This is a genomic window from Phreatobacter sp. (assembly GCF_016793595.1).
Taxonomy (GTDB): Bacteria; Pseudomonadota; Alphaproteobacteria; order Rhizobiales; family Phreatobacteraceae; genus Phreatobacter.
Map to the genome: position 1 here is coordinate 391,211 of NZ_JAEULY010000009.1, position 55,176 is coordinate 446,386.

At 66.4% G+C, this 55,176-nt stretch carries 56 protein-coding genes and 3 tRNA genes (2 of these 59 only partly in view); 14 read left to right on the forward strand and 45 right to left on the reverse strand.

Features of this window, described 5'->3' with window-relative positions; all coding sequences use genetic code 11:
- Positions 1–445 carry the 5' portion of a VWA domain-containing protein gene (locus JNK84_RS12900; RefSeq protein ID WP_293424673.1) on the reverse strand. It extends 299 nt beyond the left edge of the window, so 445 of the gene's 744 nt are visible here — the first part of the coding sequence; its start codon is at positions 443–445; the stop codon falls past the left edge of the window.
- A 147-nt stretch (positions 446–592) separates the two neighbouring features.
- On the opposite strand from JNK84_RS12900, the gene JNK84_RS12905 reads away from it, so the two are divergent.
- Complete coding sequence (locus tag JNK84_RS12905) at positions 593–1,696, forward strand: Kelch repeat-containing protein (RefSeq protein WP_293424675.1); 1,104 nt, start codon at positions 593–595, stop codon at positions 1,694–1,696.
- Between the two features lie 116 nt (positions 1,697–1,812).
- Here JNK84_RS12905 and sugE read toward each other — a convergent pair whose 3' ends face one another.
- From sugE to proS, 3 genes are all read right to left on the reverse strand, one after another.
- Positions 1,813–2,133, reverse strand: coding sequence for a quaternary ammonium compound efflux SMR transporter SugE (sugE, locus tag JNK84_RS12910; RefSeq protein WP_293424677.1), 321 nt, complete (start codon positions 2,131–2,133; stop codon positions 1,813–1,815).
- Between the two features lie 171 nt (positions 2,134–2,304).
- Positions 2,305–2,730, reverse strand: coding sequence for a GNAT family N-acetyltransferase (locus JNK84_RS12915; RefSeq protein WP_293424679.1), 426 nt, complete (start codon positions 2,728–2,730; stop codon positions 2,305–2,307).
- Complete coding sequence (gene proS / locus JNK84_RS12920; protein WP_293424681.1) at positions 2,723–4,048, reverse strand: proline--tRNA ligase; 1,326 nt, start codon at positions 4,046–4,048, stop codon at positions 2,723–2,725. Before proS ends, JNK84_RS12915 begins: the two co-directional genes overlap by 8 nt.
- A 110-nt stretch (positions 4,049–4,158) precedes the next feature.
- Here proS and JNK84_RS12925 point away from each other — a divergent pair, with 110 nt between their 5' ends.
- Positions 4,159–4,359: a hypothetical protein gene (locus JNK84_RS12925; RefSeq protein ID WP_293424683.1), complete on the forward strand. Its 201-nt coding sequence runs from the start codon at positions 4,159–4,161 to the stop codon at positions 4,357–4,359.
- A 316-nt stretch (positions 4,360–4,675) separates the two neighbouring features.
- On the opposite strand, the gene JNK84_RS12930 is transcribed toward JNK84_RS12925, so the two are convergent.
- The 24 genes from JNK84_RS12930 to JNK84_RS13045 all read right to left on the reverse strand — a co-directional run bounded on the left by JNK84_RS12930 (position 4,676) and on the right by JNK84_RS13045 (position 25,983).
- Complete coding sequence (locus JNK84_RS12930; protein WP_293424685.1) at positions 4,676–4,948, reverse strand: DUF1467 family protein; 273 nt, start codon at positions 4,946–4,948, stop codon at positions 4,676–4,678.
- On the reverse strand, positions 4,945–5,349 hold the full coding sequence (gene mce / locus JNK84_RS12935) for a methylmalonyl-CoA epimerase (protein ID WP_293424687.1): 405 nt from the start codon (positions 5,347–5,349) through the stop codon (positions 4,945–4,947). Before mce ends, JNK84_RS12930 begins: the two co-directional genes overlap by 4 nt.
- A gap of 37 nt (positions 5,350–5,386) precedes the next feature.
- Positions 5,387–6,997 carry a ribonuclease J gene (locus tag JNK84_RS12940; protein ID WP_293424948.1) on the reverse strand — a complete coding sequence of 537 codons (1,611 nt, stop codon included), beginning with the start codon at positions 6,995–6,997 and terminating at the stop codon, positions 5,387–5,389.
- Positions 6,998–7,137: 140 nt separating this feature from the next.
- Positions 7,138–7,911 (reverse strand): biotin--[acetyl-CoA-carboxylase] ligase, encoded by a 774-nt coding sequence (locus tag JNK84_RS12945; protein ID WP_293424689.1) that lies wholly within the window; start codon positions 7,909–7,911, stop codon positions 7,138–7,140.
- 4 nt (positions 7,912–7,915) lie between these two features.
- On the reverse strand, positions 7,916–9,352 hold the full coding sequence (gene nuoN / locus JNK84_RS12950; RefSeq protein WP_293424691.1) for an NADH-quinone oxidoreductase subunit NuoN: 1,437 nt from the start codon (positions 9,350–9,352) through the stop codon (positions 7,916–7,918).
- A 12-nt stretch (positions 9,353–9,364) separates the two neighbouring features.
- Complete coding sequence (locus tag JNK84_RS12955) at positions 9,365–10,888, reverse strand: NADH-quinone oxidoreductase subunit M (protein WP_293424693.1); 1,524 nt, start codon at positions 10,886–10,888, stop codon at positions 9,365–9,367.
- Positions 10,888–12,936: an NADH-quinone oxidoreductase subunit L gene (gene nuoL, locus JNK84_RS12960; RefSeq protein ID WP_293424695.1), complete on the reverse strand. Its 2,049-nt coding sequence runs from the start codon at positions 12,934–12,936 to the stop codon at positions 10,888–10,890. The genes JNK84_RS12955 and nuoL overlap by 1 nt, the downstream gene beginning before the upstream one ends.
- 10 nt (positions 12,937–12,946) lie before the next feature.
- The gene (gene nuoK, locus JNK84_RS12965; protein WP_293424697.1) at positions 12,947–13,258 is read right to left on the reverse strand and encodes an NADH-quinone oxidoreductase subunit NuoK; all 312 of its coding nucleotides are present in this window, start codon (positions 13,256–13,258) and stop codon (positions 12,947–12,949) included.
- A 2-nt stretch (positions 13,259–13,260) separates the two neighbouring features.
- The gene (locus JNK84_RS12970) at positions 13,261–13,866 is read right to left on the reverse strand and encodes an NADH-quinone oxidoreductase subunit J (protein WP_293424699.1); all 606 of its coding nucleotides are present in this window, start codon (positions 13,864–13,866) and stop codon (positions 13,261–13,263) included.
- Between the two features lie 127 nt (positions 13,867–13,993).
- The gene (nuoI, locus tag JNK84_RS12975) at positions 13,994–14,494 is read right to left on the reverse strand and encodes an NADH-quinone oxidoreductase subunit NuoI (RefSeq protein WP_293424701.1); all 501 of its coding nucleotides are present in this window, start codon (positions 14,492–14,494) and stop codon (positions 13,994–13,996) included.
- Positions 14,495–14,507: 13 nt separating this feature from the next.
- The gene (locus JNK84_RS12980) at positions 14,508–14,765 is read right to left on the reverse strand and encodes a hypothetical protein (RefSeq protein ID WP_293424703.1); all 258 of its coding nucleotides are present in this window, start codon (positions 14,763–14,765) and stop codon (positions 14,508–14,510) included.
- Between the two features lie 9 nt (positions 14,766–14,774).
- On the reverse strand, positions 14,775–15,794 hold the full coding sequence (nuoH, locus tag JNK84_RS12985; RefSeq protein ID WP_293424705.1) for an NADH-quinone oxidoreductase subunit NuoH: 1,020 nt from the start codon (positions 15,792–15,794) through the stop codon (positions 14,775–14,777).
- 9 nt (positions 15,795–15,803) lie between these two features.
- Positions 15,804–17,879: an NADH-quinone oxidoreductase subunit NuoG gene (nuoG, locus tag JNK84_RS12990; RefSeq protein WP_293424707.1), complete on the reverse strand. Its 2,076-nt coding sequence runs from the start codon at positions 17,877–17,879 to the stop codon at positions 15,804–15,806.
- Between the two features lie 124 nt (positions 17,880–18,003).
- Complete coding sequence (locus JNK84_RS12995; RefSeq protein ID WP_293424709.1) at positions 18,004–18,621, reverse strand: hypothetical protein; 618 nt, start codon at positions 18,619–18,621, stop codon at positions 18,004–18,006.
- An 80-nt stretch (positions 18,622–18,701) separates the two neighbouring features.
- Positions 18,702–19,166: a hypothetical protein gene (locus tag JNK84_RS13000; RefSeq protein WP_293424711.1), complete on the reverse strand. Its 465-nt coding sequence runs from the start codon at positions 19,164–19,166 to the stop codon at positions 18,702–18,704.
- 5 nt (positions 19,167–19,171) lie between these two features.
- Entirely contained in the window at positions 19,172–20,473 is a 1,302-nt protein-coding gene (gene nuoF, locus JNK84_RS13005; RefSeq protein ID WP_293424713.1) for an NADH-quinone oxidoreductase subunit NuoF, read from the reverse strand.
- 5 nt (positions 20,474–20,478) lie between these two features.
- A complete protein-coding gene (gene nuoE, locus JNK84_RS13010; protein ID WP_293424715.1) occupies positions 20,479–21,525 on the reverse strand; it encodes an NADH-quinone oxidoreductase subunit NuoE in 1,047 nt (348 codons plus the stop codon).
- On the reverse strand, positions 21,522–22,706 hold the full coding sequence (locus JNK84_RS13015) for an NADH-quinone oxidoreductase subunit D (RefSeq protein ID WP_293424717.1): 1,185 nt from the start codon (positions 22,704–22,706) through the stop codon (positions 21,522–21,524). The genes nuoE and JNK84_RS13015 overlap by 4 nt, the downstream gene beginning before the upstream one ends.
- A gap of 2 nt (positions 22,707–22,708) precedes the next feature.
- Positions 22,709–23,308, reverse strand: a complete 600-nt coding sequence (locus JNK84_RS13020; protein ID WP_293424719.1) for an NADH-quinone oxidoreductase subunit C — start codon at positions 23,306–23,308, stop codon at positions 22,709–22,711.
- 9 nt (positions 23,309–23,317) lie between these two features.
- A complete protein-coding gene (locus JNK84_RS13025; RefSeq protein ID WP_293424721.1) occupies positions 23,318–23,902 on the reverse strand; it encodes a NuoB/complex I 20 kDa subunit family protein in 585 nt (194 codons plus the stop codon).
- A gap of 11 nt (positions 23,903–23,913) precedes the next feature.
- Positions 23,914–24,291 (reverse strand): NADH-quinone oxidoreductase subunit A, encoded by a 378-nt coding sequence (locus JNK84_RS13030; protein ID WP_293424723.1) that lies wholly within the window; start codon positions 24,289–24,291, stop codon positions 23,914–23,916.
- A gap of 153 nt (positions 24,292–24,444) precedes the next feature.
- Positions 24,445–25,164 (reverse strand): hypothetical protein, encoded by a 720-nt coding sequence (locus JNK84_RS13035; RefSeq protein ID WP_293424725.1) that lies wholly within the window; start codon positions 25,162–25,164, stop codon positions 24,445–24,447.
- 132 nt (positions 25,165–25,296) lie between these two features.
- Positions 25,297–25,509, reverse strand: a complete 213-nt coding sequence (locus JNK84_RS13040; protein WP_293424727.1) for a hypothetical protein — start codon at positions 25,507–25,509, stop codon at positions 25,297–25,299.
- Positions 25,510–25,906: 397 nt separating this feature from the next.
- Positions 25,907–25,983 (reverse strand) — tRNA-Asp (locus JNK84_RS13045).
- Between the two features lie 279 nt (positions 25,984–26,262).
- Between JNK84_RS13045 and JNK84_RS13050 the strand changes: the two genes are divergently transcribed.
- The gene (locus JNK84_RS13050; protein WP_293424729.1) at positions 26,263–28,242 is read left to right on the forward strand and encodes a methyl-accepting chemotaxis protein; all 1,980 of its coding nucleotides are present in this window, start codon (positions 26,263–26,265) and stop codon (positions 28,240–28,242) included.
- An 8-nt stretch (positions 28,243–28,250) separates the two neighbouring features.
- Here JNK84_RS13050 and JNK84_RS13055 read toward each other — a convergent pair whose 3' ends face one another.
- The 4 genes from JNK84_RS13055 to lon form a co-directional block, all read right to left on the reverse strand.
- A complete protein-coding gene (locus JNK84_RS13055) occupies positions 28,251–29,348 on the reverse strand; it encodes an AbrB family transcriptional regulator (protein WP_293424731.1) in 1,098 nt (365 codons plus the stop codon).
- A 163-nt stretch (positions 29,349–29,511) separates the two neighbouring features.
- A tRNA-Val gene (locus tag JNK84_RS13060) sits at positions 29,512–29,587 on the reverse strand.
- 191 nt (positions 29,588–29,778) lie between these two features.
- Positions 29,779–30,054: an HU family DNA-binding protein gene (locus JNK84_RS13065; protein ID WP_293424733.1), complete on the reverse strand. Its 276-nt coding sequence runs from the start codon at positions 30,052–30,054 to the stop codon at positions 29,779–29,781.
- Between the two features lie 199 nt (positions 30,055–30,253).
- The gene (gene lon / locus JNK84_RS13070) at positions 30,254–32,680 is read right to left on the reverse strand and encodes an endopeptidase La (protein WP_293424735.1); all 2,427 of its coding nucleotides are present in this window, start codon (positions 32,678–32,680) and stop codon (positions 30,254–30,256) included.
- Positions 32,681–33,185: 505 nt separating this feature from the next.
- Between lon and JNK84_RS13075 the strand changes: the two genes are divergently transcribed.
- A complete protein-coding gene (locus JNK84_RS13075; protein ID WP_293424737.1) occupies positions 33,186–33,548 on the forward strand; it encodes a hypothetical protein in 363 nt (120 codons plus the stop codon).
- Between the two features lie 137 nt (positions 33,549–33,685).
- On the opposite strand, the gene clpX is transcribed toward JNK84_RS13075, so the two are convergent.
- From clpX to JNK84_RS13100, 5 genes are all read right to left on the reverse strand, one after another.
- Positions 33,686–34,942: an ATP-dependent Clp protease ATP-binding subunit ClpX gene (gene clpX / locus JNK84_RS13080; RefSeq protein ID WP_293424739.1), complete on the reverse strand. Its 1,257-nt coding sequence runs from the start codon at positions 34,940–34,942 to the stop codon at positions 33,686–33,688.
- A 288-nt stretch (positions 34,943–35,230) separates the two neighbouring features.
- Complete coding sequence (clpP, locus tag JNK84_RS13085) at positions 35,231–35,866, reverse strand: ATP-dependent Clp endopeptidase proteolytic subunit ClpP (protein WP_293424741.1); 636 nt, start codon at positions 35,864–35,866, stop codon at positions 35,231–35,233.
- Positions 35,867–36,035: 169 nt separating this feature from the next.
- A complete protein-coding gene (gene tig, locus JNK84_RS13090) occupies positions 36,036–37,394 on the reverse strand; it encodes a trigger factor (RefSeq protein WP_293424743.1) in 1,359 nt (452 codons plus the stop codon).
- A gap of 44 nt (positions 37,395–37,438) precedes the next feature.
- Positions 37,439–37,523, reverse strand: a tRNA-Leu gene (locus JNK84_RS13095).
- 122 nt (positions 37,524–37,645) lie between these two features.
- The gene (locus JNK84_RS13100; protein WP_293424745.1) at positions 37,646–37,792 is read right to left on the reverse strand and encodes a hypothetical protein; all 147 of its coding nucleotides are present in this window, start codon (positions 37,790–37,792) and stop codon (positions 37,646–37,648) included.
- Positions 37,793–37,911: 119 nt separating this feature from the next.
- On the opposite strand from JNK84_RS13100, the gene JNK84_RS13105 reads away from it, so the two are divergent.
- A complete protein-coding gene (locus JNK84_RS13105; RefSeq protein ID WP_293424747.1) occupies positions 37,912–39,195 on the forward strand; it encodes a multicopper oxidase family protein in 1,284 nt (427 codons plus the stop codon).
- On the opposite strand, the gene JNK84_RS13110 is transcribed toward JNK84_RS13105, so the two are convergent.
- Positions 39,188–40,672 carry an NAD(P)H-hydrate dehydratase gene (locus JNK84_RS13110; RefSeq protein WP_293424749.1) on the reverse strand — a complete coding sequence of 495 codons (1,485 nt, stop codon included), beginning with the start codon at positions 40,670–40,672 and terminating at the stop codon, positions 39,188–39,190. The genes JNK84_RS13105 and JNK84_RS13110 overlap by 8 nt on opposite strands.
- A 356-nt stretch (positions 40,673–41,028) precedes the next feature.
- Between JNK84_RS13110 and JNK84_RS13115 the strand changes: the two genes are divergently transcribed.
- Entirely contained in the window at positions 41,029–41,367 is a 339-nt protein-coding gene (locus tag JNK84_RS13115) for a P-II family nitrogen regulator (protein ID WP_106748590.1), read from the forward strand.
- A 62-nt stretch (positions 41,368–41,429) separates the two neighbouring features.
- On the forward strand, positions 41,430–42,839 hold the full coding sequence (gene glnA, locus JNK84_RS13120; protein WP_293424757.1) for a type I glutamate--ammonia ligase: 1,410 nt from the start codon (positions 41,430–41,432) through the stop codon (positions 42,837–42,839).
- 169 nt (positions 42,840–43,008) lie between these two features.
- Here glnA and JNK84_RS13125 read toward each other — a convergent pair whose 3' ends face one another.
- Complete coding sequence (locus tag JNK84_RS13125; protein WP_293424759.1) at positions 43,009–43,221, reverse strand: hypothetical protein; 213 nt, start codon at positions 43,219–43,221, stop codon at positions 43,009–43,011.
- Positions 43,222–43,447: 226 nt separating this feature from the next.
- Between JNK84_RS13125 and JNK84_RS13130 the strand changes: the two genes are divergently transcribed.
- Complete coding sequence (locus JNK84_RS13130) at positions 43,448–45,475, forward strand: PhoX family protein (protein ID WP_293424761.1); 2,028 nt, start codon at positions 43,448–43,450, stop codon at positions 45,473–45,475.
- Between the two features lies 1 nt (position 45,476).
- Here the strand turns inward: JNK84_RS13130 and JNK84_RS13135 are convergent, their stop codons facing one another.
- Complete coding sequence (locus JNK84_RS13135; protein WP_293424763.1) at positions 45,477–46,295, reverse strand: alpha/beta hydrolase; 819 nt, start codon at positions 46,293–46,295, stop codon at positions 45,477–45,479.
- A 94-nt stretch (positions 46,296–46,389) separates the two neighbouring features.
- Here JNK84_RS13135 and JNK84_RS13140 point away from each other — a divergent pair, with 94 nt between their 5' ends.
- The gene (locus JNK84_RS13140; RefSeq protein WP_293424765.1) at positions 46,390–46,782 is read left to right on the forward strand and encodes a VOC family protein; all 393 of its coding nucleotides are present in this window, start codon (positions 46,390–46,392) and stop codon (positions 46,780–46,782) included.
- Between the two features lie 66 nt (positions 46,783–46,848).
- Here the strand turns inward: JNK84_RS13140 and rpsI are convergent, their stop codons facing one another.
- From rpsI to JNK84_RS13155, 3 genes are all read right to left on the reverse strand, one after another.
- On the reverse strand, positions 46,849–47,325 hold the full coding sequence (rpsI, locus tag JNK84_RS13145; RefSeq protein WP_293424767.1) for a 30S ribosomal protein S9: 477 nt from the start codon (positions 47,323–47,325) through the stop codon (positions 46,849–46,851).
- Between the two features lie 2 nt (positions 47,326–47,327).
- Positions 47,328–47,789, reverse strand: coding sequence for a 50S ribosomal protein L13 (gene rplM / locus JNK84_RS13150; RefSeq protein ID WP_293424769.1), 462 nt, complete (start codon positions 47,787–47,789; stop codon positions 47,328–47,330).
- Positions 47,790–47,993: 204 nt separating this feature from the next.
- Entirely contained in the window at positions 47,994–48,698 is a 705-nt protein-coding gene (locus tag JNK84_RS13155) for a glutathione S-transferase N-terminal domain-containing protein (RefSeq protein ID WP_293424771.1), read from the reverse strand.
- Positions 48,699–48,925: 227 nt separating this feature from the next.
- On the opposite strand from JNK84_RS13155, the gene JNK84_RS13160 reads away from it, so the two are divergent.
- Positions 48,926–50,518: an AMP-binding protein gene (locus JNK84_RS13160; protein WP_293424773.1), complete on the forward strand. Its 1,593-nt coding sequence runs from the start codon at positions 48,926–48,928 to the stop codon at positions 50,516–50,518.
- Positions 50,519–50,625: 107 nt separating this feature from the next.
- Here JNK84_RS13160 and JNK84_RS13165 read toward each other — a convergent pair whose 3' ends face one another.
- Positions 50,626–51,075: a PaaI family thioesterase gene (locus tag JNK84_RS13165; RefSeq protein ID WP_293424775.1), complete on the reverse strand. Its 450-nt coding sequence runs from the start codon at positions 51,073–51,075 to the stop codon at positions 50,626–50,628.
- Positions 51,076–51,170: 95 nt separating this feature from the next.
- Between JNK84_RS13165 and JNK84_RS13170 the strand changes: the two genes are divergently transcribed.
- The 3 genes from JNK84_RS13170 to JNK84_RS13180 all read left to right on the forward strand — a co-directional run bounded on the left by JNK84_RS13170 (position 51,171) and on the right by JNK84_RS13180 (position 53,923).
- Entirely contained in the window at positions 51,171–51,992 is an 822-nt protein-coding gene (locus tag JNK84_RS13170) for an enoyl-CoA hydratase (protein WP_293424777.1), read from the forward strand.
- A complete protein-coding gene (locus tag JNK84_RS13175) occupies positions 51,989–52,540 on the forward strand; it encodes a CoA-binding protein (protein WP_293424779.1) in 552 nt (183 codons plus the stop codon). The genes JNK84_RS13170 and JNK84_RS13175 overlap by 4 nt, the downstream gene beginning before the upstream one ends.
- A gap of 99 nt (positions 52,541–52,639) precedes the next feature.
- Positions 52,640–53,923, forward strand: coding sequence for an O-acetylhomoserine aminocarboxypropyltransferase (locus tag JNK84_RS13180; RefSeq protein ID WP_293424781.1), 1,284 nt, complete (start codon positions 52,640–52,642; stop codon positions 53,921–53,923).
- Between the two features lie 4 nt (positions 53,924–53,927).
- Here the strand turns inward: JNK84_RS13180 and JNK84_RS13185 are convergent, their stop codons facing one another.
- On the reverse strand, positions 53,928–55,013 hold the full coding sequence (locus tag JNK84_RS13185; protein WP_293424783.1) for a COX15/CtaA family protein: 1,086 nt from the start codon (positions 55,011–55,013) through the stop codon (positions 53,928–53,930).
- A gap of 88 nt (positions 55,014–55,101) precedes the next feature.
- Here JNK84_RS13185 and JNK84_RS13190 point away from each other — a divergent pair, with 88 nt between their 5' ends.
- Positions 55,102–55,176, forward strand: the beginning of a protein-coding gene (locus tag JNK84_RS13190; RefSeq protein ID WP_293424785.1) for a DUF2842 domain-containing protein. It continues 147 nt past the right edge of the window; the window shows 75 of its 222 coding nt (coding positions 1–75); its start codon is at positions 55,102–55,104; its stop codon lies beyond the right edge, outside the window.

Sequence of the window (55,176 nt, forward strand, 5' to 3'; positions counted from 1 at the left end):
CATAGACGAGCGCGTGAACGCGCTTGTCGGCCGCCTCATCGGCCGCATGGGCCAGCACCCGACCGATCTGGGTCTGGCCGCCGACGCAGGCGACCTTGCGCATGAGCTCCTTCAGCCGCTGCGCCTCCGTCACCCAGCCGGACGAGCGGCATTCACCCATGCCGCGAAAGAAAACGAGCTGGATGTCCAGCGTGCCGACCTTCGCGGCCTCGGTGAACATCTGGCCGGTGATCTCCTGCGCCATGCCCCAGGTCGGTTCGCGGCTGGCGGTGGCATCGAGGGCGAAGACCAGCCGGCCGCGTTCGCCCGGCACCTTGGGCGCGCCGACGGCAGCGGCCTTCTTCAGGAATGCGGAGATGTCGGCCGCGCCGGAGGTCGCAACACCGCCGGTCCGCGCCTGTGCAGGCGTCGCGCTTCCGGCGGCAAGGGGATTCTTCTCGCTCATCGGCTCAATCTGGCGCGGCGAGCGGGGAATGCAAGCCGGATCGCCGGAGAGGAACGGCCAGATGGCCTAGGCCGCCTGCAATCGGTTGCCCGCAGCCCCACCTGCGCTAGCTTCCCTTGCGTTGTCGCGAACCCAAGGGTCTCCGCCATGTCCGTGCTGTCCCGCCGCTTCATGCTGTCAGGCGGCCTCGCCGTCATCTCGGGCTCGGCTCTCGCCCAGAATCCGCATGCCGGGCACGGGCCTCACCATCCGCACCGCGACGGCCAGTTCGAGCGTCTGAACACGCCGGGCCGCGTCGATCTGCCGGAAATTCACCACAGTCAGGCAGAGACCGCGAGCATCGCCCCGAAGGCGGCTAATCAGGGCCGGTGGCTTGCCAGGACGCCGTTGCCGATCCCGCGAACGGAAATGGCCTGGGCGGTCGGTCGCGGCGCGCGCATGCACATTGTCGGCGGCTATGCCGAACAGCGCGTCGACCGCCCCTACCACCACATCTACGACGCGGCATCCGACCGCTGGCTCGACGCACCGGACCTGCCGCGCGGCGCGAACCATGTCGGCGTCGCGGTCGCCGGCAACCGGCTCTATGCCATCGGCGGCTTCATCGAGCAGAATCGCACCCCCCATGCCGAGTGCTTCGTCTTCGGCGCGGACGGCGAGAAGTGGACGGCGATCCGCCCCCTGCCCGAAGCTTGCGGCGCCATCGCCTGCGTCACGGTCGGCGAGCGGCTGCACGCGATCGGCGGCGCCACCGGCAACACGTTCGAGAACCGCCGGTCCATCGACTGGCACCTCGTCTATGATCCCAAGGACGATCGCTGGGAGCGCCTCCGTCCCATGCCGCTGGCGCGCGACCACACCGGCACGCTGACCGTCAACGGACTGATCCACCTGATCGGCGGCCGGGTCGATTCCTTCCATACCAACTCGGTGCTGCACCATGTCTACGATCCGAAAGAGGATCGCTGGACAGCGCGCAACCACATGCCCACCGCTCGCTCCGGCCACGGCGCGGTGCTCTATCGTGGCAAGATCTTCTGCATGGGCGGCGAAGGCTGGCAGCGCGTGCACGGCCAGAACGAGGCCTACGACCCGGTCGCGGACCGCTGGGAGGCGCACGCGCCAATGCTCACCCCGCGTCACGGTATGGGCGCGGTCGCGATCGGCGACGCCATCTACGTGGCCGACGGCGGCCCCCAGATGGGCGGCGGCGTGAAGAGCGCCATCCACGAGGCCTTCACGCTCGCCTGAACAGATTTACCACGCAACATCAGCCACTTGTCGCGCCAATCTGAATCAGCGCGACAAGCTCGCCTGAATCGGAATCGAAACGGCAGGGAATGCCGCCAAGCGATTCCAAAGACTCGCTATTCCGGCGCAACGGCCTTCAGGCCAAGGATTCCCGCGACGATCAGCGCGATACAGGCCAGCCTGATCGCATTGGCGCTCTCGCCGAACAGGAAGATGCCGAGCGCGACCGTGCCGACCGTGCCAATGCCGGTCCAGATCGCATAGGCCGTGCCGACCGGCAGCGTCTTCAGCGCGAGGCCGAGCAGGCCGAGACTAATGATCATGCTGCCGACCGTCAGCGCGGTCGGCATCGGCCGGCTGAAGCCGTCGGTATATTTCAGGCCGATGGCCCAGCCGATCTCGAACAGACCGGCGAACGCAAGATAGATCCAGGCCATGGCGGCCCTCCGTCATGGCAGGGTCGTCCCCACCGGCTGAATTGTCTGGGAATGCGGGGCCGTCCCCGCGTCACGAGACATAGGACATCGGCAGGAGAAGGCAAGGCAAGTCAGCTTTGCCGGCGGGGCAGAACACCCGTGAACAGCAAAAGCGCTCCGTCGCGGATGTCGTCACAGGTCGTACAGGTAGAAGGCGAAGGTCTCTTCCTCTGTCGGCCGAAGCGCCCTGTAGAGCGCCCGCGCCGGCAGGTTGTCCGGCTCCGTGCCGACCCAGGCCTCGGAGCAGCCCCGTTCGCGGCCAAGGGCCATCACGGCTTCCACCAGCCGCCGGCCGACGCCCTGCCGCCGCAGCGCCGGCGTGACGCCGAGATTGTCGATATAGAGTTCGGTCGGCAGGTCCGGATGGCGATGGACGACCCCCGCCACCTGTCCGACGATCACGTCGTCCGAGACCGCGAGCACCATCAGATGCTCCGGCGAGGCCAGATAGGCGGCGAGCCGCTCCGGCGCCACCGGTCCGTCGAAGACATCAGGCGCGATGCGCGCGAACAGGCTGGCGTCGGCCGGCCCCACCGTGCGGAGGACGACCTCAGCCACCCGTCACGCGGGCGACCACGTCTCCGGCCGCCAGCATTTCGCGATCTCCGGTGGCGCGCACCTTCAACTCGACCTTGCCCTCGGCAAGGCTGCGCGGTCCGATCATCACCTGATAGGGGATGCCGATGAGATCGGCGGTGGCGAACTTCGCGCCGGGCCGATCATCGCGGTCGTCGTAGAGCACGTCGATGCCCTTCGCTCCCAGCGCGCGGTAAAGCTCCTCGCAGGCCGCGTCGCAGGCGCTGTCGCCCTGCTTGAGATTGAGAAGCGCCACGGTGAAGGGCGCGACCGCCGTCGGCCACCTGATGCCCGCCTCGTCGTGGCTCGCCTCGATGATGGCGGCGACCACGCGCGAAGGCCCGATACCGTAGGAACCCATATGGACCGGTACCGGCTTCCCGTCCGGCCCCTGCACGGTGGCGCCCATCGGATCGGAATATTTGGTGCCGAAATAGAAGATATGCCCGACCTCGATGCCACGCGCCGAGACGCGGGACGCCTCGGGAATGGCATTGTAGGCGGCCTCGTCGTGCATTTCGTCGGTCGCGGCATAGAGCGAGGTCCACTTGGACACCGCGCCCTTGATGGCGGCGACATCGTCGAAATTCGTGTCGGCGGGCGGCACGGCAAAGTCGAGATAGTCCTTGTGGCAATAGACCTGGCTTTCGCCGGTATCCGCCAGAATGATGAACTCGTGAGAGAGGTCGCCGCCGATCGGTCCGGTGTCGGCGCGCATCGGGATCGACTTCAGGCCGAGCCGGTCGAAGGTGCGCAGATAGGCCACGAACATCTTGTTGTAGGCATGGACGGCGCCCTCCTTGTCGAGATCGAAGGAATAGGCGTCCTTCATCAGGAACTCGCGCGAGCGCATGGTGCCGAAGCGCGGGCGCACCTCGTCCCGGAACTTCCACTGGATGTGGTAGAGGTTCAGCGGCAGGTCCTTGTAGCTCTTCACATAGGCCCGGAAGATCTCGGTGATCATCTCCTCGTTGGTGGGCCCGAACAGCATCTCGCGCTCGTGGCGGTCGCGGATGCGCAGCATTTCCTTGCCGTAGGCGTCGTAGCGGCCGCTTTCGCGCCACAGGTCCGCGGACTGGATGGTCGGCATGAGCAGTTCGACGGCGCCCGAGCGGTCCTGCTCCTCGCGGATCACCTTCTGAACCTTGTTGAGCACCCGCAGGCCGAGCGGCAGCCAGGCATAGATGCCCGCCGATTCCTGCCGCACCATGCCGGCGCGCAGCATCAGGCGGTGGGAGACGATCTCGGCTTCCTTCGGCGTCTCGCGCAGAATGGGCAGGAAGTAGCGTGAGAGACGCATCGGAACCTCGGGCGGGGAAGACGGCGGCCGCAGGCGCGGCGCGGGAGGGCGGAATTGACCTTTTTTCTCTGGCCGAGGCAAGCCGGAACCAAGGCGGAAGCAGCGAAATCATGACGTCGCAGGGGAGCATCGCCATTCGCGGCGACAGAGAGGAAGACATTGACGACCTGATCGCGATCTTCACGCGGGCCGTCCGCGAGACCGCGCGCCGCGACTACACTCCCGAGCAGGTGCGCGCCTGGGCGGCTGGCCTGAAGCAACCGGGCGACGCTGCTCAGAGACAACGCAAAAGAAAAGGCGGGATCGGATGATCCCGCCTTTCCCAGGCAATGCTTCAGAAATCGAAGTCGCGGAGATCGCGCCTGTCGTTCCCGTTTTTTGTAACCCTCGATCGCATCCCCGACGGGGTGCTTTCTCAGGGGTCTTCCTCCCAAGACCTGAGCCACGAGACCTTGCTTCGTCGTTTGAAGGCGGCCTCTTTCTTGCAGCAAAAGGACGCTAGACGACGGAAAATGGTTTGTCACCAAGTTGGGCAGTCATTGGCGAAAAAAAGTGCAACGACAGGCCTCCGGGAGAATACGTAACTCCCCTTGCGTCGGGCTCCTTTAGGACAATGGCTTGCGGCAATCAGAGCTTGGGCCCGCGCGGCAGCAACGGGATGTCGTCCAGCGTGATGAAGCCGGTGGTGTAATTCACGTAGTAGAGCGCGAAGAAAAGGCCGGCGATCACCGTCGTCCAGATCACCTTGCGCAGCATGTATGGCTGGTGCGGCGCTCCGTGTTCCGTGCCTTGCGTCACGTCTCCCGCCTCGATCTGCGAGCGGACGCCGAACGGCAGGGCGGCGAACAGGACCAGCCACCAGATGATGAAATAGATCGCGATGGACGCGCCCCAGCTCATGCCTGTTCGAGCTCCACCAGCGTGCCGTTGAAGTCTCTCGGATGCAGGAACAGCACCGGCTTGTCGTGTGCGCCGATCTTCGGGTTGCCGTCACCCAGGACGCGCGCGCCCTGAGCCTTCAGACGGTCGCGCGCCGCGAGGATGTCGTCCACCTCGTAGCAGACATGGTGGATGCCGCCGTCGGGATTCTTGTCGAGGAACCTGGCGATCGGGCTGTCGGCCCCGAGCGGCTGCAGGAACTCGATCTTGGTGTTCGGCAGTTCGACGAAGACGACGGTCACGCCATGGGCCGGCTGGTCGACCGGCGGCGTCACCTTCGCGCCCAGCGTGTCGCGATAGAGCGCGCTCGCCTTCTCGATGTCGCGCACGGCGATGGCGACGTGATTGAGGCGTCCGATCATGGCTGTCTCCGGCCGTCCGAGGGAATGTCTGGCGGCCTTATACCGTCACCACCAGCACGTGGCACATCGGCTTTTTGCCCCATCGTGCATTGAGCGTGCCGCGAATGGCGCGGGTGACACTCTCGGCGACGGCATCGGGATCGCGCCGCCGCGCCTTGGGCAGGCCCTCGACGCAGTCCAGCACGGTTTCCTCGACGAGGTCGGCGAGGTCGTCGCCCATCGCGTCCTGCTCGGGCACGCCGGCCATGTCCATCTGGATGTCGCCGACCACGACGCCACGCTCGTCCATGGCAATGGCCACCGAAACGATGCCGGCGAAGGAGAGCTTGCGCCGCTCCGGCACGACCCGGCTCGCCTCTTCGATCAGCAGGTAGCCGTCCTTGAACAGCCGCGCGGCCGGCAATGTGTCCACGACATCGGGCTCGCCCGGCGCCAAACGGATCATGTCGCCGTCATTGGCGAGGATGACCTCCTTGACGCCCATGCGCTTCGCGAGGGCCGCGTGCTCGGCCATGTGATAGGGCTCGCCATGGACCGGCACGGCGATCTGCGGCCGCACCCAGTTGTACATCTGCTCCATCTCACCGCGGCGCGGGTGGCCGGAGACATGCACCAGCGCGTCGCGGTCGGTGATGATCTGGACGCCCTGCTTGACCAGGCCGTTGACGATGGCGCCGACCGCTTTCTCGTTGCCGGGAATGGTGCGCGAGGAGAAGACGACGGTATCGCCGGGGGCCAGCGTCACCTCGGGATGGTCGTCGTTGGCAACCCGCGCCAGCGCGGCGCGCGGCTCGCCCTGGCTGCCGGTAAGCACCGCCACGACCTTGTCGCGCGGCAGGTAGCCGTAGGATTCGGCCGAGACGAAGGGCGGAATACCCTCCAGCATGCCCTGCTCGCGCGCGATCGTGATGACACGCTCCATCGCGCGGCCAACCAGCACCACCTGCCGGTCGGCCCGCATGGCGGCCTCGGCGACGGCCCGGATGCGCCCGACATTCGAGGCGAAGGTGGTCACCGCCACCCTGCCCTTCGCCGCCGCGATGATCTTTTCAAGCTCCAGCGCGACATTGGCCTCCGAGGGCGACGAACCCTCGCGGATCGCGTTGGTGGAATCGCCAATCATGGCCAGCACGCCGGCATCGCCCAACGCGCGGAACCGTCCTTCGTCGGTCTTCTCGCCCAGCACCGGAGTCGGGTCGATCTTCCAGTCGCCGGTATGGACGACCGTGCCGAGCGGCGACGTGATGGCGAGCGCCGTCGATTCGGGGATCGAATGCGCCACCGAAATCATCTCGAAGGCGAAGGGGCCGAGTTCAATGCGCTCGCCCGGCCTGATCACCCGGATCGGGATCTTCGGTGCACCGGCCTCCGACAGGCGCTTCGTCTCCAGCATCGCGGCTGCGAAGGGCGTCAGGTAGATCGGGCAGCCGAGCCGCGGCCAGAGGTCCGCCACGGCGCCGATATGGTCCTCGTGCGCGTGGGTGATGATGAGCGCGCGCAGCCGTTTCTTCTCGCCCTCGATGAACGAAGGGTCGGGCATGACGAGATCGATGCCGGGCAATTCGGGACCCGCGAAGGCAACGCCGCAATCGACCGCGATCCAATCCTTCTTCGCCGGCGTTCCATAGCCATAGAGCGAGAGGTTCATGCCGATCTCGCCAACGCCGCCGAGCGGGGCGAAGACGAACTCCTCCGTCGACCCGCGCGGCGCCTTGGGCCGCGCCTGCGGCTTCGAACCAGTCTCCCTGGAGCCGGTTTCCTTGGCGGGAGGACGCTTGCCGCGCGCCATCAGTGCACCACCCCTGTCATCGCCGGCACGACCTCGCCGACATTGAGGAATTGCCGGCCGTCCGGCGTGTCGAGGATCAGCCGCCCCTGCGCGTCGAGACCGGCGAAGATGCCTTCCGCGCGCTTGTCGTCGGCGCGCACAACCATCGGGCCACCGAGCCCGTAGGCCCGCGCCAGCCACCCCGCGCGGATAAGGTCGAAGCCCTTGCCGCGGTTCCAGATGGCGAGTGCCGTCACCATGGAACGCGACAGTGCCGCGAAGACCCTATCGCGGTCCACCGCGACGCCGGAGGCGTTCAGCGAAGTCGTCGGATAGGGCGTATCGGAGGGATGATGAGCGACGTTGACGCCGATGCCGATGACCGCCTGCGTCGCCGTTCCGCGGGTCGTCGCCTCCACCAGAATGCCGACGAGCTTGGCGCCGTCGAGCAGGCCGTCATTCGGCCATTTCAGGCGGAAGCGGCTTTCAAGATCGGGATCGAGCGCCAGCAGTGCATCATCGACCGCCAAAGCCGCCACGAAGCAGAGTTCCGCGATGCGTGGCGCGGGCGCCGGGTCAGCGATCAGAAGCGACGCGAACAGATTGCCCGTCTCCGAAGTCCAGGATCGCCCGCGCCGGCCGCGCCCGGCCGTCTGCCGATCGGCAACAAACCAGGTCGGCCGAGCTTCCCCCGCCGCGGCGCGCGCCAGCGCTTCGGCGTTGGTCGATCCGGTCTCCGTGAGATGGACCAGCTGGAAGCCTGCCGCCGTGGCGGTGTCGGAAAGCGCCGGCACCAGATCAGAACAGCGCGCGCGCAGCCGCTCCGGCCGCGGCGACCAGCGGCGCGGGATAGAGAACGAACAGCGTGTTGAACAGGGCCGAAGCGCCGAGCACGAGCTTCAGCTCGGTGCGAACCGGTGCGAAGGCCGGCTTCGGCTCGTCGAAATACATCAGCTTCACGATGCGCAGGTAGTAGTAGCAGCCCACCACGCTCGCCAGCACGCCGATCACCGCCAGCGTGTAGAGCTTGGCCTCGATGGCCGCGGCGAAGACGTAGAACTTGGCGAAGAAGCCGGCGAGCGGCGGGATGCCCGCGAGCGAGAACAGCAGGGCCGCCAGCGCCGCCGCCATCATCGGATTGGTCCGCGACAGGCCGGCGAGATCGTCGATCGTCTCGACCGGCTCGTCGCCGCGTCGCATCGCGATGATGCAGGCGAAGGTGCCGAGCGTCATGATCATGTAGATCGCGATATAGGCGGCGACGCCCTGCACGCCATTGGCCGTGCCAGCGGCAAGGCCGACCAGCGCGAAGCCCATATGGCCGATGGAGGAATAGGCCATCAGGCGCTTGATATTGGTCTGTCCGATGGCGGCGAAGGCGCCGAGCAGCATCGAACCGACCGAGACGAAGACCACGATCTGCTGCCACTGGTGCGTCGCGCCCGGGAAGCCGGACGTCATGGCGCGGCAGAAGATGGCGATGGCCGCGACCTTCGGCGCCGCCGCGAAGAAGGCCGTGACCGGCGTCGGCGCGCCCTCGTAGACGTCCGGCGTCCACATGTGGAACGGCACGGCCGAAACCTTGAAGGCAAGCCCAGCGATCAGGAAAACGAGGCCGAAGACGAGGCCGAGGCCGACCGGCCCGGCCTTCACCACCGCCGCGATGCCGGTGAAGGACACCGTGCCGGTGAAGCCGTAGATCAGCGAGCAGCCGTAGAGCAGCATGCCCGACGACAGCGCGCCGAGGACGAAATATTTCAGGCCCGCTTCGGTCGACTTGGCATTGTCGCGATGGATCGAGGCGATGACGTAGAGCGCCAGCGACATGAGCTCGAGGCCCAAATAGAGCGCGATCAGATCGTTGGCCGAGATCAGGATGCCCATGCCGGCGGTCGACAGCAGCACGAGGATCGGAAACTCGAACTTCTCGACCTTCTCGCGCCGGAGATAATCCTGCGACAGGACCAGCGCTGCGGCCGCGCCAAGGAAGGCAAAAGCCTTCATGAAGCGCGCGAAGGCATCGAACACGAAGGAGCCGCCAAAGGTCAGGCGCGGCGCGCCGCCGATGGTCATGACCGCGACGGCGGCGGCGATCAGCAGCACGACGGAGGCGAATGTCACCGTCGCGGCGGAGCGCTCGCCGGCGAAGACGCCGTACATCAGGAGCAGCATGGCGCCGCCCGCGAGCATCAGCTCGGGAATGGCGGGGACGAGATCGAGCAGCGGAGCGTTCATCATCTGCGTCCGTCAGCGCGGCGCGGCCGCTGCGGTCTTGCCCGCTGCGGCATTCGCCTGGTTGTAGGATTCGACCAGCGCATTGACCGCAACCTCGGAGGTCGAGAGCACCGGTTTCGGATAGACGCCGAGCAGGATGGTCAGCACCACCAGCGGGGCGAGGATGGCGATCTCGCGGCGATCGACATCGGTGATCGATTTCAGCGCCGGCTTGGTCAGCTCACCCCAGATGACCTGCCAGTAGAGCCAGAGCGCGTAGCACGCCGAGAGGATCAGGCCGAAACAGGCGAGGAAGGCGACCTTGGTCGAGGCCTTGAACGTGCCGATCAGCGTCAGGAACTCGCCGACGAAGCCGGACGTGCCGGGCAGGCCGACATTGGCCATGGTGAAGATCATGAAGATGACCGCATAGACCGGCATGCGGTTCACGAGGCCGCCATAGGCCGCGATCTCGCGGGTGTGCATGCGGTCGTAGACGACACCGACGCAGAGGAACAGCGCGCCCGACACGATGCCGTGCGAGACCATCTGGAACACCGCGCCCTGGATGCCCTCGGCATTGCCCGCGAAGATGCCCATGGTCACGAAGCCCATATGGGCGACCGACGAATAGGCGATCAGCTTCTTGATGTCCTCCTGCACCATCGCGACCAGCGAGGTGTAGACGATGGCGACCACCGACAGCGTGAACACGAAGGGCGCAAAGAACTGGCTCGCCTCGGGGAACATCGGCAGCGAGAACCGCAGGAAGCCGTAGCCGCCCATCTTCAGGAGCACGCCGGCAAGGATCACCGAGCCGGCCGTCGGCGCCTCGACGTGAGCGTCCGGCAGCCAGGTGTGCACCGGCCACATCGGCATCTTGACCGCGAAGGAGGCGAAGAACGCCAACCACAGCCAGAACTGCATGTCCCGCGAGAAGACGGTCGGTCCCTGCTTGATCAGTTCGGCGATGTCGCTCGTCCCCGCCGTCCAGATCATCGCCATGATGGCGAGCAGCATCAGCACCGAGCCGAGCAGCGTGTAGAGGAAGAACTTGAACGAGGCGTAGATGCGCCTTTTGCCGCCCCAGATGCCGATGATCAGGAACATCGGGATGAGGCCGGCCTCGAAGAACAGGTAGAACAGCACGATATCCAGCGCGCAGAACACGCCGATCATCAGCGTCTCCAGCACGAGGAAGGCGACCATGTACTCCTTCACGCGCGTATCGATCGCCTGCCAGGAGGCGAGGATGCAGAACGGCATGAGGAAGGTGGTCAGGATGATCAGCGGCAGCGAGATGCCGTCGATGCCCATCCGGTAGGAAATGACGCCGCCGAGCCAGTTGGCCCGCTCGACGAACTGGAACTCGGCCGTGCCCGGATTGAACAGCGCCACCGGGATCAGCGACAGGCCGAAGGTCACGGCGGTCGCGAACAGCGCGATCATGCGGATGTTGCGCTTCGCCGCGGCGTCGTCGCCGCGCACCATCAGGATCAGCAGCGCGCCGAGCAGCGGCAGGAAGGTGATGATCGACAGGATCGGAGCGTTGGACATCAGTGGCTCCCCGCCACGCCGCCGGAGAACATGAACCAGGTGGCGAGCGCCGCGACCCCGATCAGCATGGCGAAGGCATAGTGATAGACGTAGCCGGTCTGGAGCCGCACGACGCCGCGGGTGACATCGACGACGCGCGCCGCGATGCCGTCGGGGCCGAAGCCGTCGATCAGCCAGCCGTCGCCCTTCTTCCAGAAGAAGCGGCCGAGCCACTGCGCGGGCCGCACGAAGATGCGGTCGTAGAGCTCGTCGAAATACCACTTGTTGAGCAGGAACTGGTACAGGCCCTGGTGGCGGCGGGCGAGCTCGGCCGGCACGTGCGGCGCCCTGATATACATGTACCAGGCCAGCACGAAGCCGAGCGCCATCATCACGAACGGCGTCCACGGCACCCAACCCGGCACCGAATGGAAATCGTGGATGATGTGGTTCTCCGGCCGCATGAAGATCGACTCGCGGAAGAACGACTTGATGCCGTCCTCGTAGGCGAATTTCTTCGAGAACACGGCGCCGGCCAGCACCGAGCCGACCGCCAGCGCACCAAGCGGAACCAGCATGACCAGCGGGCTCTCGTGCGGCTGGTGAGCATGATGGCCATGGCCATGATCGTCGTGCGCGTGGTCGTGATCGTCCGCCTTGGCATGGCCATGGGCGTGATCGTCGTGAGGCGCATGCGCCTCGGCCCAACGCGGCTTGCCGTGGAAGGTCATGAAAATGAGGCGCCAGGAATAGAACGACGTCATCGCCGCCGCGGCGACCGTCAACGTGAACGCATAGGGCCCCATGGCGTTATGCGCGGCATAGGCGACCTCGATGATCGCATCCTTGGAATAGTAGCCGGCAAAGCCGATGTGCAGGAACGGCAGACCGAAGCCGGTCAGCGCCAGCGTGCCGATCAGCATCATCGCGTAGGTGAACTTGATATGGCCGGCGAGCCCGCCCATCCGCCGGATGTCCTGCTCGTGATGCATCGCGCGGATGACCGAGCCGGCGCCAAGGAACAGCAGAGCCTTGAAGAAGGCGTGGGTGAACAGGTGGAAGATGCCGACCGAATAGGCCCCTGCCCCGAGCGCGACGAACATGTAGCCGAGCTGCGAACAGGTCGAGTAAGCGATGACGCGCTTGATGTCGTTTTGCACGAGGCCGACGGTGGCCGCGAAGAACGCCGTTGTCGCTCCGAAGAACATCACGACCGTCAGCGCTGTCGGCGAATATTCGAAGACCGGCGACAGGCGCGCCACCATGAAAACGCCGGCGGTCACCATCGTCGCGGCATGGATGAGCGCCGAGACCGGCGTCGGGCCTTCCATGGCATCCGGCAGCCAGGTGTGCAGCAGGAACTGCGCCGACTTGCCCATGGCGCCCATGAACAGCAGCAGGCAGACGACGGTCAGCGCGTCGAGCTGATAGCCGAGGAACTCCATCTTCTGCCCGGCGAGGCCCTGCGCCGCGCCGAACACGGCGTCGAAGCTGATCGAGCCGGTCAGCTTGTAGAGGCCGAAAATGCCGAGGGCGAAGCCGAAATCGCCGACGCGATTGACCACGAAGGCCTTCATGGCGGCGGCGTTGGCGGACGGTTTCTTGAACCAGAACCCGATCAGCAGATAGGAGGCGAGACCGACGCCCTCCCAGCCGAAGAACATCTGCAGGAGGTCGTTGGCCGTCACCAGCATCAGCATGGCGAAGGTGAACAGCGACAGATAGGCGAAGAACCGCGGCCGGTGCGGATCCTCGTGCATGTAGCCGATCGAATAGAGGTGGACGAGGAACGACACCGAGTTCACCACCACCAGCATCACGGCGGTCAGCGTATCGATGCGCAGCGTCCACGAGACGTTGAGCGAGCCTGCGTGAATCCACTGCATCAACTCGACGGTCGTGCCGCGGCCGGCATAGCCGACCTGGTAGAGGGCGAACCACGACAGCAGCGCCGAAATGCCGAGAAGGCTGGTGGTCACGATCTCGGAGGCGCGCGCGCCGATGGCCCGGCCGAACAGGCCGGCGATCAGAAAGCCGACGAGGGGAAGGAAGACGATGGCCTGATACATGGCGAACCTGTCAGCCCTTCATCATGTTGACGTCTTCCACCGCGATCGAGCCGCGGTTGCGGAAGAAGACCACGAGGATGGCGAGACCGATGGCCGCCTCCGCCGCCGCGACGGTCAGGACCAGGAGCGCGAAGACCTGGCCGACGAGATCGCCGAGATGGGTGGAGAAGGCGACGAGATTGATGTTCACGGCGAGCAGGATGAGCTCCACCGACATCAGGATGACGATGATGTTCTTCCGGTTGAGGAAGATGCCGAGCATGCCGAGCGTGAACAGGATCGCCGCGACCGAGAGATAGTGGGAGAGGCCGATGGTGAGCATGTTCAGACCCCCTCGCCCGTCTTGACCTTGACGACCTCGATGGCCGTCTCCGGCGTGCGGGCCGCCTGAGCACCCGGATCCTGCCGCTTCACGCCCGTACGGTGGCTCAGCGTCAGCACGATGGCGCCGATCATCGCGACGAGCAGCACGAGACCCGACACCTGGAAGAAGAAGACATATTTCGTGTAGAGCACCTGCCCCAGTGCCTCGGCATTGGTAATGCCGGCGGGGATCGGCGCCGCGAGTGTCTTGGGGGTGGCGCCGCCCAGCGTCCAGGCACCGAGCACCATGATCAATTCGGCCAGCACCACGAGGCCGACCAGCACGCCGATCGGCAGGTACTGTAGGAAGCCCTGGCGCAGCGCGACGAAATCAACGTCGAGCATCATCACCACGAACAGGAACAAGACCGCCACCGCGCCGACATAGACGACCACCAGGATCATCGCGAGGAACTCCGCGCCCATCAGCACGAACAGCCCCGAGGCGTTGACGAAGGCAAGGATCAGGAACAGCACCGAGTGCACGGGATTGCGCGCGGCGATCACCATGAACGCGGATGCGATCAGCATCCCCGCGAAAAGGTAGAAGAAGAGACCGGCGAGCATCTGCCCTTTGCCCCGTTCCGTATCCTGAAGCGCGCGTTCCGGGACTCAAAGCTTGTCCCGCGCGCGCCCCTCTTAAGGTTCAAGTTGGAATGCGTCCAGACGAGCCGTCCCGACGCATCCCTGTTCGTCAGCGATAAGGCGCGTCCAGCTTCTGGCTTGCCGCGAGCTCGCGCTCCCAGCGATCGCCATTCGCGAGCAGTCTGGCCTTGTCGTAGTAGAGTTCCTCGCGCGTCTCGGTGGCGAACTCGAAGTTCGGCCCCTCGACGATGGCGTCCACCGGGCATGCCTCCTGGCAGAAGCCGCAATAGATGCACTTCACCATATCGATGTCGTAGCGCGTCGTGCGGCGCGTGCCGTCGTTGCGGCGCGGGCCGGCCTCGATGGTGATGGCCTGCGCCGGGCAGATCGCCTCGCACAGCTTGCAGGCGATGCAGCGTTCCTCGCCGTTCGGATAGCGGCGCAGCGCATGCTCGCCCCGGAACCGTGGCGAGATCTGCCCCTTCTCGAAGGGGTAGTTGATCGTCGCCTTCGGCTTGAAGAAATAGCGCATCGACAGGAAGAACGCCGAGACGAACTCCGTCAGGAACAGGGCTTTGGCCGCGCGGTCGAGCCGGAACGTCGACGCCATGGACCTCTTCTCCTCAAATGCCCCAGCCGCTGATCGTGCGGCCGAGCCAGTAACCAAGACCCGCGAAGACGGGCACGATGGCGACCATCAGGATCCGCTGCGCCAGCACGATCCGACGCTCGTAATCCTGCCGCTCGGCTTCGGTGGCCGAACGGTCGGTCTCCCTCAGCTTGCGCGTGACCAGGCCGGAGACGATCCGGTAGTCGATCCAGCCGACCCCCGCGCCGATGGCGGCGCCGATGAGACCGGCCGGATTTGCCAAGCCGTCCATGCCGGTCCCTTACGGAGCCCAGCCGGTGAATTGCAGCACGCCCGCGACCACGACGACCATGGCCAGCGAGATCGGCAGGAACACCTTCCAGCCGAGGCGCATGAGCTGGTCGTAGCGGTAGCGGGGAACGAAGGCCTTCACCATGGCGAACATGAAGAACACCATGGATATCTTGAGCACGAACCAGACCACGCCCGGCACCCAGGTGAACGGCGCGATCGGGAACGGCGGCAGCCAGCCCCCGAGGAACAGGATCGTGGTCAGCGCGCACATCGTCATGATCGCCACGTATTCGGCGAGCATGAACATCATGTACGGCGTCGAGGCATATTCGACCATGAAGCCGGCCACGAGCTCGGATTCGGCCTCCGGTAGGTCGAAGGGCGGTCGGTTGGTCTCCGCCAGCGCCGAGATGAAGAAGATCACGAAGACCGGAAACAGCGGCAGCCAGAACCAGCCGAACATGCCGATCGACTTGTCCTGCGCCTTCACGATGTCCGTGAGGTTCAGCGAGCCGACGCAGAGCAGCACGCAGATGATCACGAAGCCGATGGAGACCTCGTAGGACACCATCTGCGCCGCCGAACGAAGCGCGCCGAGGAACGGATATTTCGAGTTCGACGCCCAGCCGCCCATGATCACGCCGTAAACGCCGAGCGACGACACCGCGAAGATGAAGAGGATGCCGACGTTCAGGTTGGCGATGGCCCAGCCCTCGCTCAGCGGGATAACCGCCCAGGCGGCGAGCGCCAGCAGCACCGAGACGAAAGGCGCCAGCAGGAACACGCCCTTGTTCGCCCCTGACGGGATCACCGGCTCCTTAAGGATGAACTTCAGGAGGTCGGCGAAGGATTGGAGCAGGCCGAACGGCCCCACCACGTTCGGGCCACGGCGCAACTGCACCGCCGCCCAGATCTTGCGGTCGGCGAGCAGGATGAAGGCGACGAAGACCAGCAGAGCCACCATCAGCGCGAGGCTCTGGATGGCGATCAGTAGCAGCGGCCAGAGTTGGGTCCAGAAGAAGTCCATGGCTCTGCCTTACTCCGCCGCCTGCCGGTGGGCGCTCTTCGCGATGGCCGAGCATTCGGCCATGGTCGCCGAGGCCCGGGCGATCGGGTTGGTCATGTAGAAATCGTCGACGATCTGGGCGAAGGCCGTGGCCTCCGCCTTGCCGCCCTTGCCGGCGAGCGCGGCGATCTGGCCGGCATCGACGGCCCCGAGCCCGCCGACATGCAGCGTATGCGGGTGGTCCTTCGCCATGGCGGCGCGGAGCTGCGCCAGCGAGTCGAATGGCAGCTTCACCCCGAGAGCGTCGGAGAGCGCACGCAGGATCGCCCAGTCCTCCTTGGCCTCGCCCGGCGCGAAACCGGCGCGGTTGACCACCTGAATGCGGCCCTCCGTATTGGCGGTCAGGCCGTTCTTCTCGGTGTAGGTCGCGCCCGGCAGGATGACGTCGGCGCGGTGCGCGCCCCGGTCACCATGGGTACCGACATAGACGACGAAGGGGCCCTGCCCGACCTCGATCTCGTCCGCTCCCAGATTGAACAGCAGGTCGACCCCGCCGGCCGCCATGGCCGCCGCATTGACGCCGCCCTCGCCCGGCACGAGGCCGAGGTCCAGCGCGCCGACGCGCGAGGCGGCCGTGTGCAGCACCGCGAAACCGTTCCAGCCCTCGGCGAGGCCACCGAAGGCCGTCGCGGCATGCGCGGCGAGTGACAGGATCGCGCCGCCATCGGCACGGGCCAATGCGCCCTGCCCGACGATGACCAGCGGCCTCTTCGCACCCTTCAGCACTTCGGCGAAGGAATGCTTGCCGGAGACAACATCGGCAAGCGTGTCAGGGCCGGCGCCGAGATAATCGTAGCTGTAGGTGAGATCGACAACCTCGCCGATGACGCCGATCTTCACATTGCCCATGCGCCAGCGCTTGCGGATACGGGCGTTGACGAGAGGGGCTTCCTTGCGCGGATTGGTACCGACCAGCAGGATCGCATCGGCTTCCTCGATGCCGGCGATGCCCGGATTGAACACATAGGACGCACGGCCGAGCGACGGATCGAGGCTGGCGCCGTCCTGACGGCCGTCGATGTTCCGCGAGCCGAGAGCCGCGACGAGCTCCTTCAGCGCATACATTTCCTCGAGCGTCGACAGGTCGCCGGCAATCGCGCCGATCTTCTCCGACGCCGTCGCCTTCACCTTGGCGGCGATGGCGGCGAAGGCCTCGGGCCAGGTCGCGGCGCGCAGGCGGCCGTTCTCGCGCAGATAGGGCCGGTCAAGGCGCTGGGTGCGCAGGCCATCGGCGACGTGGCGGGTCTTGTCGGAAATCCACTCCTCGTTCACCGCCTCGTTGAGGCGCGGCAGGACGCGCATCACCTCGCGACCGCGCGCATCGACGCGGATGGCCGAACCAACCGCATCCATCATGTCGGTGGACTCGGTCTTCAGCAGTTCCCACGGCCTAGCGTGGAAGGCGAACGGCTTGGAGGTCAGCGCGCCGACCGGGCAGAGATCGACGACGTTGCCCTGCAGTTCCGAGGTCATCGCCTGCTCGAGGTATGTGGTGATCTCGGCATCCTCGCCGCGACCAATCAGGCCAAGCTCGGAAATGCCGGCAACCTCGGTGGTGAAGCGGACGCAGCGCGTGCAGTGGATGCAGCGCGTCATCACGGTCTTCACCAGCGGGCCGATATACTTGTCCTCGACCGCCCGCTTGTTCTCCGCATAGCGCGACTTGTCGACGCCATAGGCCATGGCCTGGTCCTGCAGGTCGCACTCGCCGCCCTGATCGCAGATCGGGCAGTCGAGCGGATGGTTGATCAGCAGGAACTCCATCACGCCTTCGCGCGCCTTCTTCACCAGCGGCGTCTTGGTGTTGATGACCGGTGGCTCTCCGTTCGGGCCGGGACGCAGATCGCGGACATTCTGGGCGCAGGAGGCGACCGGCTTCGGCGAACCCTTCACCTCGACGAGGCACATGCGGCAATTGCCGGCGATCGACAGCCGCTCGTGATAACAGAAGCGCGGAATCTCGGCGCCCGCCGCCTCGCACGCCTGCATCAGCGTGTACTCGGCCGGTACCTCGATCTCCTGTCCGTCGACGATCACCTTCGCCATCGGTTCATTCCATCCGGTCTCGTCGGGAACCGCGCATGGCGCTGCCCCCTCGGGTTCGTCTCGCGAAGCGGCGACGCCGCTCCGACATGGTGTGCCTCCCGGCCGCCTGGCGGCCGCGAAGCGGTCAGTTCCTGTCCGGCTCGCCCGGCTTGTCCTGCATCGACACCTTGGGCAGCGAAATGCCCTTCGATGTCGCCTTGGTCTCGATCTTCAGCGGCGCGGCCTTGACCGGCTCCGGCGCCGTGGCGGCCTTCGGCTTCGGCGGGGCCTCGCCCGGCCTGGACGGCTTCGGCGGCGCACCCGACGGCTTGGCCGGAACCGGCTTGGCGGCCTTCGGCTTCGGCGGGTCCTCGCCCGGCCTGGACGGCTTCGGCGGCGCACCCGATGGCTTGGCCGGAACCGGCTTGGTCGCCTGGATTGCCGGCTTGGCCTTGGCCTCGACGGCCTTCTGGGCCGGCGCGCGTTCGGCCGCTACCGGATTGGACACAACGAGCCGCGGTACGCTGGGCGCGGGCGGGACGACAGCCGCGACGGGCGCGGCCTCAGTCCGGTCCTCGTCGCGCACGCCGCCGGCAAAGATCCGCGCCGCGCCGAAGCTCGCCCCGAGAAAGGCCATCCAGCCGGTCATCATCAGCGTCGCCGGCAGCATCATCGCCGCCACCAGCGGCCCGGCAACGGTTTCAGCCGGGTTCACGCCCGAAAACAGGTTCAATGCACTCGCATCCTTGGCGGCAAGCGGCATGGCCTTTGCTCCGTCCGGTTTGAGGGGATGCACTTGAGCCGTCACGATGCGTTTCCAGATCCGTTCTTGTCTTGAGACCGTCAGCGACCGGCCATCTGGCCCTCGGCCTGAGCCTTGAGCTCGGCGAGCGCCCGGTTGCCGGCCACCACGTCCTCGGGCGTCATCACGACGGCGCAGCGGGTGCCGTCGCCGTCGATCAGGAAGCGCCGTTCGGTGACCGTCGTACGGTTGCCCGCGCGCTCGGTCGTGATCACCACACTGACCCGCCGCCCCGGCTTGTGCGGCCCGCAGACGGCCTGCAGCGCCGGCGTCGTCTCGGACATCTGGCGCTCCAGCACGATGGTCCGGGCGTTGGGCGAACTGCCCGCCGTGCCACGCGCCGCCGCGCGCGACAGGATGACCTGCCGCACATAGTCCGGCGTGGCATTGACCGTGACGCGCAGCGCGGTCTCTCCGGCAGGGCGCGGCGGAGCCGATGGCACGGACGCCGTCATGCAACCGCCGAGGGCGAGAGCGCCGATGAGAAGAAGGCCGTGCCTGATCATGCGCTTCACTCCGCCGCGATGCGCACGGGCTCGCCGTGCGGGTTGGCCGAATAGGCGTCGATGCGGCGCTCGATCTCGCCGCGGAAATGCCGGATCAGGCCCTGGACCGGCCACGCCGCGGCATCGCCGAGCGCGCAGATCGTGTGGCCCTCGACCTGCGTCGTCACTTCCAGGAGCATGTCGATCTCCTTCTTGTGCGCGCGGCCCTGGGCCATGCGATCGAGCACGCGCCACATCCAGCCCGTGCCTTCGCGGCAGGGCGTGCACTGGCCGCAGCTTTCATGCTTGAAGAAGTAGGAGATGCGCGCGATCGCCCGGACGATATCGGTCGACTTGTCCATGACGATGACACCGGCGGTGCCGAAGCTCGACTTCACCGCGCGGGTGCCGTCGAAATCCATGATCAACTCTTCGCAATCGGCCGCCGGGATGAGCGGGCAGGACGCGCCGCCGGGGATGATGGCGAGCAGATTGTCCCAGCCGCCGCGAATGCCGCCGCCGTGCTTCTCGATCAGTTCCCTGAACGGGATGCTCATCGATTCCTCGACGATGCACGGCTTGTTCACATGGCCGGAAATGCCGAACAGCTTGGTGCCGAGATTGTTCGGCCGGCCGAACGAGGCGAACCACGAGGCGCCGCGCCGGAGGATCGTTGGCGTAACCGCAATCGATTCGACGTTGTTGACCGTCGTCGGGCAGCCGTAGAGGCCCATATTGGCCGGGAACGGCGGCTTCAGGCGCGGCTGGCCCTTCTTGCCCTCGAGGCTCTCGAGCAGCGCGGTTTCCTCGCCGCAGATATAGGCGCCGGCGCCGTGATGGACGTAAAGGTCGAAGTCCCAGCCGTTCTTGTTGCCCTTGCCGAGAAGACCGGCCTCATAGCACTCGTCGATCGCCTGCTGGAGCGCCTCGCGCTCGCGGATGAACTCGCCGCGCACATAGATGTAGCCGACATGCGCGCCCATGGCGCAGCCGGCAATGAGACACCCCTCGACCAGCGTATGCGGGTCGTTGCGCAGGATTTCACGGTCCTTGCAGGTGCCCGGCTCGGACTCGTCGGCATTGACGACGAGATAATGCGGACGGCCGTCCGACTGTTTCGGCATGAACGACCATTTCAGGCCGGTCGGAAAGCCCGCGCCGCCACGGCCACGCAGCCCGGAATCCTTGATCTGCTGGACGATCCAGTCGCGGCCCTGATCGATGAAACCCTTGGTCCCGTCCCAATGCCCGCGCGCCATCGCGCCCTTCAGGCTCTTGTCGTGGAAGCCGTAGATGTTGGTGAAGATGCGGTCCTTGTCCGCGAGCATCGACTTCACTCCTTCGCCGACGGCGCGCCAGCCGCCAGCGCCTTGGCCTGAACCGTCCACTCCTCGCGGTCGATCCGCCCGGGGAACGCAAGGTAGGTGCCGACCCAGCGGATTTCCGCGCGGGTCCAGCCGGCGATCTGGTCGAAATGGAAGATGCCGAGAGCATGGAGCTTGCCCTCGTTGACCGGGCCGATACCCTTGATCTTCTGCAGCTTGTCGGCAGCGCTCGACCGCGCGGCGGCAAGCCCCGCCGGGCGAGTGCCGACGGCATCGGCCTTCTGCTCGGGGGTCGCATCGGGGCTAAGCGTCGCCAGCTTCGCCTTGATCTCGGACTCTTCCCTCGCCGCGAGTTCATCGGCTGCAGAAGCCGCCGCAGGCGCCGGCTTCGACGCCACCGCGACACCGCCCCCCGAAGACTCCCCGCCGGGCGTCGCGGCATTGAACGGCAGATCGCGCAGCGTCACGGCCCCACCCTCGGGCTCGGCGCCGTGGCGGCTGTTCTGCGGGCCCGGCTTCGGCTTTTCGCCGCGCGCGAAGGCGTCGAGAACCTTTTCGAGACTCTCGGGGGTCAGGTCCTCGTAGACATCGGAGAAGACCTGGATCATTGGCGCGTTCACGCAGGCGCCCGCGCACTCGACCTCCTCCCACGAGAAGTCGCCATCGTCCGACAGGTGGAACGGCTCGTGATGGATGCGGCTCTTGCAGACCTTGATCAGTTCGCCTGCCCCGCGCAGCATGCAAGGCGTCGTGCCGCAGACCTGAATATGCGCTTTCTTCCCAACCGGTTGCAGCTGGAACATGGTGTAGAAGGTCGCCACCTCGAACACCCGGATGTAGGGCATGTCGAGCATGTCGGCGACATATTCCATGGCCGCCTTGGGCAGCCAGTAGGCGTGCTGCTCCTGCGCCCGCCAGAGCAGCGGAATGACTGCGGAAGCCTTACGCTCGGCCGGATACTTGCCGATCGTCTTCTGCGCCCAGGCGAGGTTCTCGGGCGTGAAAGCGAAGGAGGCCGGCTGGACCTCGTCGGGTGCGAGACGACGGACGCTCACCGGTCAACCTCTCCGAACACGATGTCGATGGAGCCGAGGATGGCGGAGACGTCCGCCAGCATGTGGCCCTTGCACAGAAAATCCATGGCCTGCAGGTGGGCGAAGCCCGGCGCTCGGATCTTGCAGCGATAGGGCTTGTTGGTGCCGTCGGCCACCAGATAGACGCCGAACTCGCCCTTCGGTGCCTCGACGCAGGCATAGACCTCGCCGGCCGGCACGTGGAAGCCTTCGGTATAGAGCTTGAAATGGTGGATCAGCGCTTCCATCGAGCGCTTCATCTCCCCGCGCTTCGGCGGCACCACCTTCTGGTCCTTGGCCGAGACCGGGCCCGGCGTCTCGCGCAGCAGCTTGCAGCACTGCTTCATGATCTTCACGGACTGCCTCATCTCCTCCATGCGGATGAGATAGCGGTCGTAGCAGTCGCCGTTCTTGCCGATCGGAATGTCGAAATCGAGCTCGGCATAGCACTCGTAGGGCTGCGACTTGCGCAGGTCCCACGGCGCGCCGGAACCGCGCACCATGACGCCCGAAAAGCCCCAGGCCCAGCACTCGTCCAGCGTCACCACGCCGATATCGACGTTGCGCTGCTTGAAGATGCGGTTCGGGGTCAAAAGCGCGTCGAGATCGCCGACCACTTTCAGGAACGGATCGCACCAGGCCTCGATATCGTCGACGAGCTTCGGCGGCAGGTCCTGATGCACGCCGCCAACGCGGAAATAGGCCGCGTGCATGCGTGAGCCGGAAGCGCGCTCGTAGAAGATCATCAGCTTCTCGCGCTCCTCGAAGCCCCAGAGCGGCGGCGTGAGCGCGCCGACGTCCATGGCCTGCGTGGTGACGTTGAGCAGGTGCGAGAGGATGCGGCCGATCTCGCTGTAGAGCACGCGGATCAGCTGGCCGCGCCTCGGCACCTCGATGCCGAGCATGCGCTCGGCGGCGAGGCAGAAGGCGTGCTCCTGATTCATCGGCGCGACATAGTCGAGCCGGTCAAAATAGGGGATCGCCTGCAGATAGGTCTTGGTCTCGATCAGCTTCTCGGTGCCGCGATGCAGCAGTCCGATATGCGGATCGCAGCGCTCGACCACCTCGCCGTCGAGTTCCATGACGAGGCGGAGAACGCCGTGGGCCGCCGGATGCTGCGGGCCCCAGTTAAAGGTGAAATTGCGAATCTCGGCTTCGGCCATGCTCAGTTCGCCTTGGCTTTCTCGTCGCCCGGCAGGACATATTCAGTCCCCTCCCAGGGCGAGAGGAAATCGAACTGCCGGAACTCCTGCGGCAGGCGCACCGGCTCGTAGACCACGCGCTTCACCTCGTCGTCGTAGCGAACCTCGACGAAGCCGGTCGTGGGAAAGTCCTTGCGCAGCGGATGGCCGTCGAAGCCGTAGTCCGTCAGCAGACGCCGCAGGTCCGGATGCCCCGTGAACAGCACGCCGTAGAGGTCGTAGGTCTCGCGCTCGAACCACAGCGCGCCGGGAAACACATCCGTGGCCGAGGCGATCGGCGTCGTCTCGTCGGTCTGCACCTTCACGCGGATGCGCCGGTTAAACTTCGGCGACAGCAGGTGATAGACGACGTCGAAGCGCTTCGCCCGGCCCGGATAGTCGACGCCGCAGATGTCGATGATGTTGCGGAAGAGACAATTGCCGTCGTCGCGCAGATGGGTCAGCACCTGGACGATCTTCGCCGCGTCCGCCAGCAGCGTCAGCTCGCCATAGGCGACGCTCGCGCCGCTGACCGCGTCCGGCAGCGCCGCCCTGATCGTATCACCAAGCTCTTCAAGCGACATGATGTCCCCTCACCGCTCGATCGTGCCGGTGCGGCGGATCTTCTTCTGCAGAAGCAGCACGCCGTAGAGCAGCGCCTCGGCCGTCGGCGGACAGCCCGGCACGTAGATATCGACCGGCACGATGCGGTCGCAGCCACGCACCACGGCATAGGAATAGTGGTAGTAGCCGCCGCCATTGGCGCAGGAGCCCATGGAGATGACATAGCGCGGCTCCGGCATCTGGTCGTAGACCTTGCGCAGGGCCGGCGCCATCTTGTTGGTCAGCGTGCCGGCGACGATCATCACGTCCGATTGCCGCGGACTGGCTCGGGGAGCAAAACCAAATCGCTCGACGTCGTAGCGCGGCATCGACAGCTGCATCATCTCCACGGCGCAGCAGGCAAGGCCGAACGTCATCCACATGAGCGAGCCGGTGCGGGCCCAGTTGATGAGGTCGTCGGTCGCCGTGACGATGAAGCCCTTGTCGGCGAGCTCGTTGTTGATGCCGGCGAAGAACGGATCGGCCGAGCCCGCGGGCTTGCCGTCCGGGCCGAGAATCCCCTTCGGGGCCGGTGCGACGAGGGGGTTGCCGCGGTCGAGAGCAGTGGTGGCCATGATCTAGACTCTCAATTCCACTCCAGCGCGCCCTTCTTCCACTCGTAGACGAAACCGATCGTCAGCACGCCGAGGAAGACCATCATCGACCAGAAGCCAAACAGCCCGACCTCCTTGAAGGCCACGGCCCAGGGGAACAGGAAGGCGACCTCGAGGTCGAAGATGATGAACAGGATCGCCACGAGGTAGAAGCGCACGTCGAACTTCATGCGCGCGTCGTCGAAGGCGTTGAAGCCGCACTCATAGGCCGACAGCTTCTCGGCATCCGGCCGCGAGAAGGCGACCAGGAAGGGCGCGACCAGCAGCGCAACGCCTATGACACCGGCAAGCGCGATGAAGATGACGAGCGGCAGATAGTCATTCACGAGCTGCGTTGCCAAACCCGGCATCGAAGGCCTCCTCGCCCGCCGGGAAAAGCGCTCCTGCGAACCCCTGCCCAGCCTGTTCCCCGTGCCTTACTCTCTCCCCTGTTGCGGTGCAAGCATATGACGGAGAAGGAAAGCCTGCCCTGCCTGGAATCGTTGTGAAATCCGCGAGAGCGTTCAGAAATCGGCCCTGAGGCTGAGCTGCGGCACGATCAGCCAGCGCGAATAACGGACCTCCGGCGCGCTCGACCATCGATTCTCGTAGCCCACGAAAGCCGATAGCTGCACGCCTGGCCGCCACTGGTAGCGGGCGCCGATCGCGACATTCGCCACGACGTCGTTGCGCACCGTCGTCCAGTGTGGGACGTGGCGCTGGTCGATCTTCGGCACGAATACGAGGTCGAGATTGGCGTTGACCCGGTAGAAGACCGGCAGCGCCACCTGCACCTTGGAGCGCTCCTTGGTGCTGTCGGTGGAAAACCGGTAGCCGAGGAACAGGCGCGGCGAGATCGACCAGGGCGTGCCCTCGAAGGCATAGGTCCGCGAAACCTGGGTCTGCAGCTCCGTGCCGGTCGATGCGTAGGAGTTGAACAGCCCGTCCCAGGATGGCGTCGATTCGACCGTCACCGACCAGGACACGTCGCCGAAGTTCCGGCTGATGCTGACGCCGCCCGAAAAGCCCGATGCGCCAATGATGAACGGCCGCCCCGCGAGCCCGATCTGGGTCAGGACATAGGTCTCGATCGACGTGTCGGCATCAATCTGCCGGCGCGCGGCGATGCGGATTCCCGGGATCACCACGAAATTCGGCGGCCGGCCGCTGCCGGAGAAATCGGGAAAGTCATAGTCGGCGGCGCGCGACGGAGCAGCACCTGCCAACCCTAGCGCGACGGCCATCGTCGCGCCGGATGCCAGACAAGCCCGAAGCACTTTGCGACCCACTCCGAGCCCCCCGCCGGCAGGACGATGGGGTGCAGACTGGCCGAGTCTCCGCGGGCCGGCAATCCGGCGGTCAGACCGCTGTCGGGGTCAACTCGGGCAAGGTGCCGCGTCGTCGGCCGGCTTCGCCGCGCCGCGCGCCGTCGCAAGCGCAACCGCAACAAGCTCGCCGTGCTTCAGGCAGCCGCAGCGCACGGCGCCGGTGATCGAATCCGCGACGAGCCGGCCGAGCTCGCCGCAAGAGCCGATCCCGAGCATTCCGCTCGCTTCGCGGAAGGCGCGCTGAATGGCTTCCTGCTGCAAAGGCGGAAAATCGTCGGCAAGAATCGGCGCGCGAACAGACGAACGACCCATTCCAAATCCCCCAGCTACATTGCCTTCCCCAACGCCGGGCGGCCGAACAGGTTCCCGCGAGCCTGCCCCGGGTCACGGCGGCGACGCCGCCATCCGAACGGCGGCAGCCGGCTCTGATCGCCTCGGCGGCTGAGTGAGTGACCTCTCCCGCCGCCCCATCAACGCCGTCGGGAACCGGCGGTTCACGACTCGGCAAAGGCGTCGCCCGCTCTGATCTCGCTGGCTCGGCCACGAGACCACCACCATGAGCGTGGCAATGCTCTCTCGCGCCCGAGGCGACGATCTGGATCGTCGATTTCGCTGGCTGACAGACCGAGGGAGCCGTGGCTCGACCTCGAGGAAGAACTGGCGCGGGCGACGGGGCTCGAACCCGCGACCTCCGGCGTGACAGGCCGGCACTCTAACCAACTGAGCTACGCCCGCGCGCTGCTCGGCGCCAAAGGGCGGCGCCGGTCGAGGTGGCGGGAATTACGGGAGGCACCCTGCCCTGTCAAGGCGGTTTCGACCGGCCAGGCGAACCTTATCCAAAGCAGCGTCGAAACTTGCGGTATCAACCGATTGCATGACTGCCCGGCGCGAGGTTCCGGTCCCGGAGGAACGCCGCCTTGAATCTTTTTTAACCGCGATGCCGCGTCATGACCCCGGAAGATGTCGCCATGCTGGCCGGATCGCGGCTGTGGGGGCGTCCCGGGGGCTCGGCGCATGACGATCGGTAATTGGTTCCAGCTTCGCACCATCGGCGCGAAGTTGATGGTTTCGGTGACGGCGACGGCTCTCGTCGCGGCCGGAGCGGTCGGCTACGCGGGCTATCGGCAGCAACAGGCGCTGAGCGATCTCGCCATCGAATCGGCGCTGGTGCAGCGCTACGAGACCGTCGTCGCAGCTATGGCGGATCAGGGCCAGCGCGCGCTTGCCGTTGCCCACATCGTCGCCAACGACCCGCGCACGGGAGAAACCATGGCGCGCGGCGACCGGGCCGGCATCATCGCCGCCTTCCGCGATGTCATGCCGACGCTTCGCGACGGGCTCGACCTCGGCCTCATCTCGTTCCAGGGCGCCGATGGCAAGAACATCGCCCGCGTCCACGCGCCCGATGCGTTCGGCGACAGTGTCGTTGGCCGCCGTTTCATGGTGCGCGACGCCATCCAGTCCGGCAACCCGCTGGTCGGTATCGAGCCTGGCCGCGACAATGTATCGATCTTCGGCACGGTTCCCACCCGCCACGCGGGCCGGGTGGTCGGCATTACCGATATCGGCGCCGTGCTCGGACCGAAGTTCCTTGCCGACCTCAAGCGGCGCTATCAGGTCGACGTCGCCATGCATCTCGTCCGCGATGGCAAGGTCGAGACGCTCGGCGCGACCTTCCCGGAAAAGACGCTGCTCGAGGCCTCCGCCCATCAGTCGGCGCTGCGGGCACCCACCCGCTGGCGCGAGGCCGCCATCGGCGGCAACCCGGTCGCGGTGCTCTCCGGCCCGCTTCGCAACTATTCCGGCCAGCCGATCGGCACGCTGGAGGTCGCGCTTGATTCGAGCGCGTTCGTTGCCGCCCGCAACCAGTCCATGCTGACCCTCCTGGCCGTGCTGACCGCCGTCGCGGTCGCCGGGATCGGCATCGCGACGCTGCTCACGCGCCATCTCGGCGCGCCCATCCGCCGCCTCGACGAGCGCATGACCGCGCTTGCCGCCGGCGAGCATGAGACGCCGGTGCCGTTCACCGCGCGCACCGACGAGATCGGCGCCATGGCGCGCTCGGTCGAGGTGTTCCGCGACAATGCCGTCGCCCGCGCCCGCCTCGAAGCGGAAACCGTGGAGGGTGCCGAGGCCCGCCAGCGGCGTCAGACGCGCATCGATTCGCTCATCGCCAACTTCTCCGGCTCGATCGGCGCTGTCCTTGGCGGCGTTTCCGACAATGCCGGCCGCATGGAAGAGACCGCGCAGACCCTCAGCGGCATCGCCACCGAGGCGTCCGGCCAGGCCGAAAGCGCCGCCGGCGCCTCGAAACAGGCATCCGACAACGTCCAGTCCGTCGCCGCCGCATCGGAGGAGCTCTCCGCCTCGATCAATGAGATCGCCGGCCAGATCGGCCAGACCAACACCGTGGTCGAGCGCGCCAGCGCCGAGGCAGCCGGCGCCAACCAGCGCGTCAAGGCGCTGGCTGAGGCCGTCGCCCGCATCGGCGAGGTGCTCCAGCTCATCCGCGCCATCGCCGAACAGACCAATCTGCTGGCCCTCAACGCCACCATCGAGGCGGCGCGCGCGGGTGAGGCCGGGCGCGGCTTCGCCGTGGTCGCGAGCGAGGTGAAGTCGCTGGCCGGCCAGACGGCCCGAGCGACCGAGGAAATCGCCGCCCAGATCGGCGCGGTGCAGGGCGAAACCGCCACGGCCGTCCTGTCCATCGAGACCATCGCCGGCACCATGTCGGAGGTCGCGAGCTACGCCTCGGCGGTCGCCGCGGCCATCGAGCAGCAGCGAGCCGCCACCGGCGAGATTTCCCAGAACGTCCAGGCCGCCGCCAGCGGAACGGCCCATGTCGTCGACAACATCGCCTCCGTCACGGCCGCCTCCGGCGAGACCAGCGCCTCCGCCGCTGCCGTGCTGACGGCCGCGCGGAGCCTGTCGGATCAGGCCGCGACGCTCGGCCGGTCGGTGGAACAGTTCCTTGCCGAGGTGCGGGCGGCCTGACACACGGGTCAGACCTTCCCGCTCCTGCCGAGCCAGCCGAAGGTCAGCGGCGCGGCGATCATCGTCAGGAACACCCTGATGATGTGGAACGCCGCGACGAAGGCCACCTCGGCATTCAGCGCAACGGCGATGAGCGCCATTTCGGTCAGCCCGCCGGGCGAATAGGCAAGGATCAGCGTCACGACGCTGAAGCCGGAGACCTGCGAGACCGCCACTGCGAAGAGGCTCATCCAGAAGATCAGGATGGCGGTCGAGCCGACCGACAGGATCAGCACCTTCCAGAGGACGCCGCTCGCGGTGCCGGCGAAGCGGCAGCCGATGCCGACGCCGAGGACGAGCTGGGCCGCATTGACGATCTCGTAGGGCGGCTTGAAGTCCGAGAGCCCCGTGATGTGGACCGCTGCGCTGACGATCATGCAGCCGAGCAGGGTCTTGGCCGGCAGCCGCAGGATATGGCCGAGAAAAGCGCCGGCAAAGCCGAGGATGACCAGCCAGAGCTCCGCGATCAGCGGCGTTGCGAACATCGAGGCGCCGCTGCCGCCGGCCCGGTCGAGGCTGATGCCCTGGCTCCACTGGATCAGGAAGGGCAGCGTCATCACCACCATGAGGATGCGCGTCGAATGGACCAGAGCGATGATCCGCGCGTCGCCGCCACGTTCCTCGCCATAGATCACCATCTCGACGAGCCCGCCGGGCATCCCTGAAAAGAAGGCGGTCACCCAGTCATAGCCGCCGACCTTGCGGAAGTACCAGACCACGGTGACGCCGCAGGCGAGCATGAACAGGACAAGCCCGCAGAGCGGCACGATCCATTGCGGGACCTGGCCGATGATCGCCGGCGAGAAGCCCGAGCCGAGCATGACGCCGATGATCGCAGACATGGGCGAGCGGATCACGCCCGAGGCTGCGACCGGCAGGCGCGCCAGCGCGGCGATGGTGCAGAAGATCATCGCCCCGAGCATCCAGGGCAGCGGCAGGCGCAGCTTGTAGAACAGCCAGCCGCCGGCAATGCCGATGAGAAGCGCCAGCGCGAAGCCGCGATAGGGAAAGACCGCAGGCGAAAACTGGGCGAGGCCGCTGCGGACCTCGGCAAGCCAACTCGACACGAACGGTTCCCTCCCTACCCCAAGGCCGAATAGCACGAGATCGGTGGCCAGCACTCCCGATTCGAGGGGATCAGCCGTCTTCGGATGTCGGGGCAGGCTGGGACGGCGGGCATTCCGGGCGCATCCGCGCTGTGCACCGAAAACGGCCCTAATGCGAAGGAAATGGTGGGCAGTGACGGGCTCGAACCGCCGACATCCTGCGTGTAAAGCAGGCGCTCTACCAACTGAGCTAACCGCCCCTTTTCGGCCCAGAGGCCAGAACGGGACCATGTAGACGGCCCCTGCCCGGCCCGCAAGTCCTGCAAGTCCCGCAGACCCCGCAAGGCCCTTCGATCCGGCACGCGCGCGCCCCGGCATCAGGCAGTGCCTGAAACGCACAACGCCGCCGGGTTTTCCCGACGGCGCTGAAATGCGGAACGCGTCAGGCCGATCAGGCGTTGACGGCGTCCTTGAGGCCCTTGCCGGCCGAGAACTTCGGCGCCTTGGAGGCCTTGATCTTGACGGGCTTGCCGGTGCGCGGATCGCGGCCCTCGCGGGCGGCGCGGTTGGTCACCGAGAAAGCGCCGAAACCGACGAGCTTCACATCGCCGCCCGACTTCAGCGTGGCGGTGATGGAATCGAAGGTTGCATCCACTGCAGCACCCGCCTGCGCCTTCGTGAGGCCCGCCGCTTCGGCGACCGCGGCGATCAGTTCGTTCTTGGTCACGTGCTGTTCTCCTTGCGTTTACGCCGGGCCGGGAATCCATGATTCCGTTGCCGGCGGGGTTTCTCGTTTGCCGTGCAATGGCCCGAAAAGCAAGGCGGGCACTGGATTCTTAGCAATCTGCCGGACGTTTTTGACGCCTTTCAACAGAAAACCCCGGGGCGGTGGCCCCGGGGCTTTCGAAGCGTTCCAGTCTGAGTGTTCAGTGAGCGACGACGCCAGCCGGGTCTTCCTCGCCCGGCTTGCGCGCGGCGATGGGCTCGGCCTCCTCGTCCCACTCCACCGGCTGGGGCTGGCGGATCAGCGCGTGCTTGATCACCTCGTCCATGCGCGAGACCGGGATGATTTCCAGCCCGTTCTTCACATTGTCCGGGATGTCCGCCAGATCCTTGGCGTTCTCCTCGGGGATCAGCACGATCTTCAGCCCGCCGCGCAGCGCCGCGAGCAGCTTCTCCTTCAGGCCGCCGATCGGCAGCACCCGGCCGCGCAGGGTGACCTCGCCGGTCATGGCGATGTCCTTGCGGATCGGAATGCCGGTCAGCACCGAGACCATGGCGGTCGCCATGGCGATGCCGGCGGACGGGCCGTCCTTCGGGGTGGCCCCCTCCGGCACGTGGACGTGGACGTCGCGCTTGTCGAAGAGCGGCGGCTTGATGCCGAAGGCGAGTGCCCGCGAGCGGACATAGGACGCCGCCGCCGAGATCGATTCCTTCATCACGTCGCGCAGGTTGCCCGTCACCGTCATGCGGCCCTTGCCGGGCATGATCACGGCTTCGATGGTCAGCAGCTCGCCGCCGACCTCGGTCCAGGCAAGACCCGTGACGGCTCCCACCTGATCCTCGGTCTCCGCCATGCCGTAGCGATAGCGGGGCACGCCGAGATATTCCTCGACCACCTTCGGGGTGACCTTGATCGTCTTCTTCTTGGTCAGCGTCAGGTCCTTCACGCCCTTGCGGACGAGGTTGGACATTTCGCGTTCCAGGTTACGCACGCCCGCCTCGCGGGTGTAGCGCCGCACCACCGTCATCAGCGCCTCGTCGGTGATCGACCATTCCTTCTCGGTCAGGCCGTGCTTGGCGATGGCGTTGGGGATGAGGTGCGTCTTGGCGATCTCGTGCTTCTCGTCCTCGGTGTAGCCGGCGATACGGATCGTCTCCATCCGGTCCAGCAGGGCCGGCGGAATGTTGAGCGTGTTCGCCGTCGTCACGAACATCACGTTGGACAGGTCGAAATCGACCTCCAGGTAATGGTCGTTGAACGTCGCGTTCTGCTCGGGATCGAGCACCTCCAGCAGGGCCGCCGAGGGGTCGCCCCGGAAGTCCTGGCCCATCTTGTCGATCTCGTCGAGCAGGAACAGCGGGTTCGCCGTCTTGGCCTTCTTCATCGACTGGATGATCTTGCCGGGCATCGAGCCGATATAGGTGCGCCGGTGGCCGCGAATCTCGGCCTCGTCGCGCACGCCGCCGAGCGAGATACGCACGAATTCACGCCCCGTCGCCTTGGCGATCGACTTGCCGAGCGAGGTCTTGCCGACGCCGGGCGGGCCGACGAGGCACAGGATCGGGCCGGTGAGCTTGTTGGCGCGCTGCTGCACGGCCAGGTACTCGACGATCCGGTCCTTGACCTTGTCGAGGCCGTAATGGTCCGAATCGAGGACAGCCTGGGCGCCCGGCAGGTCCTTCTTGATCTTGCTCTTCTTGCCCCAGGGCAGGGACAGGAGCCAGTCGAGATAGTTCCTGACGACGGTCGCCTCGGCCGACATCGGCGACATCTGGCGCAGCTTCTTCAGCTCGTGATTGGCCTTGTCGCGGGCCTCCTTCGAGAGCTTCGTGCGCTTGATCTTCTCCTCGAGCTCGACCAGTTCGTCCCGGCCGTCCTCGTCGCCGAGCTCCTTCTGGATCGCCTTCATCTGCTCGTTGAGGTAGTACTCGCGCTGGGTCTTCTCCATCTGCCGCTTGACGCGGGTGCGGATCTTCTTCTCGACCTGCAGCACCGAGATTTCGCTCTCCATCAGGCCGAGCGCCTTCTCCAGCCGCTTGGCGACGTCGATCGTCTCCAGAACGGACTGCTTGTCGGAGATCTTGACGGCGAGATGCGAGGCGACGGTGTCGGCGAGCTTGGAGGGATCGTCGATCTGGCCGACCACCGAGACGATCTCGGGCGAGACCTTCTTGTTCAGCTTCACATAGCCCTCGAACTCGGTGACGACCGAGCGCGCGAGCGCCTGAACCTGCACCTTGTCGGTGATCTCGTCGGCGACGATGCCGGCCTCGGCCTCATAGAACTCCTCGCGGGGCGAGAAGGCGGAGATCTTGGCGCGCGACACGCCCTCGACCAGCACCTTCACGGTGCCGTCGGGCAGCTTGAGAAGCTGGAGGACGCTGGCCAACGTGCCGATCTCGTAGATCGCATCCGGAGCCGGGTCGTCGTCCTGGGCCTTCATCTGGGTCGCGAGCAGGATATGCGTTTCGGCGCGCATCACCTCTTCGAGCGCGCGGATCGACTTCTCGCGGCCGACGAAGAGCGGCACGATCATGTGGGGAAACACCACGATGTCGCGCAGCGGCAACACGGGGAAGCTCTTCACTTCACCGGGATTGAGGGGCGGACGCTTCTTGGTCTCGCTCATGATTCACTCGTCCTTTTCCTCGACACGCCGCGAAACGGCCCGAATGGGCCCGCCCGACGGCGGCGCTCGGATGATTCCCGGCAAGGATGACGCGGAACTACGCTTTTGTCGCGCGGGGACGGCGGCGGGATTGAGGCCGGATCGGAAGCTCTTCGGCTTCCTGAGGAGGTCTCTTGGCGCTTGGCCGGCCTCGGGCACAAATCCCTGCCCGGGGGTCTGTCGGTCACCATTAGGTGGCGGTGCACACCCATGGTGTCAAGGACGCCACACGGCCCGCCGGGCGGTGGGATGCCGGGCCTGTGGACCGATGGCCGCAGGGCCACAGTCGGGCTCCCCGGAATGCCCGCGAAACCGGCCGGAAACATCCGCTGCCGGACGGCACATGCCGCGGCGCGGCACGCCTCGCCACAGAAACAATCGATATCTAACCATTCGATCATACCGCAGCGGACCGCATCGGACGGGGAAGCGGCGGACACGAAACAGTTCCTCGGGAGCCCTTCACATGCGCCGTCGCTTCGTTCTCGCTTCTCTTGCCGCTCTGGCCATGTCGGTGGCTGCCGGCGAGGCCTTCGCCCAGGCCCAGCAGAACTTCCGCCTGATCAACCGCACCGGCCACCAGATCAACGAGGTCTATGTCAGCCCCTCGGCCAACGACCGCTGGGGCCGCGACATCCTCGGCGACGAGGTGATGCCGTCCGGCACCACGCGCAACATCCGCTTCCCGCGCTCGACGCAGGCCTGCATGTTCGACCTGCGCGTCGTCTATTCGGACGGCGAGCGCGGCGAAGTCCGCGAGATCAACCTGTGCGAGGTCTCCAACGTCACGGTGACCTGGAACGGTCGCTCGCGCTTCAGCGTCGACTGACGCCCTCCTTCCTGCAGACCTCCACCTTCAGGCGGGCCTCGGGCCCGCCTTTTCTTTGTTCGCGGCTCGATTCCCGTCCCGAAAACGAAAAAGGCGGGCCGAAGCCCGCCTTTCAAAATCTGACGCAGCGATCCGGATCAGGCGCTCTGCGCCTTCTCCTTCTCCGAATAGATGTAGAGCGGACGGGCCTTGCCCTGCACGACCTCTTCGGAGATCACGACCTCCTCGACGCCTTCGAGGCCCGGCAGGTCGTACATCGTGTCGAGCAGGATGCTCTCCATGATCGACCGGAGACCACGCGCGCCGGTCTTGCGCTCGATGGCCTTGCGGGAGACGGCGCCCAGCGCATCCTCGTGGAACGACAGATCGACGTTCTCCATCTCGAACAGGCGCTGATACTGCTTCACCAGCGCGTTCTTCGGCTCGGTAAGGATCTTCTTGAGCGCGGCCTCGTCGAGATCCTCCAGCGTCGCCAGAACCGGCAGGCGGCCGACGAATTCGGGGATGAGGCCGTACTTCAGCAGGTCCTCCGGCTCGACCGCGCGGAAGATCTCGCCGGTGCGGCGCTCTTCCGGAGCCCGCACCGTCGCGCCGAAGCCGATCGAGGTGCCCTGCCCCTTCTGCGAGATGATCTTCTCCAGCCCCGCGAAGGCGCCGCCGCAGATAAACAGGATGTTGGACGTGTCGACCTGCAGGAACTCCTGCTGGGGATGCTTCCTGCCGCCCTGCGGCGGCACGGAGGCGACCGTGCCCTCCATGATCTTCAGAAGGGCCTGCTGCACGCCCTCGCCCGACACGTCGCGGGTGATCGACGGGTTGTCGGACTTGCGCGAGATCTTGTCGATCTCGTCGATGTAGACGATGCCGCGCTGCGCCCGCTCGACATTGTAGTCGGAGGCCTGGAGCAGCTTCAGGATGATGTTCTCGACGTCCTCGCCGACATAGCCGGCTTCGGTCAGCGTCGTCGCGTCCGCCATGGTGAAGGGCACGTCGAGGATCCGGGCAAGGGTCTGCGCGAGCAGCGTCTTGCCGGAACCGGTCGGGCCGATCAGCAGGATGTTCGACTTCGACAGCTCGACATCATTGTGCTTCGTCGCGTGGTTCAGCCGCTTGTAGTGGTTGTGCACCGCCACCGACAGCACGCGCTTGGCGTGGAACTGGCCGATCACATAGTCGTCCAGAACCTTGCAGATTTCCTTCGGCGTCGGGATGCCGTCCTTGGACTTGACCAGCGAGGACTTGGACTCCTCCCGGATGATGTCCATGCAGAGTTCGACACACTCGTCGCAGATGAAGACCGTCGGTCCTGCGATGAGCTTGCGAACCTCATGCTGGCTCTTGCCGCAGAAGGAACAGTAGAGCGTGTTCTTCGCGTCGCTGCCGGCCTTGCTCATCGTCTCTCTCCAATGCGCCCCCGCCGAACCTGGCCTGGGCGACTGACTGGGTATTGGCCACAAGGGCCCTTCCCCGAGGTCTCGGCTCCCTCCTGGAACACAGTCGGCCGATTAGCCAAACATGGTGCTCCCCGCGGGATCAAGAAAGGATTAACGCTATTTGTCGCGCGCGGCCGCCATCTGGAAGGCGGCCACACGCCATCGTGAAGCCAGTCTATGCAAGGGTTGGGCCGCCGATGGTGTCCCAAATGCGACACGTCGGCGACAACCACGCCCCCGCGGAGACCATCAGCTCTTCGCAGCGTCCGGTTCCTCGGCGCGCTCCTCGATCACCTTGTCGATGAGGCCGAATTCCAGCGCTTTCTGGGCCGACATGAAATTGTCACGCTCCAGGGCGTCCTCGATCTCCTTCAGCGTCCGGCCGGTGTGCTTCACATAGACGCCGTTGAGCCGTGCCTTCAGTTCCTTGACCTCTTCGGCGTGGATCAGAATGTCGGTGACCTGGCCGCGATAGCCGCCTGAGGGCTGGTGCACCATGATCCGCGAATTCGGCAGGGCGAAGCGCTGGCCCTTGGCGCCGGCGGTGAGCAGCAGCGAGCCCATCGAGGCGGCCTGGCCCATGCACAGGGTCGTGACCGGCGGCTTGATGAACTGCATCGTGTCGTAGATCGACATGCCCGCCGTGACGACGCCGCCCGGCGAGTTGATGTACATGTTGATCTCCTTCTTCGGGTTCTCCGCCTCGAGGAACAGGAGCTGGGCGACGATCAGCGTCGCCATGGCGTCCTCGACCGGGCCCGACAGGAAGATGATCCGCTCCTTCAGGAGCCGCGAATAGATATCGTAGGACCGCTCGCCGCGGTTGGTCTGCTCGACCACCATCGGGACCAGATAGTTCATCAGCGTGTCGTGCGGGTCTCTCATGGTCTCTGGTCCTCGTGGGGCGCGATTCGCACCGAGTTTCGGCCGAATCTCTTTGACGCCATCCTAACGGCAATGCGCATGCACGGTGAATCCCGGTGGGTCCGGAACGGCGAAGGGCCGCTCGCGGCGGCCCTTCCCTCAATCAGGAATTGTCCGTTCGCGGCGCCGTTCAGGCGGCCTCATCGTCTTCGTTGTCCTTGAAGAGGTCGTCCTTGGAGACGGTCTTCTCGGTCACGTCGGCGAGTTCCAGAATGTAGTCCACGACCTTCTCCTCGAAGATCGGGGCGCGAAGCGAGGCAAGCGCCTGGGCGTTCTTGCGATAGTAGTCCCAGACCTGCTGCTCCTGCCCGGGGAACTGGCGCGCCCGCTCGACGACGGCGCGCGACACTTCCTCGTCGCTGACCTTGATCTGGGCCTTCTCGCCGATCTCCGCAAGGACCAGGCCGAGGCGCACACGCCGCTCGGCGATCTTGCGGTACTCGTCCTTGGATTTCTCCTCGGTCGTATCCTCGTCGGCGAAGGTCTTGCCGCGGCCTTCCATGTCCTGGGTGACCTGACGCCACACGCTGTCGAACTCCTGGTCGACGAGGGTCTGCGGCAGGTCGAAGGAATGGCGCTCGTCGAGCGCGTCGAGCAGCGAACGCTTCACCTTGCGGCGCGACGCGGCGACATACTCGCTCTTCAGACGGTCCGAGACAGCCGCGCGCAGCTTGGCAAGGTCCTCGAAGCCCACCATCTTGGCGAATTCCTCGTCGATGGCGCGCTCGCCCGGAGCCTCGATCGACTTCACGGTCACCGCGAACTCGGCATCCTTGCCGGCGAGGTTCTGAGCCATGTAGTTGGTCGGGAACTTGACCTTGACGGTCTTTTCCTCGCCGGCCTTGACGCCGACCAGCTGGTCCTCGAAGCCCGGGATGAACGACTTCGAACCGAGCTCGAGCTGGATGTCCTCGGCCGTGCCGCCGTCGAACTTCTCGCCGTCGATCGTTCCGACGAAACCGATCGTCAGACGGTCGCCGTCCTCGGCCTTCGCGCCGTCGGCCTTGGCCTCGAACGGGCGGTTCTGCTTGGCCATGGTCTCGAGCATCGACTGGATGTCGGCGTCGGACGGCTCGACAACCGGCTTCTCGACCTTGATGCCCTTGAAATCGGCGAGCTGGATGGTCGGCAGCACCTCGAAGGCGACCGTATAGTCGAGGTCGGCCTGACCGTCGAACACGGCCTTGGCGTCCGCCTCTGCCTCGGGCAGCTTCACCGAGGGCTCCTGCGCCAGCTTGAAGCCATTGTCCTCGACGATCTTCTGGTTGGCCTCGCCGACCAGCGCCTCGATGGTCTCGGCCAGCACGGCCTTGCCGTAGAGCTTCTTCAGGTGCGCGGTCGGCACCTTGCCGGGACGGAAACCGTTGATGTTGACGCGGCCCTTGAGGTCGTCGAGCCGCGCGGCGGCGCGCTCGGCAAGGTCGGTCACGGGAACCACCACGCGAAACTCGCGCTTCAGACCTTCGGACAGGGTGGCGGTCACCTGCATGACTTGGATTCTTTCGTGTTCGTGTCCGGATCGGCCGGGCAGGCTGGTGCGGGCGGAGGGACTTGAACCCCCACGACTTTCGCCACGGGAACCTAAATCCCGCGTGTCTACCAATTCCACCACGCCCGCCGAGGGCCGCTCGAAATAGCTTCTCGCCCCGGTGGATGCAAGTCACCCTCCGGGCGCGGCCTCATAACACCGCCATTCCGCCATTGCATCAAGAAAATGACGGCTGGCGCTGCGCTATTCGGTCATATGCGGGCGAAGAGCCCGATCCAGACCATCACCACGGTGCCGATGGCGGCGCTGAGCACGAAGGCGGCCTGTCCATGCGGCAAGAGCCCGAATTGGGACGCCGCCATCAATCCTGCAACGGCGAGAAGCACGAGTTTGATCATGGGTCGTCTCCAGCGGAAAACCTGAAGCCCGCCAGTCAAGCGTCGTGCCATCCCGAAACGGGACGGGGTTTCCCGCCCGTGTTAGGGACTGAATGCACTGGAAAGACCGTCCGACCGTCATGTCCCTGCCCCTTCGCCTCGACCGCCGCACCCTCCTGTCCGGGCTCGCGCTGGCGGTCCCCGTCACCATGATCGGAGCGCCGAGGGTCCGTGCCCAGCCGCATCCGGCATCGATCCGGGCACAAAGGCTGGAGCCGGGACCGGACAGATCGCTGCTCTCCTATGATGCGGCCGGCATTCCACCCGTCCTGCGCGCGCGACGCGGGGAAGCGTTCTCCGTCCGCCTCGCCAACAACCTTGCCGAGGCAACCTCTCTTCATTGGCACGGCCTGCGGCTGCCAGCCGCCTCTTCCGACACGTTCGCGCCTTCTCCCCTTGCCGCCGGCGCCACGGCTGATCTCACCATCACGCCCCGCGATGCCGGCGCGTTCCTCTATCACCCGGGCCTTGTCGCAGACGGCCCGCGCCAGATGCGCGACGGGCTCGGCGGAATCCTCCTCGTCGATCATCCCGCCCCGCCCGCTGACACCCGCGAAATCGTCCTGCATCTGGCGGAAACCGCGCCGCGGGAAGGCGCGCCGCACCGCATTCTGGTCAATGGCCGCCCGGAACTCGCGCTTCAGGCGAGAGCCGGCGAGCGTCTTTGGCTTCGCCTTGCCAACGCCACCCCGCACAGGCTCATCCAGTTCGCTGCGCCGGATCAGGCGCTGACGCTGGTGGCGCTCGACAGCCAGCCCTGCGAGCCCTTCCGCCTCGACGGCGGACGCCTCGTGCTCGGCCCCGGCCAGCGCGCCGAGACGATGTGGGACGTGACCGGTCCGCCCGGCACATCGGTCCCGATCAGCCTCGCACAGCTCGGCGGCGGCTCGCTGGCCGGCGCGCTCGCCATAGCCAATGAGGCGCCAACACGCGGGGAGGCCCTGCCGCCGCCGGAGCCCCTCCCCGCCAATCCGCTGCCACAGACCCTCGACTTTCGCCGCGCCCAGCGGCTGGACCTCGCGCTTCAGGACGGACCCGGCGGCGAACTCCTGTTCGGCGGCCGCGCCGACACGACACCGGCCGCATCGCCCGCCTTCCGCGCCCGCCGCGGCTCCGTGGTCATGGTCGCGCTGAAGAACGAGACAGATCGCTTCTGCGCCGTCCACTGGCACGGCCACCCAGCCCGGCTGCTCGACAATATGGATGACGGCTGGAAACCCTTCTTCATCGATACGGTGATCTGCCCGCCGCGCTCGACCAACCGCATCGCCTTCCTTGCCGAGACGCCGGGCCGCTGGCGGGTGACCTGTCAGGCGATCAATGCCGAGCCGGGGCCGCGCATGATCTGGTTCGAGGTCAGCTGACCTTGCTAATATCCAGGAGATTCGCCCACACACCCGGCAGCCTCTCCGGCAAATCCTCCGCGATGAGGCCAATGCCGGCCGCCCTGCCCGCCTCGCCATGCATCCAGACACCTGCGCTCGCCGCCTCGAAGGTCGGCATGCCCTGCGCCAGCAGGCCAGCGATGATCCCCGCCAGTACGTCGCCCGAGCCCGCCGTCGCGAGCCAGGGCGGCGCGTTGGCGGCGATGGAGGCCCGCCCGCCCGGAGTGGCCACCACCGTATCCGCGCCTTTCAGCACCACGGTCGCGCCCGAGAGCTCGGCCGCCCGGCGCGCATGGTCGAGCTTTGACTCGTCCCCCACCCCGCCGAACAGCCGGGCGAACTCGCCGGTATGCGGGGTCATGACCACCGGTCGCTCCGGCCAGAGCCGAATCCCGGAGAACAACTGCCCCGGGCCATCGGCAAAGCTCGTCAGGGCATCGGCGTCCAGCACCACGGACGCACCGCTCGCCAGCGCCTCGGCGACCAGCGCGCGCGTCTCGCCCCCGACGCCGAGGCCCGGCCCGAGGCAGACGGCGTTGCGTCGCCGGTCGGCGAGAATCTCCGCAAGGCCCGGCGCTCCCTCCATCCGCTGGAGCATGATCGCGGTCAGATGCGCGGCATTGACCTGCAATGCCTCCGGGGGCGAGGCGAGCGTCACCAGTCCGGCGCCGCCCCGCAGCGCCCCGCGCGCGGCGAGCCGCGCCGCTCCCGTCGCGGTCATGCCGCCGGAGACGACCACCGCATGGCCGCGACCGTATTTATGACCCTCGGCGCGGGGAAACGGCAGAAGCCCCTGCCAGAGCGCCGGTTCGTTGGCGAAGACGCGCGCGCCGGTCCTCGCGACCGCCTCGTCGGAGATGCCGATATCGGCGGTCCGCAGCGTGCCGCAATGGAGCCGGCCCGGCAGCAGGAGATGACCCGGCTTGCGCCGGCAGAAGGTCACGGTCTCATGCGCCCGCACCGCGATGCCGCGCACGGCGCCCGTACGCCCGTCGATCCCTGAGGGAATGTCGACGGCGACGATCCGCCGGCCCGCTTCGTTCAGCGCCGCGATGACGGTCGCCTCCGCGCCGGCAATGTCGCGCCCGAGGCCCGCTCCGTAGAGCGCATCGACCACGATATCGGGCTCCCCCGCGCGCCAGTCGGCCAAGGGCGTCACCGGACCGCCCCACTGTCCGGCCGCCCGCGCCGCATCGCCCGCGCGCGGCGGATCGCTCGCGGCGACCGCGATGCGAAATCCTCTTTGCCGCAGCACGCGCGCGGCGACATAGCCGTCGCCGCCATTATTGCCGGGCCCGCAGAGCACGGCGACGCGTCCGCCGAACGGCGCGAGCCGCGCGACGGCATCCGCCACCGCGATGCCAGCCCGCTCCATCAGCACGTGCCCCGGCGTGCCGGCGGCGATGGTCAGGCGGTCGGCTTCGGCCATTTCAGCGGGTGTCAGCAATTCGAGCATGGCGTGAGTGTCGGCGCTCGAAATACCGCCGGTCAACGCCTGCCCAAGTCCCGAATGAGTCCCGAATGAATGCCCTGTCGGGCCTCACTGCCCAAACATTAGGCGATTGTCACACGCCCTTCCGCAGTGCACTCGCGGTACGCGCAACGCAATTGCTTACAGAACGGGCATGTTGCATGCTTTTTGATCAGAGCCTGTCATCGGCCTGATGCGCACTCGCACCCTGCAACTGCTTTCCCGCTGGAAATGCAGCGGAATCCGCAACGCCGCACTCTGGCACATCTCGTGCTAGCCCACGCGGCGGTCTGGGTGGCGGCGCCGAATGCCGGCGACTGGACTACAGGAGCAGGATCGGAATGAAGAAGATCGAGGCGATCATCAAGCCCTTCAAACTCGACGAGGTGAAGGAGGCGCTGCAGGAGGTCGGGCTCCAGGGCATCACCGTCACCGAGGCGAAGGGCTTCGGCCGCCAGAAGGGCCATACCGAGCTCTATCGCGGCGCTGAATATGTCGTGGATTTCCTGCCGAAGGTGAAAATCGAGATCGTCATGCCGGACGACATGGTGGAGAAGGCGATCGACGCCATCCGCCGCGCCGCGCAGACCGGCCGCATCGGTGACGGCAAGATCTTCGTCTCGACCATCGAGGAAGCCATACGGATCCGCACCGGCGAGTCCGGTCTCGACGCGATCTGACCTTGAGTTCCGGCGGGCTCTCCCGCCAGTGAAGCGAACGTGCAAACCAACGAGGAAGCACTATGACGACTGCCAAGGATGTCCTGAAAATGATCAAGGAGAACGACGTGAAGTACGTCGATCTCCGCTTCACCGACCCGCGGGGCAAGTGGCAGCACGTCACCTTCGACATCACCATGATCGACGAGGAGATCTTCGCCGAGGGCACGATGTTCGACGGCTCGTCCATCGCGGGCTGGAAGGCGATCAACGAGTCCGACATGCTGCTCATGCTCGACCCGTCGACCGCCCAGATCGACCCGTTCTTCGCCGAGACGACGCTGTCGATCGTCTGCGACATTCTCGAGCCCTCGACCGGCGAGCCCTACAACCGCGACCCGCGCGGCATCGCCAAGAAGGCCGAGGCCTACCTCAAGTCGACCAAGATCGGTGACACCATCTTCGTCGGCCCGGAAGCCGAGTTCTTCGTGTTCGACGACGTGAAGTTCTCCGCCGAGCCCTACCACACCGGCTTCAAGGTCGATTCCTCGGAACTGCCGATCAACTCCTACACGGACTACGAAGGCGGCAATCTCGGCCACCGCGTCCGCACCAAGGGTGGCTATTTCCCGGTTCCGCCGATCGACTCGCTGCAGGACATGCGCGGCGAGATGCTCGCCTCCATGGCCAAGATGGGCGTGAAGGTCGAGAAGCACCACCATGAGGTCGCTTCCGCCCAGCACGAGCTCGGCATGAAATTCGACACGCTGACCTACATGGCCGACCAGATGCAGATCTATAAGTACTGCATCCATCAGGTCGCCAACATCTACGGCAAGTCGGCCACCTTCATGCCGAAGCCGGTCTTCGGCGACAACGGCTCGGGCATGCACGTGCACCAGTCGATCTGGAAGGGCGGCAAGCCGCTGTTCGCCGGCAACAAATATGCCGATCTGAGCCAAGAGTGCCTCTGGTACATCGGCGGCATCATCAAGCACGCCAAGTCGCTGAACGCCTTCACCAACCCGTCGACCAATTCCTACAAGCGTCTGGTCCCGGGCTACGAGGCTCCGGTGCTGCTGGCCTACTCGGCCCGCAACCGCTCGGCGTCGTGCCGTATTCCGTGGACGAACAACCCGAAGGCCAAGCGCGTCGAGGTCCGCTTCCCCGACCCGACCGCCAATCCCTATCTCGCCTTCGCGGCGATGCTGATGGCCGGCATCGACGGCATCACCAACAAGATCGATCCGGGCTCGGCCATGGACAAGGATCTCTATGACCTCCCGCCGAAGGAGCTCAAGAAGATCCCGACCGTCTGCGGCAGCCTGCGCGAAGCTCTCCAGAGCCTCGACAAGGATCGCGCCTACCTGAAGGCTGGTGGCGTGTTCAACGACGACTTCATCGACAGCTACATCGAGCTGAAGATGACCGAGGTGATGCGCTTCGAGATGAGCCCGCACCCGATCGAGTACGACATGTACTACTCGGTCTGATCCGGACGGGGCGGACCGGACATGGTCCGCCCCTACTCCCGGCTCCTGGCCAGGAATTCAGACTTCCTCCCAACCGCGTGGCAATGCGCGGTCACCTTCGGAACGGGCGCTTCGGCGCCCGTTTTTCTGTCCGCTGTTCGGGATCTGCGAGAACGCGCCAGTCAGGCGCTCACAACACCAGGAAGGCCGCCGCCAGCGCGCCGGTGATCGCCCACGCACCGATGCGGCCGAGCGTCCAGGACGGGTCCTTCTCGTCACCTGGAAGGACAAGCCCCGTTTCTTCCGGGTCGATGCAGCCGAGGGCGATTCCCGCCCGCTCAGCGGCCCGCATGAGCTTTGCCATGTCGGCTTCGACAGTGGCCAGTCCGAGCACTCGGTCCATCACGCAACTCCGAACGCCTTGGCTCCCTAAGGTCCGGATGCTAGGCGCCATCCCGTAAACGATGCCTTTAAGTTTCGACAAATCCGGACCATGTCGTCGCCGTGCCGGCGATTGAGCGGCGCTGTGGCATTTCGGTTTCACTTGATGCGCGAGGGTCGTATTTCACCGGCCTGTCGCAATCGACCGGCTAGGGCTAGGGCTAGGCTTTCGCAAACGGACGCCCGCCATGGCCCAAGACGCAGTTCAACCGCACGCCGCGCATGCGCCGCTGCGCAACAGTTCGCAGACCGCCGAAGAGGCCGAGAATGCCGGGCTGAGCCCGGTCACGGGCGCAACGTTCGGCGACATCGTCGCTGAGCGCTTCAACCGCCGCGACCTGATGCGCGGCCTGCTCGGCGTCGGGGCGATCTCGGCGGCCCTCGGCCCGGCGACGCTCGCCGAAGCACAGCCCGCTGCGGCCAACCCGACGCCGTCCTTTGCCTTCACAGAACTGTCCTCCCAACCAACCGATCGGGCCGAGGTGGCGGAAGGCTATCGCGCCGAGGTGCTGATCCGCTGGGGCGACGCGGTCCTGCCGGGCGCACAGGCCTTCGACCCGGCGCGGCAGACCGCGGCGTCGCAGGCCCGCCAGTTCGGCTACAACAACGACTATCTGGGCTATTTCCCGATGCCCGGCGCGGACAATGGCTCCCGGCACGGGCTTCTCTGCGTCAATCACGAATATACCAACGAGGAACTGATGTTCCCCGGCCTTGGCCGGCAGGATGCCGGCGGACCGCTCGGCCGTCAGCGCGCCTTCGCCGGCATGACCGCCGAACTCGCCGCCGTCGAGATGATGGCGCATGGCGGCACGGTGCTGGAGGTCCGCCGCGACGGCGAGACATGGGCCGTGGTGTCGGATTCGCGCTATGCCCGCCGCATCACCGCGCATACCGAAATGGAGATCACCGGCCCTGCCGCCGGCCATCCCCGCCTGCGGACAGCGGCTGATCCCACCGGCCGCCGGGTCCTCGGCATGCTCAACAACTGCGCCGGCGGACGGACGCCCTGGGGCACCTGGCTGACCTGCGAGGAGAACGTCAACGGCTATTTCTCGGGACGCCTGCCCGAGGGCCATGCCGAGACCGCCAACTACCGCCGCATGGGCATTCCAGGCCGCTGGATGAACTGGGGCGACTACGAGGCCCGGTTCGACGTCGCGAAAGAACCCAACGAAGCCAACCGCTTCGGATGGGTCGTCGAGATCGACCCCTTCGACCCGAACTTCACGCCGAGGAAGCGCACAGCGCTCGGCCGCTTCAAGCGCGAGGGCGCGGCCGGCATCACCGCGCGGTCGGGCCGGTATGTCCTCTACTCCGGCGATGACGAGCGCTTCGACTACGTCTATCGCTTCGTCACCGAGGGCCGTGTCTCCGGCGACCGCGCCCGCGACATGACACTGCTCGATTCCGGTGCGCTGTCGGTCGCCCGCTACAATGCCGACGGCACCGGCGACTGGCTGCCGCTGGTCTTCGGCGAGGGCCCGCTCACACCGGCCAACGGCTTCCACAGCCAGGCCGACGTGGTGATCGAGGCGCGCCGGGCCGGCGACCTCCTCGGCGCCACCCGCATGGACCGCCCGGAAGATGTCGAGGCCAATCCGGCCACCGACAAGGTCTATGTCATGCTCACCAACAACAACCGCCGCACGACCGAGCAGGTGAACCCGGCCAATCCGCGCGCCGACAACCGCTTCGGTCACATCGTGGAGATGCTGCCCGACAACCGCGACCACGCCGCGCCGCGCTTCACCTGGGACATCCTCGTGCGCTGCGGCGACCCGGCGCTGGCCGCGGTCGGCGCAACCTTCAACAGCCGGACCTCCAAGGACGGCTGGTTCGGCATGCCCGACAATTGCGCCATCGACGCTGATGGCCGCCTGTGGGTCGCCACCGACGGCAACACGCCCGGCCGCACGCAGCGCAATGACGGCGTGTGGGCGATGGAGACCGAGGGCGCCGCGCGCGGCACGTCCAAGCTGTTCTTCAAAACCCCGTTCGGCGCCGAGCTCTGCGGCCCTGAATTCACGCCGGACGGCGAGACGTTCTTCGTCGCGATTCAGCATCCCGGCGAGACCGATCCCGAGGATCCGAACGCCGCGCCGGCGACCTACGAGAACCCCTCGACCCGCTGGCCGGACTTCAGGCCGGACATGCCGCCACGACCGTCCATCGTTGCGATCACCCGGCGCGGCGGCGGCAAGATCGGCAGCTAGATCAGGCGAGCGCCAGCAGCGCACGCGTCAGAGCGCCGTCGCGCGTTCGCATCTCGTCGAGGATCGAGAAGTGGTCGGCGCGGGCGATCGGGATCAGGTCGCCGGCAGCCCCCTGCCTCGCTCGTGCCGCATGCATGGCGTGGGAATTGGCCACCAGCGCGGGCAATTCCTCATCGCCATAGGTGATGGCGAGCGGCTTCATCACCGCCGGCCGCCTGAGCGGCGACAGGTCGGCGATCTCGGTCATGGTCAGTTTCAGCTTCTCGTCGAGATAGGTGTCACGCAGCGGCGCCAGTTCGAACAGGCCGGAAATCGCGAGCCCCGCTCGCACCCCCGGATGCGACAGAGCCATGGCCGCGAGGTGCCCGCCGGCCGACCATCCCGACACGATCAGCGGGCCGGCAACGCCGTGGCGCACGCCGCTGGCCGTCAGCCAGTCCAGCGCCGCACCGCACTCGGCGACGATGTCGGAGAGCGACGCGTCAGGCGCCAGCGTGTAGCCGGGAATGGCCACCGACCAGCCATGCGCCGTAACGCCCTCGCCCAGCACGGCGAACATGTCGCGCGAATTCCGCATCCAGTAGCCGCCGTGGAAATAGACGAGGCAGGGCGCGTCGGGGCTGACGCCGGGAAAGAGGTCGATCCTGTTCCGCTCGCGCGGGCCGTAAGGCAGATCCATCGTCGCGGCATGGCGGGCACGGATGGCTGCGGACTCCTCCGTCCAGCGCGCGAATTTCTCGCCCCATCCCGGCACCGCCTGCCCGTTATTGTAGGCGGCGTCGCGGAGATCCTGCGGAACTGGCGATACATCGATGGGCATATCGGAACCTGGCTGCTGACACGGCGGTCGCATCGCCAGACTAAGCTCATGCGCAGCCGCCGTGGACCCCTGCCCGCTCATGAGGAACGCCCCGATGACGCAAGCCTCCTTCGCCGCGAAAGACCATCCGATCGTCTCGCCCTATGTCATGACGAAGGGTGCCGGCGCCCTCATCGACTTCCTGCAGCGGATATTCGGCGCCGAGGTAATGATGAACCTGCCGCGCGAAGACGGCTCGGTCCTTCATGCATCGCTCAGGATCGGCGACAGTGTCGTGATGATCGCCGACGCGACAGCCGAATTCCCGGCCCTTCCGGTCTGGCTTCACGTCTATGTGCCGGATGTCGACGCGACCTACGCCAGCGCCCTCGCGGCTGGCGCGACCAGCGCGCAGGAGCCCTCCGAGAAGGGTGACGGCGACCGGCGCGGCGGCTTTACCGACGCCTCCGGCAATACCTGGTGGATCGCCACCCATGTCGGGCGCTGACGCCGCCCCAAAACGAAAAAGCCGGGCGCGAGGCCCGGCTTCTCCGATAAGTCGATCTGAAGGCGATCAGCGCTTCGAGAACTGGAAGGAACGACGGGCCTTGGCCTTGCCGTACTTCTTGCGCTCGACCACGCGGCTGTCGCGGGTCAGGAAGCCGCCGCGCTTCAGCGCGCCGCGCAGGTCCGGCTCGTAATAGGTCAGAGCCTTGGAGATGCCGTGGCGCACCGCGCCGGCCTGACCCGAAAGTCCGCCGCCGGCGACCGTGACGTTGATGTCGTACTGCGTGTCGCGGCCGACGAGGACCAGCGGCTGCTTCAGCAGCATGCGCAGCACCGGACGGGCGAAGTAAACTTCGAGCGTGCGGTCGTTGACGGTGATCTTGCCGGAGCCGGGCTTCACCCAGACGCGGGCGACCGCGTCCTTGCGCTTGCCGGTGGCATAGGCGCGGCCCTGCTTGTCGAGCTTCTGGACGTGCCGGGGCGCATCCGCCGCCGCCGGCTTCAGGGCCGCAAGGCCCTCGAGGGACGAAACGGTCTCAGCCATCGTCAGGCCCTCACGTTCTTGGTGTTCATGGTGCCGACGTCGAGGACGGTCGGCGACTGGGCCTCATGCGGATGCTTGTCGCCGCCATAGACGCGCAGGTTCGACATCTGCTGCCGGCCGAGCGGACCACGCGGGATCATGCGCTCCACGGCCTTCTCGACGATGCGCTCCGGGAACTTGCCGTCGCGAATGGTCTTCGCGATGCGCTCCTTGATGCCGCCGGGATAGCCGGTGTGGTGGTAGTAGGCCTTCTGTTCCCACTTGCGGCCGGTGAAAACCACCTTGTCCGCGTTGATGATGATGACATTGTCACCGCAATCGACATGGGGGGTATAGGTGGCCTTGTGCTTGCCGCGCAGGCGCATCGCCACGATCGTCGCGAGACGGCCGACAACCAGGCCCTTCGCGTCGATCAGAACCCACTTCTTGTCGACCTCGGCGGGCTTCGCCACATAGGTCTTCATGGTTGTGTCTTCCGGTTTTGGAGAATTCCGAGCGGCGAACCGGAACCGGCAGCCGCGTCGGGAAGGGCTATAGGCGAGCGCCTGCCGCGCGTCAATGCGAGTTTCGGCGATATTTTATAGCTATTTCAATGGCTTATAAAATAGGTATTTTGATACCCTAAAATTACCGCCGTTTTCGCAAGCACTTGCCGCGGCCCGTCGGGCCTACGGCCGCTTTGGAATCTCCAGGCCACGCTGCACCGCCGGCCGCGCGAGGCAGCGTTCCAGCCAGGCCGGAACCTCCTTCAGCTTGCCGTACTCGACGAGATCGCCCGCGCCATAGAAGCCGACGATATTGCGCACCCAGCCGAGCAGCGAAATGTCGGCAATGGTGAAGTCGTCGCCCATGATGAATCTGCGCCCGGCAAGCCGCGTCTCCAGCACGCCGAGCAGGCGCTTCGATTCCGCCACATAGCGCTGCAGGGGGCGCTTGTCCTCGTATTCACGGCCGGCGAATTTGTGGAAGAAGCCGACCTGCCCGAACATCGGACCGACAGAGGCCATCTGGAAGAACACCCACTGGATCGTCTCGATCCGCCGCGCCGGATCGGCGGGGATCAGTTTGCCGGTCTTCTCGGCGAGATAGAGGAGGATCGCCCCCGACTCGAACAGGCCGAGTGGCTTTCCGCCGGGGCCATCAGGATCGATGATCGCTGGGATCTTGCCGTTCGGGTTGAGTGACAGGAATTCCGGACCCCAGGTCTCGTTCTGACCGATATTGATCGTGTGCGGCTCGTAGGGGAGCCCGGTTTCCTCCAGCATGATCGAGACTTTCACGCCGTTCGGGGTGGGCAGCGAATAGAGCTGGATGCGGTCGGGATGCTCAGCCGGCCAGCGGCGGGTGATCGGAAAGGCGGACAGATCGGTCATGGATGCTCCTGATCGGCCGGTCGCGACGGCCGCCGGGGACAGATGGGCAGCGCCACCCCGCGAACAAGGTGTGATTTGGCAACAGGCCGCCTGCGTCGCGCGCAGGCCACGGACCCACACAACCTCTCTCCGGAACGGCCGTGTTGAGCCGCCCGCGGCGCTTGCTAGGCTGATCGCTGACCAAGAAGCGGCCGAACCGCCCGACCATCTTCAAGGGGAAATGCCAGATGCCGATGCCGACCCTCGCGCCGGGCCATGCCGGCCCCTTCGCCGGACTGGACGTGCCCTGGCTTCTCAGGTTGCGCGCGGAGACCCGACGCGATCATCCGTTCATCGTCTGGGCGCCGTTCGAGCGCCCGTCCGTCACCCTCACCTACGCCGCCTTCCATGCTCGCGTCGGCGCGCTTGCGGCGGGTCTTGCAAGACGCGGCGTGAAACCGGGCGAGTTCGTGCTGATCCATCTCGACAACTGCCTCGAGGCGCTTCTTGCCTGGTATGCCTGCGTCGAGCTCGGCGCGGTGGCCGTCACGACGAATACGCGTTCGGCCGGGCCGGAAGTCGCCTATTTCGCTGAGCATTGCGGCGCGGTCGCCGCCATCACCCAGCCGGCCTATGCCGGTATCGTCGCCGCCAACTGCCCGGCGCTCCGCTGGCTGGCGGTCACCGACAATGACGGCGGCGAACCTGCGCCCGACGCGCGGCTGCCGGAGAAGGCGGATCGGTTCGACGCCCTGTTCGCCGAGGCGGGCGACCGTCCGCGCCGGCAGCACGACCCGCTCTGGCCATGCAGCGTCCAGTACACATCCGGCACCACGGCGCGGCCGAAAGCCGTGCTCTGGACCCACGCCAACGCGCTCTGGGGCGCCAAGATCAACGCCGCCCACGAAGACCTCAGGCCGGACGACATCCACCTCGTCCACCTGCCGCTGTTCCACACCAACGCGCTGGCCTATTCGGTTCTGGCGACGCTGTGGGTCGGTGGAACGGCGGTCATCCAGCCGCGCTTTTCGGCGAGCCGCTTCTGGTCGACCGCCGCCGAGCACCGCTGCACCTGGACCTCCGTCGTACCCTTCTGCGTGCGCGCGCTGATGGAACGCGACATCCCCAAGCAGCACACGTTCCGCCTCTGGGGCAGCGCGGTCTCCGCGCCGCCGACCGACGCGCGATTCGGCATCAGGACCATCGGCTGGTGGGGCATGACCGAAACCATCACCCACGGCATCGTCGGCGAGCTGCACCAGCCGAACACGCCGATGGCCATCGGCCGTGCCGCACCCGAATACGAGATCCGCGTGGTGGATGCCGACGGTTCGCCGACTCCGCCCGGCGGCACCGGCCATCTGCTGATCCGCGGCATTCCCGGCCTGTCGCTGTTCAAGGAATATCTGTTCAACGAAAAGGCCATGCACGAGAGCTTCGACGAGTACGGCTATTTCATCACCGGCGACCGAGTGATGCTGCTGGACAACGGCTTCATCCGCTTCGCCGACCGCGACAAGGACATGCTGAAGGTCGGCGGGGAGAATGTCGCGGCCTCGGAGATCGAGCAGACCATCGTGCAGGTCGCGGGCGTGCGCGAGGTCGCCGTCGTCGCCAGGAAGCACCCGATGCTGGACGAGGTGCCCGTTGCCTTCATCATCCCGCAGGGTGGTCTCGACGGCGCGCCGCCCGGCTTCGCCGACACGGTCCTCGCCGCTTGCCGCTCCGCCCTCGCCGACTTCAAGGTGCCGCGCGAAATCCACCTCGTCGACGACATGCCGCGCTCGACGCTGGAGAAGATCGCCAAGGCGGAGCTGCGCAAGCGCCTGCAAGAGGCTTGAAAGCCGCCGGTCCGAAGGAAAGGAGTGGGACGCTTGCGTTCAGGTCGCGAATGCCCGGCACAAGGCCGGGCATGACGTTGAGGGTCCGCAACGATCCTGGGATCTCGTCAGCGCTCCGGCGGGATCGAATAGGTGCCGGTCGCATGGGCGACCAGTTCCTCCGCCTCACCATCCGACCAGATCGAAACCTCGCCGACCGCCAATCGCTTGCCGAGCTTCATCAGCCGGCATTCGGCGATCAGGTCGCGCTGCGCCGGCTTCTTCAGGAAGTTGATGTTGAGGTTGGTGGTCACCGCCAGCGCCACCGGACCGATCGAGGCAAGGATCGCCACATAGAGCCCGGTATCGGCCAGCGTCATCATGGTCGGGCCGGAAATCGTGCCGCCCGGCCGGAGCTGGCGGGCGTCGTAGCGGCAGCGCATGCGCGCGAAGCGGTGGCCGACGGTCTCGACATGATAGAGCTTGCCTGCCCCGAACACCTGCGGAAATTCGCGTTCGAGGAACGTCTCCATCGCCTCCGTCGTCATTTTCGGGGGTATCGTCTGCGCGTCGGACATGGCGGCCAATCCTGTCGCGGCCGTTCGGCCGCCTTGAAGCCGGGAGGTTAGCGGGCCAAGGTCCGGTGCGTCCCTCTTGCGAAAGGCGGATGGAGATGAACGCGCCCTCCCCGGCTCCGACGACCGGCCACAGAATTCTCGCCCGGCAGGATGCCGGCGGCGTCGCGACGCTGACCATGGACGATCCGTCGAGCCGCAACAGCCTGTCGGAAGCCATGCTCGCGGCGCTGTCGGAAACGCTGCGCGCCATCGCGGCGGACAGTTCGGTGCGCGCCGTGGTGCTGACGGCCGTCGGACCGGTCTATTCGTCGGGCCACAACCTCAAGGAAATGACCGCGCGCCGCGCCGACGCCGATCGCGGCCGCGCCTATTACGCCGACATCATGGGCCGCTGCTCCTCGATGATGCAGCAGATCGTCAACCTGCCGCAGCCGGTCATCGCCGCCGTGCAGGGTCTGGCGACCGCCGCCGGCTGCCAGCTTGTCGCCTCCTGCGATCTCGCCGTCGCCTCGTCGGAAGCGCGCTTCTGCACGCCCGGCGTCAATTTCGGCCTGTTCTGCTCGACGCCGATGGTCGCGCTCTCGCGCAACGTCGCGCCCAAGCACGCCATGGAAATGCTGCTGCTGGGACAGCCTATCCCGGCGGAGGAGGCTCACCGCATGGGCCTCGTCAACCGCGTGGTGCCGGCGGGCGAGGAAGTACCGGCGGCTCAGGCGCTCGCCACCGTCATCGCCGCGAAATCGGCGCTGACCGTGAAAACCGGCAAGACCGCCTTCTATCGGCAAATCGACATGACCTTGGCCGAGGCCTACGACCACGCCAGCGCCGTGATGGTCGAGAACATGCTGGCGCGCGATGCCGCCGAGGGCATCGAAGCGCTGCTGGGCAAGCGCGAACCGCGATGGGAGGATCGGTGAACCACGACAGCTACGCCGACGACGCCATTCGCGGCATCCTCGCCTCGGTGAAGTCCATCGCCATGGTCGGCGCTTCGGCGAACGAGGTCCGGCCAAGCTTCTTCGTGCTCAAATACCTGGCTGACCGCGGCTATCGCGTCCATCCGATCAATCCCGGCCTCGCGGGGAAGGAAATCCTCGGCCGCACCGTCTATGCGACGCTGAAGGATGTTCCGGAGCCGATCGACATGGTCGACATCTTCCGCAACTCGGAGGCCGCCGCCGGCGTCGTGGATGAAGCCCTCGCTCTCGATCCGAAGCCTGGCGTCATCTGGATGCAGCTCTCCGTGCGCAACGACGACGCGGCCGCGAGGGCCGAAGCCGCCGGCCTGAAAGTGGTCATGAACCGCTGCCCGAAGATCGAGCTCGGGCGACTCTCCTCCGAGATCGCCTGGATGGGCGTCAACTCGCGGACCATCTCGGCCAAGCGCGCACCGCAGCTCAAGGAAGGCAAGTTCCAGAAGCTGGGCCTGCGGCAGACTTTCGGTTCCGGCCCGAGCGGAAAGTAGAAAATTTCATTCGCTTGACGCTCGCATGAGCGCCAAACTAGAAAAACAATCCCTGTACGGGGATGAAACAGGCCGCCTTGCGGCACTCAGGAGGATATGATGGCCGATCGCGTTCCGGGCTTCTCGACCCTTGCCGTTCACGCAGGCGCGCAGCCCGACCCGACCACCGGCGCGCGCGCGACGCCCATTTACCAGACGACCTCCTTCGTGTTCGACGATGTCGACCACGCGGCCTCGCTGTTCGGCCTGCAGGCCTTCGGCAACATCTATACCCGCATCGGCAACCCGACCAACGCCGTGCTGGAGGAGCGCGTTGCCGCGCTTGAAGGCGGCACGGCGGCGCTCGGCGTCGCATCCGGCCATGCCGCGCAGTTCCTCGTCTTCCACGCCCTGTTGCAGCCGGGCGACGAATTCGTCGCGTCGAAGAAGCTCTATGGCGGCTCGATCAACCAGTTCAACCACTCCTACAAGAGCTTCGACTGGCGCGTGACCTGGGCCGATCAGGACGACCTCGCCTCCTTCGAGAAGGCGGTGACGCCGAAGACCAAGGCGATTTTCATCGAGAGCATCGCCAATCCCGCCGGCAACATCACCGACATTGCCGGCATTTCGGCCATCGCGAAGAAGCACGGCATCCCGCTGATCGTCGACAACACGCTGGCGACCCCCTACCTGATCAAGCCGTTCGAGCACGGCGCCGACATCGTCGTGCATTCGGCCACCAAGTTCCTCGGCGGCCACGGCAATTCCATCGGCGGCGTCATCGTCGATGGCGGCTCGTTCGACTGGATCAAGTCGGGCCGCTACCCGTTCCTGACCGCGCCGCGCCCGGAATATGGCGGCATCGTCCTCGCCGAGACCTTCGGCAATTTCGCCTTCGCCATCGCCGTGCGCGTGCTCGGCCTGCGCGATCTGGGGCCGGCGCTGTCGCCGTTCAACGCCTTCCAGATCCTCACCGGCATCGAGACGCTGCCGCTGCGCATGGAGCGCCACTCGGCCAATGCGCTGAAGGTCGCGGAGTTCCTGTCGAAGCACCCGAAGGTCGCCTGGGTCAGCTATCCCGGCCTGCCGACCGACAAGGGCCATGCGCTGGCGAAGAAATATGCCCCGAAGGGCGCCGGCGCCGTCTTCACCTTCGGCCTCAAGGGCGGTTTCGATGCCGGCGTGAAGCTGGTGTCGGAGGTGAAGCTGTTCTCGCACCTAGCCAATGTCGGCGACACGCGTTCGCTGGTGATCCATCCGGCCTCGACCACCCACCGCCAGCTCTCGGACGAGCAGAAGACGCTGGCCGGCGCCGGTCCGGAGGTGGTGCGCCTGTCCATCGGCATCGAGGACGCCGCCGACATCATCGCCGACCTGGAGAGCGCGCTCTCGGCGGTGTGAGCGCCTATTCCGCCGGGAGGGCGCGGGCCATCGGCTCGCGTCCTGCCCGCCGTGCCCGCGTCAGGCCGTGGACATGCGCGAGCGCGTGGCCGAGGACCAGCACCGCGAAGCCCTGATGAGCGAGGCCCGCCCAGAGCGGCACGACCAGCATCAGCGTCACGATGCCGATCACCGCCTGCGCGGCGATCAGCCCGAACAGCACCACCGCCCCCTTCGCAAAGGCGGTGCCGCGCGCGGCGAGCATGTGCCACAGGGCCAGAGCGAGCAGAGCATAGGCGGCGAGGCGGTGGTTGAACTGCACCAGCGCCAGCGAATCGACGAAGGCCTCCGCGACGGTCGGCCGGTCGAACAGCACGTTGGCGGGCGGAATCCACGCGCCGTCCATCAGCGGCCAGTCGTTGAAGCGCATGCCCGCGCGGTTGCCCGCGACCAGCGCGCCGAGCGCGATCTGAAGCGCCAGCAGCGCCAGCACCGCGATGCCGCCCCAGCGAACCCGGTCGGGCGGCGCTTCGCGCTCCCTACCCTGTCCGAGTCCCAGCGCCACCCACACCAGCAGCGCGAAGATCAGGCAGGCGAGCGTCAGGTGGAACATCAGCTTGAGCGGCGCGACATAGACCATGCCGGGCTCAAGGCCCGACGCGACCATGAGCCAGCCGACGAGGCCCTGAACGCCCATCAGGACGCCGATGCCGAAGGTCGCCGCCGCCAGCCGGCCGCGCAGCCAGCCCTTGGCGACGAAGAACAGCCAGGGCAGCAGCATGGCCGCGCCGATCAGCCGGCCGAGAAAGCGGTGCGCCCATTCCCACCAGAAGATGAACTGGAAATCGCCCAGGCTCATGCCGCGGTTGATCGCGTCATATTGCGGGCTCGCCCGGTACTTGGCGAACTCCTCCAGCCATTGCGCATGCGACAGCGGTGGCAGCGCGCCGGTCACCGGCTTCCATTCGGTGATCGACAGGCCGGAATCGGTCAGCCGCGTCGCACCGCCCACCACGACGATCGCGAAGACAAGCGCCGCCACGCCGAACAGCCACAACCGCACGATGCGGTCGGACTGCGGGCTCGCGGAACGCGCTGCAACGGCCGTCATGCGGCAAACCTCCGGCTTGTGATGGGCACCGCCGGAGAGATATAGACCCGGCCGGTGCCGAACAAGGCACGCCGGACCGGACCTCTTCATGCGCCAGCGCACCCGCAAGCTCTTCGGCACCGTCCTGCTCGTCGCCTGGGTGGCGTTCTACGCCCTCCTGGTC

Excerpts from the sequence above, each read along its gene's own strand:
- JNK84_RS12905 (WP_293424675.1), top strand. The coding sequence starts at position 593 with ATGTCCGTGCTGTCCCGCCGCTTCATGCTGTCAGGCGGCCTCGCCGTC.
- sugE (WP_293424677.1), bottom strand. The coding sequence starts at position 2,133 with ATGGCCTGGATCTATCTTGCGTTCGCCGGTCTGTTCGAGATCGGCTGG.
- proS (WP_293424681.1), bottom strand. The coding sequence starts at position 4,048 with ATGCGTCTCTCACGCTACTTCCTGCCCATTCTGCGCGAGACGCCGAAG.
- JNK84_RS12925 (WP_293424683.1), top strand. The coding sequence starts at position 4,159 with ATGACGTCGCAGGGGAGCATCGCCATTCGCGGCGACAGAGAGGAAGAC.
- JNK84_RS12930 (WP_293424685.1), bottom strand. The coding sequence starts at position 4,948 with ATGAGCTGGGGCGCGTCCATCGCGATCTATTTCATCATCTGGTGGCTG.
- mce (WP_293424687.1), bottom strand. The coding sequence starts at position 5,349 with ATGATCGGACGCCTCAATCACGTCGCCATCGCCGTGCGCGACATCGAG.
- JNK84_RS12940 (WP_293424948.1), bottom strand. The coding sequence starts at position 6,997 with ATGAACCTCTCGCTCTATGGCTATGGAACGCCGGCGAAGAAGGATTGG.
- nuoN (WP_293424691.1), bottom strand. The coding sequence starts at position 9,352 with ATGAACGCTCCGCTGCTCGATCTCGTCCCCGCCATTCCCGAGCTGATG.
- JNK84_RS12955 (WP_293424693.1), bottom strand. The coding sequence starts at position 10,888 with ATGTCCAACGCTCCGATCCTGTCGATCATCACCTTCCTGCCGCTGCTC.
- nuoL (WP_293424695.1), bottom strand. The coding sequence starts at position 12,936 with ATGTATCAGGCCATCGTCTTCCTTCCCCTCGTCGGCTTTCTGATCGCC.
- nuoK (WP_293424697.1), bottom strand. The coding sequence starts at position 13,258 with ATGCTCACCATCGGCCTCTCCCACTATCTCTCGGTCGCGGCGATCCTG.
- JNK84_RS12970 (WP_293424699.1), bottom strand. The coding sequence starts at position 13,866 with ATGCTCGCCGGTCTCTTCTTCTACCTTTTCGCGGGGATGCTGATCGCA.
- nuoI (WP_293424701.1), bottom strand. The coding sequence starts at position 14,494 with ATGGCGTCGACGTTCCGGCTCGACCGCGCGGCCAAAGCCCTGTTCCTG.
- JNK84_RS12980 (WP_293424703.1), bottom strand. The coding sequence starts at position 14,765 with ATGGACGGCTTGGCAAATCCGGCCGGTCTCATCGGCGCCGCCATCGGC.
- nuoH (WP_293424705.1), bottom strand. The coding sequence starts at position 15,794 with ATGGACTTCTTCTGGACCCAACTCTGGCCGCTGCTACTGATCGCCATC.
- nuoG (WP_293424707.1), bottom strand. The coding sequence starts at position 17,879 with ATGGCGAAGGTGATCGTCGACGGACAGGAGATCGAGGTACCGGCCGAG.
- JNK84_RS12995 (WP_293424709.1), bottom strand. The coding sequence starts at position 18,621 with ATGCCGCTTGCCGCCAAGGATGCGAGTGCATTGAACCTGTTTTCGGGC.
- JNK84_RS13000 (WP_293424711.1), bottom strand. The coding sequence starts at position 19,166 with ATGATCAGGCACGGCCTTCTTCTCATCGGCGCTCTCGCCCTCGGCGGT.
- nuoF (WP_293424713.1), bottom strand. The coding sequence starts at position 20,473 with ATGCTCGCGGACAAGGACCGCATCTTCACCAACATCTACGGCTTCCAC.
- JNK84_RS13015 (WP_293424717.1), bottom strand. The coding sequence starts at position 22,706 with ATGGCCGAAGCCGAGATTCGCAATTTCACCTTTAACTGGGGCCCGCAG.
- JNK84_RS13020 (WP_293424719.1), bottom strand. The coding sequence starts at position 23,308 with ATGTCGCTTGAAGAGCTTGGTGATACGATCAGGGCGGCGCTGCCGGAC.
- JNK84_RS13025 (WP_293424721.1), bottom strand. The coding sequence starts at position 23,902 with ATGGCCACCACTGCTCTCGACCGCGGCAACCCCCTCGTCGCACCGGCC.
- JNK84_RS13030 (WP_293424723.1), bottom strand. The coding sequence starts at position 24,291 with ATGCCGGGTTTGGCAACGCAGCTCGTGAATGACTATCTGCCGCTCGTC.
- JNK84_RS13035 (WP_293424725.1), bottom strand. The coding sequence starts at position 25,164 with ATGGCCGTCGCGCTAGGGTTGGCAGGTGCTGCTCCGTCGCGCGCCGCC.
- JNK84_RS13050 (WP_293424729.1), top strand. The coding sequence starts at position 26,263 with ATGACGATCGGTAATTGGTTCCAGCTTCGCACCATCGGCGCGAAGTTG.
- lon (WP_293424735.1), bottom strand. The coding sequence starts at position 32,680 with ATGAGCGAGACCAAGAAGCGTCCGCCCCTCAATCCCGGTGAAGTGAAG.
- JNK84_RS13075 (WP_293424737.1), top strand. The coding sequence starts at position 33,186 with ATGCGCCGTCGCTTCGTTCTCGCTTCTCTTGCCGCTCTGGCCATGTCG.
- clpX (WP_293424739.1), bottom strand. The coding sequence starts at position 34,942 with ATGAGCAAGGCCGGCAGCGACGCGAAGAACACGCTCTACTGTTCCTTC.
- clpP (WP_293424741.1), bottom strand. The coding sequence starts at position 35,866 with ATGAGAGACCCGCACGACACGCTGATGAACTATCTGGTCCCGATGGTG.
- tig (WP_293424743.1), bottom strand. The coding sequence starts at position 37,394 with ATGCAGGTGACCGCCACCCTGTCCGAAGGTCTGAAGCGCGAGTTTCGC.
- JNK84_RS13100 (WP_293424745.1), bottom strand. The coding sequence starts at position 37,792 with ATGATCAAACTCGTGCTTCTCGCCGTTGCAGGATTGATGGCGGCGTCC.
- JNK84_RS13105 (WP_293424747.1), top strand. The coding sequence starts at position 37,912 with ATGTCCCTGCCCCTTCGCCTCGACCGCCGCACCCTCCTGTCCGGGCTC.
- JNK84_RS13110 (WP_293424749.1), bottom strand. The coding sequence starts at position 40,672 with ATGCTCGAATTGCTGACACCCGCTGAAATGGCCGAAGCCGACCGCCTG.
- JNK84_RS13115 (WP_106748590.1), top strand. The coding sequence starts at position 41,029 with ATGAAGAAGATCGAGGCGATCATCAAGCCCTTCAAACTCGACGAGGTG.
- glnA (WP_293424757.1), top strand. The coding sequence starts at position 41,430 with ATGACGACTGCCAAGGATGTCCTGAAAATGATCAAGGAGAACGACGTG.
- JNK84_RS13125 (WP_293424759.1), bottom strand. The coding sequence starts at position 43,221 with ATGGACCGAGTGCTCGGACTGGCCACTGTCGAAGCCGACATGGCAAAG.
- JNK84_RS13130 (WP_293424761.1), top strand. The coding sequence starts at position 43,448 with ATGGCCCAAGACGCAGTTCAACCGCACGCCGCGCATGCGCCGCTGCGC.
- JNK84_RS13135 (WP_293424763.1), bottom strand. The coding sequence starts at position 46,295 with ATGCCCATCGATGTATCGCCAGTTCCGCAGGATCTCCGCGACGCCGCC.
- JNK84_RS13140 (WP_293424765.1), top strand. The coding sequence starts at position 46,390 with ATGACGCAAGCCTCCTTCGCCGCGAAAGACCATCCGATCGTCTCGCCC.
- rpsI (WP_293424767.1), bottom strand. The coding sequence starts at position 47,325 with ATGGCTGAGACCGTTTCGTCCCTCGAGGGCCTTGCGGCCCTGAAGCCG.
- rplM (WP_293424769.1), bottom strand. The coding sequence starts at position 47,789 with ATGAAGACCTATGTGGCGAAGCCCGCCGAGGTCGACAAGAAGTGGGTT.
- JNK84_RS13155 (WP_293424771.1), bottom strand. The coding sequence starts at position 48,698 with ATGACCGATCTGTCCGCCTTTCCGATCACCCGCCGCTGGCCGGCTGAG.
- JNK84_RS13160 (WP_293424773.1), top strand. The coding sequence starts at position 48,926 with ATGCCGATGCCGACCCTCGCGCCGGGCCATGCCGGCCCCTTCGCCGGA.
- JNK84_RS13165 (WP_293424775.1), bottom strand. The coding sequence starts at position 51,075 with ATGTCCGACGCGCAGACGATACCCCCGAAAATGACGACGGAGGCGATG.
- JNK84_RS13170 (WP_293424777.1), top strand. The coding sequence starts at position 51,171 with ATGAACGCGCCCTCCCCGGCTCCGACGACCGGCCACAGAATTCTCGCC.
- JNK84_RS13180 (WP_293424781.1), top strand. The coding sequence starts at position 52,640 with ATGGCCGATCGCGTTCCGGGCTTCTCGACCCTTGCCGTTCACGCAGGC.
- JNK84_RS13185 (WP_293424783.1), bottom strand. The coding sequence starts at position 55,013 with ATGACGGCCGTTGCAGCGCGTTCCGCGAGCCCGCAGTCCGACCGCATC.